The following is a 46,953-nucleotide window of genomic DNA, read 5'->3' on the forward strand; positions in this document are numbered from 1 at the left end:
ATATACACCAAAACGCGCCCAGGTTGAGGTCCAACCACCCAAGAGCACAATCTACCGTCTGCTGACACCCCCAATGGAAGGGGCAGTGGTGAAGAGCATACAAAGCGCCCTCAAAGCCGCGGGTTTCCATCCCGGCAAACTAGACGGAGTGTTCGGACTGAAAACCCACGCCGCCGTTGTCGCGTTTCAGCTCAGCAAAGGACTTATTGCAGATGGTGAAGTGGGCCCCCTCACAGCGAAGGAGTTGCGGGTAGTGCTGGTGTGACGTACCGGGCGGCTACTCCGGTTTAGGCATTGCCGCCATTAGCGGGTGATTAAGCGTCTCGTGTTTCACGTATTGACACGTGATGCAGGCGCATTGCGCCTAATCAGCCGCCGGCGATACGAAGCCGTTCTCCCCTCGCGAATCTACCGTGCAGCCGCTACGCTATGCGGTAGAACGCAAACCGGATGACCCCAAAACCACGCCCAGAAATATTTTCCGGGGAGCAGGGAGGTTGTAGGGAAAGAATGCGGGGAGCAGTATTTTTGTGGTGAGATACTCTCGTTCCATCCATTGAAGAGGACAAGGTGGACCAGGTAACAGAGATGTGAGTACGAATTCGACTTACCCCGCAAGAGAGATGTGGGTCTAAGGCTAGTGCGCAAAGGGAGACCTAGCTTTGAATTGAGCAACAAACCAAATACATGCGTGACTCTGATTTGGATCGGTGCACACAATTAATGCAAGAGGTGGTTTGATGAAATGGACATTTACGTGCCCAGTGTGCGGTTCCGCTGAAACCGTGGATTGGGAATCTGTAGGAAAGGCGGTTAGATGTACCAGAATGATGGACAAACTCGCGTTTGTGCCATCGCCCTTCAGCAATCCAAGCGCGTACGTTGACACGCACAACTGGCCAGCAGACATGGAGGCTGCCGTTATCAAAACGAAGGGCAATACGTGTGTTGTTTCAGGGTGCGGAGTACGCTACGAGACTTTGGATCATATTGTACCTTGGTCAAAAGGTGGCCGGACGTCAGTGGAAAATCTCCAACCGATGTGCAATGCGCATAATAGTTCAAAGGGGGATACGGATTATCCGGTCTGGCTAGCAGCGGAGCAGATAAGAAGGCTTCTGGGCTGAGAGGCCTTTTCATTGTACGACTCCCAACCGTATCCAATGGAGAACAGAATTATGTCGAAGTTCCTACTAGCAATAATAGCAACGTTTTCGGTTTGTGGATTCCCCGCCACCTCACAGCCATTCTGGGAACCGACAACGGGGCCTTACGGCGGTAGTGTTCGCAGCCTGACAAAAAGTACCGGTGGCGTTCTTTTTTGCGGCACCCTCCAAGGTGTTTACAGTAGCACAAATAGTGGTGCCTCCTGGGAACGGCGTGGTACGATGAATGCATCGATACTCAAACTCTGCCCTGGTCGCGCAGGGCAAATTCTCGCGCTCTCTCAGATTCCTATCGCATATCGGTATGACCCAACCCTCGACGACTGGATCTCACTGGAGAATCCCTACTTTAGGCCCGCATCAATCTGCGTGAAGGATGACGGCACACTTATCGCTGGTGCTCTAACCACAAGTTCGAACGCACCATGCCTATACAGGTCAACCGATAATGGTGCAACTTGGGCTGGCATTGACGCGACAAAAAACCTGGGTAAGGAAACAGTCGCGGACATCGAAACACACGGCGACAGCCTTATCATATTCATCCAGTCGCAGCGTGTTTACGTTTCGCGTGACGATGGCAGAACTTGGGCATCATCACACCACTCCGGTCTACAGTTCCGTGCCATCCACAAAATCGATAGTTCCAATTTTTTGTTTACAACTCCTACAGGTGTATTTCGGACCAACGACAGTTTGGCAGTCCTCTACGAGACGGATTTGTCCAATGTTGCCGCGAGTGATCTCGATTCAGAGGGTAACACGGTCGTTCTCACAAGCTACAACGGATTTTACTATTCCCTCGATAAGGGCAGATCATGGGCGTTCAGGCCGCAGTCACTGAGGGATTTTCAATCTGTCGCGATTTCCCATTCAATCATATTCGCAGGGTTCAATGATTCTGGATTGGTGCGCAGTACTGATATTGGTGCAACCTGGCAGGCCTCGAACTCTGGGATCGCCAACACATCCGTGAGTGTGTTAGCTTGTGCACCAGATCGTACATTGTATTCCGTGCATGGGCCCAGCCTTGTCGCGATGTCACAAGATATGGGTGCGAGTTGGCAGCTTATCACAGTACCTATCGAAGTGCGATATCCAAAACTCCGTCAGGTACATGTTTCTACCACGGGGAACATATTTGCCGTGGGTCCATCAAATATTTTTAAATCTGTTAACAATGCCTCCAGTTGGTCTGAGTTGCTCATTCCTTATAAAAATGTTCAGTGGATTAGCACTACTGCTGCGGGGCGTGTCGCTTATGTTACTGGTTCGAAAGGTGCGGTACTATCGACTGATGATGGTTCCACTTGGATCTATCGCTCTACAATCCCCGATCGGGAGGCGACAATTAGAATCGTCTTGGATTCACTTCTATTCGTGACCTTGTCAAATGAATCGTCATATCGGTCCACCGATTGGGGTATCACATGGCAGTATGCTGGTATTAACATTGATCCCAACTGCCTCGCAGCAGTCAGTAGCGGTGCGATAATGGCGGCACATAACCAGCTCGTGTCACTCTCCACGGATCGGGGCGCAACATGGGTGAATGTGACAGCGGGCTTGCCACCGAATGCAACTATTCAGGCACTTGAATCTGATGGTACAAAGACGTTTGTAGTTGCAACGGAAAAGGGCGTATGCGTTTTTGATCTGGGTAGATTTCTCTGGACGAAACTCCAAAATACAGGTTTGCCTGTAGCTAATATTCGGCAGGTTACAATTCATCCGAACGGTAGGTTGTTTATTGCGATGACCGGGAACGGTGTGTGGCGCTCTAGCGGCCCGGTACTTTCAGTCGCCGATCAGGCAACCAACCACGTCGATCCTCGGGATGTGGCCATATACCCGAATCCTGTCACCCCGGTGAGTAGAATCAAATTCGAACTAGAGCATTCTGGTACGGTGACGATCAGAATTGTTGATGTCCTTGGTAGAGTCGTGATTCAACGAGTCCTTGTCGAAATGTCGGCGGGTAGCCACACACTCCCCATAGAGGCTCCCCCGTCCGGCCAGTACTTCCTCCAACTCATTACATCCAAGGGAACAAGGACGTTCAATTTTGTGAGCCGTTGAAGCAAGTGATTATTCGGGTATTCAGGCACGAAGTCATTTTATAAGAAATCCGTATTCCCCGAAAATTGGCATTCGTGGTTCAATAACAATTTCAAAGGAGGTAGCAATGCCAGCCAACGAACTATGGGTTGTACAAACTCTCACAGGATGGGCAGTCAAAAGACCTAACTCTGAACGAGCGTCCTCTGTACATCGGACCCAGCAGGAAGCTATCGACACTGCCCGTGCACAGATTCGCCGAGAAGGTGGCGGTGAACTCATCATTAAAGGTGTGGATGGTAAGATCCGCAGCCGTGATACAGTACCACCTGCGCGGGACTCATTCCCACCGCGTGGATGAAGAATACTGAATTGTATTTGCGCTCCAAGCCCCTCTATAACTTACCACATGGTTTACAGGCAATAATAATCATGATTGCAAATACTTAATATCACTGCTAAGCTGGTCTCCTGCAAATCAACGCATAATGAGAGGTGTCTCAAATGAGTAGTACAACGCGAATCCTAGGTTTTTTTTCGCTTCAGTTGGTGAAAAAATCTGATCCAGAGCTGTGCGAAGCACCAAAGTCACTTATTCCATCGCTGCAGTACATTCTTACTGTTAGCCTCGTTGATCGTCATCAAGATATTAGTACGGATAGGTGGTACCGCCTCGATAGAGCCAAGGAGAGTTCTGCAGGTGTGTGGAAAGGCGTATTTGTAAGCGGGAAACACTCTCATCGGCCGCCTCTTGTTAATCGTAAGACTGGTTCTGAGAGGCCAAATCCGAAAACGCTAGACGAAAGCGAGAAGGAGTTAACACATTTCGCACTTGCCTTCTTCAATGATGAAATAGGGCTTTTGCTTGAGGAACGACGCTCGGGCGTTAGCGTTGATGATATTACTTATTATCTAAATTGGGCAGTAGGCGTATACTACGGGGTGAATCAGATCAATTGCGACTGGAAGATCGTGAGCATGAGCGTGCCAAGTCAAGGCTTCATTAACGAGATTAATAAGATGAAGCGCGTATCCTCGGCCACTCTTTTCGTATCGAAGGATTTGCTTTCGTCGCAGTTCCTGAGATTCTCTAAACGGACCGAATCAGTTGCAGAGGAACTGGAGCTAAAAGTTCCATCAAAATTGCGTAAGGATATTAAACAGCTCGCAGTTGACATGGCTCGCGCACATAAAAAGAAGTTAGTAGCAAGATTGCGAGTGTCAGGAACATCGCGCGCAGGGAGCACTATCATTTTGGATACTGGTAAACTACGACAGAAAGACTATATTAAGACAGAAGTGGACGAGACTACAGGTATCGTTAAGTCTGAACCCTTACTAAATACAATGGAAAAAATAGTGCTGGAGAGATGGTGAAAACATGGCAAAGCAACTGATTTACTCAGAATTCAAATTCCTGATCCTTGATTATTGGAGAAACCTGAGGCCAAATGAGGCGATATACGAAATTCTCATCCCTCTTGGGCTGGGCTTCGCAGGATATCTTACTGTAACCAGGTATATGGAACTGACCTCTATTCTTAGCTTAATAGGTCATATTCTAACCTTGCTCTCTATTCTAGTAGGTTTCACAGTGGCCTGCGTTACCATTCTCGCATCGACAGATGGTGCAAATATTGAGCTCTTAAAGAAAGAGCCAACCGATCGGAAAATCGGCAATCGAAAAATGACGTTGTATCAGCATCTCGTAATGCTGTTTTCATTTTGTTTACTTGAAGAAATAGCGTTACTCATTTTAAGTGTAAGCTATTACGCGCTTTACTCATCGTGTTCTCTCAATCGCGGTGCTGGGATTGGTAGTGCTGTAATTATTGCGATTCTACTGCATATTCTTTTTCTGAATGGTCGTAACATCACGAATTTCTACTTCGTGCTTGTTCGAGACTAAGTCGTGTGCTAATCCAGCATTAATTTCAATAGCGCAGAATATTGGCCCGCCGGGTATCCTAAAGTGTGTCTCGCTTAAGTGTCTACTCTCGCGCATAATGTTCCGGTTATTAATAGGACCCAGCACACCCTAAAATAAGGTGCCGTCCTAGCCCTTCAGTTTGTCGAAGGATAGTATGCAAGTGGTGCGAGCGAGAGGGCCACCGAGATGGCGCTCTGCGTCAGGCTCTAGCGCTATTCGTGATTGTGTCTAAGATCCACGATCAACCATCGTTTCCTCGTTTACGAGTGTAGCTGTCCCGCTCGTTGTTAGCAGTAACATCGAGCCTGCTTGTACGTCAATGTCGTGGCCGTTCGATATGGCCGTATTGGCGCCCAATTCGAGCGATTACACTTGTGCTTCGCGAGCGCAGTCATCTGTCTTCCCTCCAATGGTTTCTCGGTGCCAGTCGCGCTCTCGACGCATGCATCAGCGTTTTCGCTTCCGGAATCTTTGCGCATAGCCAGACCCAATACTGACTGCGATGTTAAAATGCAGGCATATTTATGTATGCACCGCCCGAGGGTATCCGATGAGATGACCAAGAAGAGGCTGATATTAGTTATGTCAGCGCAAGAATTGACCTTCTTACATTTGTTTTCCTCACAAAGGAGGTTGCCAATATCATACTATCCCGGATAATATAAAAAACCGCTATACCACATCCTTGAATCTGCTTACGAGCATGGATGACTCACGGTCATCCCTGGGTCCAAATTATGGTTCAAACAAAGGTACTAAACGGTCATAAGCCATAAATCCACAGGTCTCCTCAACGTGCAACTTTATTTGTATTTGATATTTGCATCATTTATTGCCATCCAATATTGTGGGTATTTAGGTACAAGTAATTCGAACGATGATGTACTGACTTCAACGCCGTTTATCTTCACGCTCAGCTGGTAGAAGCCAGAACTGCAGCCTGATATTTTAATAACCGTGTGTACATAGCCATTTGGATTTAATATTGCGCTCGGCTTGGTAATTACAATAGCAGGCTCATTTAAATGGGTATTTAACACATCAACAGTTACAGTGCAGCGATATATATCTACCCCCTTAGGTTGGTCTGTGCGCTCCATTTGTGGTAGAAATGGTTCAATTGCACTGCAGTATGGCGGTGCTGAATTCATTTGCCACTCTCGAGAATAATTGCATCGCAACAAAGAATTCATTTTCCTGTAATATATCAGTCCTTTAACGGCGGGCAGTGTGGTAATTGAATTGTGAATATCTCCCCGAAGCGACCTGTATTTAGTATTAATCTGCAATCGGTCACTCGCTGCTATTTGAGTAATTTGCGATAATCTCTCAATTGAGCGTATTAATTCATATCCCCTAGTACCTGCACTATTGAGGTAGTCCCGTTCAGAGTTGATGTACCTTAGGCAGCCCAACAGTTGTTGACCGTCGGTCATTAGCGTGTCAAAAGTGTCGTCTGGTTCAAAGAGGTCTATTCTATGTGCATTCCCCAGTATTTCTGGGATTGTATCTGTGATTATCACTCGACCGCTTGCGGAAATGGTAGACACAACATCTAACGACGGCCCTACGCCGGAGTCGGCAACCAGCACGAGATTCGGCTCTCTGAATGAAACGACTAATCTGGCTTTTGTGTCAAGTTTATTGTATTCAAAGGGTTTATCTTTAATCTTTGTTACTGTAATAGTAATACTAGTAAGAAGAATGCTACGACCGTCCGCAGCGTTTTGACCGGAGTATATCAGTTCGGCTAAATCAAGTTTATCGGGATCTAACCGCGTACTTATTGTGCTGTTCTTCCCAAAGTAGTATCTGGAAAATTCACGATAATACCAAGCAGTAAAGTTAGTGTCCAGTAATCTTACGTCATTTGTATTGTATTGGTAATGAGCACTGGCTGGTGATATAATATCTATTTTGCTATTTGCGATATCGCTGTCGTAGATCAATATGTGCGCTAATATGTAGGTGCAATAAGCCATCGCTGCTAGTAATAGAGGAATAACCACGCGCAGAGCGCCGATCTTATATTTTATTCGGTTGTTTAGCGCTTCGGCTGTGTATGCGATGCATCGCAATTCATCGTCTGTATTACTGTACCACTGTGCATTGCTTGTTGATCCGTCAGAAATAAGGGTGACGGCAATTTGCGAAAATATGTGTGATATATTGTGATGAAGAGCTCTTATCTTGCCGTGTCGCAGTAATTTGTATATTTGAAAATAACACGCGTCTATTTCTTTCACATAAGAAGTAATCTGTTCGGCCAAAACATGGCCTGATTCAGTTGTGCTAATGATGTTGACCTTATGCGGAGCGAACGCCGCGAACTCTTCGAGCACTTTCCGTGTTTTGGAGGCGACTAATTGTAAATAGTTGTCAATAGCCTTGTTCTCCGAAACAAGTTCTCCGAGTCGTGAAATAGGATTTAGATCTGTCACAACTTCCTCCATTGTTTTGTTTCACGGTGCATGGTGCTCGGTGCGTTGTTTAGCACAAAAACTAACTTAAGCGATATTACCCCTGCGTTTCGAGGAGTTGGTGCGAATGGGTCTCGGAAATCTGAGCGGGCGGCCTAAATATGTATCGAAAAAAGATGCGAAACCGTGGTCACGGAAATAATATGCGGATATATAAACCGCGAGTATCTACAATGACGGCTGATACACTTGTAGTTAAGAAAGTAGTGCAGTCCGTGCTGGCTTCTGGTGTTGACCTGCTTCAATCCTGTGAGCGATGCAATGTCCGTAGAATCACCGGTTCTGTGAATTGAGGTATGATGTACAAGCGGTATGCGAATCCTTCAACACGGGAATATCCTCGCACCATCTCGGCAACACAATACGTGGCAACACGTATTTTCGACCCCGTGTAATGCCTCTGTAGAAAAGGCAGGATTTAAGCTCTGTAGAAATGTCAGTGGAATCCTCCACGTTGGGCCTTCTCACGACGAAGGCCCGCAGCATGACAGACGCCCTGCCTATGACCAGCAAGGAACGACACAAAGCGCATATTCTGAGTTTGGGTACAACCGGGCAGATGTCGATCGCGGACGCGAGTGTCGAACTCGCGATCAGCAGACGGGACTGCTTTCGCCAGAAGGCCGCATTTCTGGAATGAGGTGCCGCTATGCTCGTCCACGGCCTCCGTGGCAATCCCTCTCGACCGTCACAGTGCCTACTGGACGAAGAATGGTGTGACACAATTTGCCCGTGCCGCCCACGTCCTCGGTATCCGCATCATTTACGCCCGTTCACCGCAGGCAAAAGGACGCGTCGAGCGCGCCAACCGCACGCAGCAGGATCGCCTTGTCCGGATGCTGCGCCTGGCGGGAATCTCCTCGATTGACGAGGCCAGCGCGTTTCTCGACGCGGGATACATCGACGAGCACAACCGGCGTTTCGCCAGCACGGAGGAACTCACCGATGTTCATCGCGATGCCACGCCCTACGATCTCGACAACATCATCGGCCATGAAGAGGAACGCCATGTCTATAACGGCATGACCATTCGTGTCCGGTCTTGTTTCTATCAGCTCTTGCCCGCAAACGATCTTCTCCCGGTGCCCCGACAGCGCGTTGTCGTACGCCACTGGCTCGATGGTTCCATGCACGTGTTCTGGCGCGAGAAGGAACTCGCCGTCGCGCCCTGTGCCGAACGACTTGCCAGCGCGGCCAGTTTCACACGCCAGTGTTATTATCTAACAAGCATACTTATCCGTCGTTGCACCGGCTTGCCATTAGCCCACGCATGCCCTTGTAACGTACAGCGTAATAGATACATTTGAACAAATCTGTGAAAGTCGGGCAGCGTTCCGGGCTATACGCTCACTATTCCGTTACTAAATGAAAGGTGATCGTTTACAGTCGGAATCACTGCCCGAGATTCAGCAGAATCAAAGAGGTCAGGAACAATCTATTTGAACAGAATACTTTCCTCAACAGGTGTATGGATGTGTACTACCTGCGGCTGCTCGCGGGACTATTGAGCATAAAGCGGGTAGGTCATAAACTTATTTAGAGAGGACGATTTTTAATGTCTCTAGGTACGCTACGCTGCCATCAAGAGGTTCAAGAACTACCCGAGCAAAGTATAGCCCGCTTCCCAGCTTTGAACCGTCGAACCGCACAGTATAACTGCCGTTGTTCTGGATTCCGCTTGTCAAATCAGATACTACCTTTCCGAGGACGTCATACACTCGCACGCTGACGGTTGCTTCGCCAGCCAGCGAATATCGGATAACCGATATTGTATTAAATGAAGACTGGTAATTGTTGGAAATGCTGCATTCGTACCGTTTTACAGGTGTACCCGCTTCGGGCCTCGGTGTTAGCTTCGGTGGGATATAGCATGTACCGTATTCGGTCACTGTAAGGTCGCCTGACGCCGCGGGCATGGGATCAAGCCAGCTATCTGTAATGCGCACTTGCAGTGAAAAATCGCTCGAACCTCCACCTGGATTCTGCGCGTAACAAGTGATTGAGTATGTAGGACCTGAGCCCACATAATTACCGTCCCGGTACCATAAATATGTGTAGGCCGGGGTTCCGTAGCTAGCGTTTGCCGTCCACGTGTACTCATTGGGCGGGGAGCCCTTTTCTGGGTGGCATACACTGTTGGGCCCGGTAATGCTGACTTCTGGGTGAAACATGCCGGCGTGTGTTTTCAGATGAGCAGATAGCGCGCCAAGGGTGCCTGGGACGTAATAGAAGATAAATCGCCAATCCTGACCCATAAGGCTGGTGTACTTTCTAGCGGTGTCTATAAAGGCGCCTGTCTGAGAGACGACGGCGCCTGAAGACAGCGTGGTCTCATAGCATAAAAATGGAACAATATTTTTCATGGAATAGTGCGTTTTAACCCAATCAAGAAATTCCCCTAACTCGGCTTCCGTTGCAGCATAGTCGTACGGCATGATGATATCAACATTATCATGCCAATCTGGCTCGGCTTCCATCCATGGCCTTGAATATTCTGCGGTTGCAAGGGCTCGCCATGGGTCAGCATGCACCTTTGCTGCTAAGATGTCCATCTGATCTTTCGTGATTCCCATCCCAGACAATCCATCGTCCACATATATCCAGTCAGCATGCTGATACTGCTTCGCATATGCAATCTCAGCGTCTACAAGGTCCCAGCGATTATTGACGATGTGGTCTCGTGTGAGACTGCCGATACTGGGATACCAGTGATCATTTTGCATTGCTGTATACTCATCTTCTCTGGTTGCGTCACATCCTGCGAAGTAGCCTTTCCAACCCAATCCGGCAGGGCCATACGTTGAAAATTGACTTGTATCGCCTTGGAAGGAGTGCATTATCCCGAAACTGATATCCTGTGCCAATGACTTTGTCGGCATCCCAATGAACACTAACGCTGCCATTAGGAATATGTACCTGATTGCAGTGTATCCCAATAGTCCCGACCGGTTTGCATTATAATGTGCCATATGGCCCTCGAATGATTATTGTGCTTTGTTGTTTCCATACCTGTTCTTGCGCAGCTATGGAAGCGGCATATTTAATGTCTGCACACTGCGTTTCGCTCCAGAGCCGGAGCAGGCGGCATTGTGCCGGTTATTGACTTGGTGTTTCGCCGGCAGTACATAACGGAATCACTGCGGCGTCGGTGGGAGAATGAAAGGACATGCCTTTGCAACGCATTTTCTCGTCGGTATAGCGGACATGGCGGCACCTTGGTAAGTGAGTGAGCGATGGGTTAAACCCGCAAGACGGGTGGTTAATCTGCAAATACGTTTGAGGGCAATATCAAAAGGACTGCGGCCAGGCATACTTGTTTGAACGTTGACTATTCCTTATAGCCATCTTTGCAGACAGGCCGCGGAAGAGCTTTTCCCTATTCCCCACGTGGCCAGAGAAATCCATGGCCATTTCATACCCGGAAATTCGTGGTGAATATGTTCGCTACGTGAAAATCACAATCAATTTACAAGTGTTTCTCGCGGAATTCATAGGAATATTTTCGGATAAACAAGTCACGTAATGCAATAATTGCAAACCGCAAGCATTCTTGACCGCGCTGTCAGATAGTAGTCCGCGCTATTGTTCTACGATAACGGGGCAAGGGCAGCACGTCTGGTAGACTTTGCGTTTTGGCATTCACCGCTGTTCGAAAGCGTTCCTCTGAGCCCATTCTTTCATTCCGGAAATCCTGTTTCGCGCGCCGCGGCGCAGTCGTTTTTGCGCGGCGGTACGAGAAAAAAACTGCACGCGCCGAAAACTTTTTTTCGGCGTTTATGCTAAGTGCCTGTTTTTTATGGGTAAAAAATTTCAAAAAACCGGGAACATTTTTTCGTTTGCGGAGTGTAAGTCTTATGCCTTGGCAAAAACCGCAAACCGACCTTCGACACACGTACCGAAACCTGGAAATGTCTGCACACCACATACCACTTTTTCCAACGGAGGGCCTTATGACATCGCGCCAAACTGCCGAAACTGCGCTGTATCGCATGCTTTTGGACTTTTTTGCAATTAACTACGCCGAGTTCAACGCCTCGCCCCGTTTTGCTTCGTGGTTCGCCTCGTTCGAACAGAATGTCGCAGAGCTGGAACGTTATGTCTCCGTACAGATGTGGACTCCGCAGGAGAGTTCTTCCACGCGTCTGGAAGCGGAGGAGCAGATGTACGAGGTGGCATTCGGGATTCGGCGCGTCCTCACAATGTTTGCCGAGCGGTTGGGTCTGGACGCCCAGAGCGCAGGACAGTACCACTCGACGCCAAAGGCAAAGGGGTCGCTTGGAGTCGAGTTATTCCTTGTCACCGCATACATCCTGCAGGAGCTGCAACCGATTCTTCATTTTCTTTCCTATTGCTCCGACCGCGAAGCAGCAGAACAGGGGATCCAGGCGGCAATTCAGGATCTGACGAGCGGCGCCAACGAAGGTGATCCAGCACTGTCCGAGCGGGAGCGACTCCGTGCACATATCCGCGCTGTGCTTGCTGAAAGCAAGGAGCTGCTTCACGACACAGTGTTACACGACCCGCACGTTTTTGCGCGGCTCGACGCCACGCTTCGTGTAAGTGAGGTCGCCTAAGAGCTTTGTTTCTCTTTCCTCCCGCGGCACAGTCGCTACGTGCCGCAGGTCCGCCCCGGGAGAACCGGGCCAATGTGATAGAACCCCTCGAGGGGCCACATACATCCCAATCACATTTTTTTAATCGGAGGTCTTTATGAATAAGCGCCAGAACAACCAGTTGCGAATGTTCCACACTGTGCGGGACTTCGTCAACACACACGCCGAGATGCTGAAGGGTACGCCCATGTTTCAGCCGTTGGTTGATCGTTTCGACGAACTTCTCGCAGCAATCAAGGAAGCCGTCGACTATCAGGAACACGGTGTCGTAGGAAAAATGGATGCCCAACGGGCGGCGCAGGAAAGTCTTATCAACACGTTACTGATCGTCAGCGGTGTCCTTCATGCGTACGCGCGTTCTGTGAAGGACAGCGAGTTGATGGCCAAGTCGCGGCAGCAGCGTGGACCACTCTCACGTATGCGGCTTGCCAACCTCCTGCGCACGGCGGAACATATCCTTGAAGCAGCTCTTGCTGTGAGGGAAAAGCTCGGGCCGTATTGGCTGGATGGCGTCGACATATTGTCGGACTTACAATCAAAGCTCGGAACCACAAACGCTGCGGTGGTGTCCCGATATCAGAGCCTCACGAATCGCGTGGCCATGCGCCAAAATCTGAAGAAATTGTTCTATGAAACGGATACGTTTCTTACGGAAGAGTTCGACAACTTCCTGGAGCAGTATCTCCAGAGGAACAGCGACGCCTACGAAAGCTACGTGAGCGCGAGACAGACTCGGTGGTACGGCATGAAACGCTGGCGGAAACCCAATCCGGTTGAAGAAGCACCTGTTGTGCCCGAACCTGCCGGAACTGCAGCCAGCTTTTCAACGCACGCCACTTCGATACCATTGCCAGGGCCATCCTTGGCGATGCGCGACGGCAACGGTGCGCATCCGAGCGCGACCAATCTTGTTCACCAGCAAGCGGAGGTACCAGCGGTTTGATTTGCCTCTCTACATCAGCAAGAGCAGATCCAACACCCCCCAGGGCACGGGGGGTGTTTTTTTTCATGCAATTCGAGGAAGATTCTTTTGCGGTATCCGGGAATCCGCTTTAACCCAACGCACGGAAGCGTACTCGCAATCGTGGAAATGGTATAACTAGGTTGCCGTCACAGATATGCGGTCTGACAAACGAGAGATCAATCCCACTAAAACGCCGATTGCAGCGAGCAAACCTACTTCTCACCAAAACAAAGGGCAGTTACACCGCTGCAACACAAAGGCCGGCATTTGGAAAATGACGCCGTTGGCCGACCACCGATTTAACTCTCAGAACGAACAGACGACCCACTCAGTCAAACCAAACACCCCAAACGGCTGCTGGGGTGTTTCACGCCACAACACGGTGATCAAAGCAAACAAACGTCTCACCCATCCTCAGCGTACACTTCTCACAGTGTTCAAAAAGCACTCTGCAGCCATAAAAAAGTACATTGCAGCCGACAAAACGGACTCTGTTGGCTTGGTACATATATTTCCAACTCTGGAGTTACATGTTTAAAACGTATAACCGACAATCTCAACGGCTGCCACATTACTCCGGGATCCGGTTACAGCTGTCTCAACTTTTGCGTGTGGCCTCCTACATTTTGTAACAGCAATCACCACGGTTGTACGACCACTCTGCCGGTCTGTCACGGCTTTATCACGCTACGTGCATGAAGTCTTCGGTTTCGTCACTACGAATCTCCATCCAGGTGAGAGCTGTCTGCACGTTCGTCACCGTACTTGCATCCGTTGAAAGCAACGTTAGCATTCAGTGCATGATGTTCTCAATACCGTGAAAGGTAGTTCTAATACCAGCAACAATCTTCAAAACCTTGGTCACCGCACACTAAATCCGTGTCACCATACTCTGTTTTTGGACGATTCGTTGAAAACAGCCCAAATACGGCATTTCACAGGGTTCAGGCAGTACGGCAACCCGGCGTGAATCCCGAACTCAAACGAATGGCATTTTCCTCCATTGAATCTTTCAATTCGAAAGGTTGAAGACTTTAGGGCGCATTTTTCGCGCTCCCGGCAATCCTTTAGTGTCGGACCATTATTCGCATAGTAAGTTCCCGCATTACCCATGCCCACAATCGCCTCCGCCACTGTCCCAGCCAGCTATGGTAGAGTTGCCACATGTCACTGAACTGATGATAAGAGAAACCGAGGCGCAAATCGCGCTGCTGAAGCAGTCGGTGAGGTGTATGAAGGACATTCTGGCCCTCAGGAAAAAGTATGGCAGGTGAGCCGTGCCGCGCGGGCCATGGAAAAACAGTCGCCTGGTTGTATCGTCCTTGAATTCTGCTATCTTGGTTTGTGATGTTTCAGAGGCGCACCATATGGCATGACACAACGGCATCAGCAACGCTAGGCGCGTTGATGTTGGTGTTGATTATCGGCAACGGGCTTCATTTCCATACACACAGTGGCGAGTGGGATCATGCAGGCGGGACTTCGGGTATGCTTGTGCATATGCATACGTCGGCCGCACAATTCTCCGCACACCACGTCCTGCATCTAACGCGGGGCAGCCGCATCATTGGCATCCGGTTGCGACTATCACGCTGCTCGCCGCGTCCCGCTCTGATCGCGGCGAAAGGTGTGATTTCGTCTCGGGTACTGCCGCCCTGCCTCCGGCGCTGTCGTCTGAACCACCGGGCCGTCGACCGGAGTTGTTTCACCATCCCGCGGCCCCGGATCAACATCCTGCCGATTATTGTGCGTCCACTCCCGGCCGCGCTCCTCCTATCGCCTGAGCGACTCACGCATCATGCCTTGTGACGTAACTGCGCCTGCGGTTGCGTTTCCCATCATGATCATGCCGGTGTGAGACCGGTTCGAATGGAGGTTGTCTCGTGGCCAGATATGCTCGGGCGATTCCCGTAATCGCAGTATTCCTTTTTATTTCCTGCTCCACACAGAATGGTAAGGAAACACCGGATGATCACGGCGGCCGCGCGGTGACAGTATGGACGCAGCGTACGGAGCTTTTTGCCGAATTCCCCGCACTGCTGGCGGGCGTTGAAGCGGACGTTGCCTTGCATCTGACGCTCCTCGCAACAGCGGAGCCGGTTGTCAGCGGGCGCGTGCTCGTGCGCGCGGTCTCCGCAACCGGGTCAATCGTTGAACGCTCTATCGCATCAGCTTCTTCGCCGGGGATTTATCGGCCAGCACTGTTGTTCAAAGAAGCAGGTGTCTACCGCCTGACAGTGATTGTCGAAGCGGCGGGCAGTGACACGCTGCGTGTGGACAGTCTCCGTGTCTTTCGTGATATGGCGGAACGTGCCGCACATACACCCGGCCACGAGGCGCCACGCGGCATCGCGTATCTCAAGGAGCAGCAGTGGAAAACCGACTTCCGGACGGAGGTCGTCCGGCCGGGTGTGTTGGTCGGGACGCTTCAATCGATAGGTGAAATAGTACCGCGCAGCGGTGGCGAAGTGTTTGTATCGGCGCCATTCAGCGGGTACACCCCTGCGCAGGCCGGCGCTGCACTGCCCGCTCCGGGGAGTCGTGTGCGCAAGGGACAAACCTTGCTCCGCCTGTTCCCGTCGGCTGAAACACAGGGCGGCAGCGACGACTTTGGTTCGCGGCTTGCCGCCGCTCAATCGGCACGCGACCTGGCGGCGCGTGAGGTTGAACGCGCGAAACGCCTGTTTGGCACCGGCGTTATTTCGGAGAGCGAATTTCAGACGAAGGAGACCGAATTCCAGCGCGCGGCAGCCGCGTACGAGTCGTTGCGGCGCGTGCTGCATTCCGATGAGCCGGGAGGATATGACGCCGGTGCGCGCGGTTTTTCCATCAAGGCCCCGATCGACGGCTACATCGCACGCGTTTCCATCCTGCCCGGTCAACCCGTCCAGACGGGCGATCCGTTATTCCACATCATCGACCAGCAAACGGTGTGGCTGCGTACGTATGTGCCCATGTCGGACTACGCGGCATTCTCGGAGCCGGTCCTCGTCGCGTTGCATGTGGCCGGGGCGCCGAATCCCGTGTTTTTTGAAGGCCGCTCACCGCGGCGTGTTTCGGTGGGAAAAATCCTCGATCAGCGCACGAGGAGCATACCGGTCGTTTTCGAGTTGCCGAATCATAACAATGTGTTCACCATTGGTGCGACGGCGAGTCTGCAGCTTGCCAATTCCGCGCGCCGCGTCGGACTTTCACTCCCCGCAGCGGCCGTGCTCGAAGATCAGGGTCAGTATTTTGTGTACGTACAGACAGGCGGGGAGTCCTTCGAGCGACGCTCCGTCACAACGGGCATTCCACAGGGAGACAGAGTGGAAATCGTCGCGGGCGTGGCGGAAGGTGATCGTGTGGTGACCAGGGGCGCATCCCTTGTGAGGTTGGCGTCATCAGCATCGTCCGTGCCCGCGCACGGGCATGCGCATTGACGTGGTGCCGCCATGCTCGACAATATCATACACGCGGCGCTTCGTAATCGCCTAATCGTCCTTCTGGCCGGGTTCGCCCTCCTTCTCGCCGGCGCGTACACCGTCGTGCAGATTCCCGTTGATGTCTTTCCGGATCTGACGGCGCCGACGGTAGTAATCCTCACCGAAGCGCATGGCATGGCTTCGGAAGAAGTGGAGATGCTTGTGACATACCCGGTGGAGACCGCGGTGAACGGCGCTACCGGCGTGCGCAGAGTGCGGTCGTCATCAGCAACGGGTATCTCCATCGTGTGGGTGGAATTTGATTGGGGGACCGACATTTTTCTCGCACGGCAAATTGTGAGTGAAAAAGTGCAACTCGTCGCGGGCCAGCTCCCGAAAGGTCTTGCCGCACCAGTTCTTGCGCCGGTGTCGTCCATCATGGGTGAAATCATGCTTGTGAGCGTCTCCAGCGACAGGCACTCCGAGCTGGACGTGCGCGGCGTTGCAGATTGGACGATACGCACGCGGCTGCTTGCCGTGCCGGGTGTGTCTCAGGTCGTCCCCATCGGCGGCGGCAGAAAACAGTATCAGGTTGAAGTGAATCCCGACGCGCTGCTCCTCTATGGCGTGACGCTCGAACAGGTGACAGCCGCTGTGTCCGCCTCGAATGCCACGTCTTCAGGTGGCGTGTTTATGGAGAAGGGGCAGGAATACCTCATTCGTGGACTCGGGCGTGTGTATAATGTTGCCGACATTGAAGCGGCGGTTGTCGCGACGCATGACGGTGTGCCCGTGCGTGTCGGCGACGTCGCCCGGGTCGTGATCGCGGCGGCGCCAAAAATCGGCGACGCCTCCGTCAACGGGAAGGACGCCGTCGTCATTTCGATTCAGAAACAGCCCGGGGCCAACACTCTGGAACTGACGGAACGTATTGAACACGTCTTGGAGGAGACGCAGCGATCACTGCCGCCCGGCATGGAGATCAACACACATATTTTCCGTCAGGCCGATTTTATCAGCACCTCGATAGGGAATGTTGTTGGAGCATTGCGAGACGGGGCCGTGCTGGTTATCGTGATCCTTCTCATCTTTCTCGGCAATTTCCGGACGTCGTTCATATCTCTGGCGGCGATGCCCCTCTCGCTGATCTTCGCGTTGTTCGTCCTTACCTGGTTCGATTTTTCCATCAACACGATGACGCTGGGCGGTATGGCGATCGCGATAGGCGCCATAGTCGACGACGCAATCATCGATGTGGAAAATGTGTTCCGCCGTTTGAAAGAGAACGCGGGCTTGAATGACGGCGATAGGCGGCCCGCTGTGGTGGTAATCTTTGAGGCGTCAAGGGAAATTCGCTCCTCGATCGTCAATGCCACACTCATCATTATTGTGGTGTTTCTTCCCGTCTTTTTTCTTGGGGGCGTCGAGGGCCGCATGCTGCGACCGCTCGGAATCGCGTATATCGCCTCTATTGCCTCGTCGCTGCTGGTCGCACTGACCATAACACCGGTGTTATGCTCCTATCTGCTGCCCAAACTGCCATTTTTACAGAAACATGCCGAAACCCGGTTTATCCGTATCCTGAAACGAGTCTACGGCGCGACTCTCGATGCTGTGATAGCGGCCCCGGGCAGGGTCCTCCTCGGGGCGGGTCTGGTGTTCGTGTTGTCGCTCGCGCTTCTGCCTTTTCTCGGCCGCTCATTCCTTCCGGAGTTCAACGAGGGATCGCTCACACTCAGTGTGATCACGGTGCCGGGTACCTCGCTCGAGGAGTCGAATACTCTTGGCCGTATGGTGGAGTCGATATTGCTCGCGCATCCCTGTATCACGTCAACAGCGCGCAGAACCGGTCGCGCGGAACTTGATGAACATGCGCAAGGCGTCAATTCCGCCGAGATCGACGCCCGCTTCACACTCGATGGCCGCAGCAGGGAACAGATGCTGGGCGAACTGCGGCATGCTTTGAGCATTGTGCCGGGGGCGAACATCACCATTGGCCAGCCACTCGGCCACCGTATCGACCACATGTTGAGCGGGACACGCGCGAACATTGCCGTCAAGATTTTTGGAGATGATCTCGAGCGTCTGAAGGCGCTTGGGCATGAGGTGCGCGGTCTGATGGGCGGTGTCCCGGGTGTGGTGGACCTGGCATTGGAAGAACAACTGTCCGTGCCGCAGATTCGTGTGAAACCCGACCGGGCGCGTCTCGCCAGACACGGCATGTCCGTGGCTGCATTTCTCGAGACAATCGACATCGCGTTCAGCGGTGAGGTGGTTTCGCAGATCGTGGAGGGGCAGCAATCCTTTGATCTGCTTGTGTGGTACAACGAAAATCACAGAGGGAGTCTGGCGAACATCCGCCGCGCCATGATCGATGTTCCCTCAGGTGGTATGGTACCCATCACCGAACTCGCCGAGGTCGTCTCCGAAAAGGGCATCAATGCCGTGAGCCGCGAGAATGTGCGGAGAAAAATGGTTGTGCAGGCGAATGTCGCCGATCGGGATCTCTCGAGTGTCATCACGGATATCCAGGCCAGAGTTGCCGCGTCTTTGTCCCTGCCCGAGGGATACACGATCGAGTACGGCGGTCAATTCGAAAGTGAGCAGCAGGCGTCCAAAGTCATCATGTTGCTGAGCATAGTGGCCGTCCTTCTGATCGTGGTGATTCTGTATCTCGAATTCCGTTCGTTACAAAAGACCGTGTTGATAATGGTGAACCTGCCTCTCGCTCTCATCGGAGGTATCGCCGCGGTTGCCCTCACGGGCGGGATCATAAGCATCGCATCCCTCATCGGCTTCATAACGTTATTCGGTATTGCGACGCGAAATGGTATTCTTATGGTGTCTCATTACGGCCACCTCGCCGATGAGGGCCTTTCTCTTGCGGCGGCTGTGCGCCAGGGCTCGCTGGAACGGTTGAATCCGGTGATGATGACAGCGCTTTCCGCGGGTCTGGCACTCGTCCCGCTGGCTTTGTCGGCCGGCGAGCCTGGCAGTGAAATTCAAGCGCCGCTGGCGGTTGTCATCCTCGGCGGCCTGTTGACATCCACCGCCCTGAACATGATTGTGATACCCGCCTTGTATGTGCGTTTCATGCCGGACACTTCCTCGAAATGACGGCGCAGGGTTGAGTGGACTGTCTGTCATGTGCTGTTGCTCGCCGCCGTGCGTGACGCTGGTATGTGGTGGTGCGGGAGCCGCGCAGTTTGCGGCTTCACGCACCGTGGCGGGGCCGGATAATTGCACTTGATCGTGCGGTCTCCGTGGCGTAATGTTACACTCATGATTCGCGCGCGAAAAATCGGTATTACGCTTGTGGCATCAGTGCTGATTGCCTCGACGGCGGGGGTGCCGATGAGTGTGCACACGTGTTCGGTGATGGGGAGAATGGCGCCGTTCCACACATGTGAACAAAAACACGCGCCGAAACACGCGAACGCCATCCGGCATCAGACCGGCCATGGTTGCGCCGTGCCGGAGGACCACCATACACCCGCTGTGGAAAGCGGGGATGTGCATGGCGCTGTCGCGCGCTGTTCGGAGTCCGCGGGAGACGGCGCAGCCACTGCGCACTGTTGCGCTCCCACACACTCATCGGAACATCGTGGTGACAGGCCGGTACAGAGAAGTCTCGATGCGGTCCCGTGTTGCTCGCAGGCCGACGCGGCTGTCGGCGTCTCGGATGCGTTCGTGATCGCGGGACATGAATACTCCATTGCCCTGGCGGCGATATGCTGCGTCCAGTCCGCGCGTGAGCTTGTTCCCCAGTGGGGTCCGGTGCGTGTGGAGAAGGATGCGTCTCCCCCCGGGATTCCGCCGCCATATATTCTTCATTCGGCACTGTTGATCTGATCGGCTGACGGCGGATGTCCGACCGTATCCCGCGTGTGTCATGCACTGATGCGCGCGGGCGGTGATGGGACCTCCGTAGCGTGTACCGACGCGGTGTCATGTCGCCGGTGTAGCCGCCGTGTGTGACAGCGTGTTGTATAGACTGCCGAACATCCAACACATCACGCACGCGTGACCGGAAACAGCCGGCACGGTGCGGCCAGACAGGAGAGTATCATGCGCATGTACATTCTGGCGCTCGCCTGCGTTCTCACGTGTATTGCTGCAACGGAGATGCCGGCGCAATGTTCCATGAAGGGCGGGCACAAACACGGTTCGGGCCCGTCGGGTCGCTCGCACAGTGCGGTTGCAGACCCATCCGATCAGGTTGTCGCGACCATGCAGCCCGATAATATTCAGTCCGCCTCGATCGTCGTCAAGGGCGGATATTCACCGTCGACAATCATCGTTCGCAAGGGCGTTCCGGTGCAACTCCATTTCGATCTGCGCGAAAAAAGCTGCACCGGCACAGTCGTCTTTCCGGAACTCGACATTACACGGGAATTAACCCCGTTCGCAATCACCACGATCGAATTTACACCCGCAGCCACCGGCAGTTTTACTTTCGCGTGTCCGATGAACATGATTCAAGGGACGCTGATTGTGAAGTCGGCTGATACTGCTGCGCCTCTGAATTGATGGATCCGCGTCCGGCGGAAGTGTCTCCATCACGTCAATCATTCACTCTTCATCCATCCGCTTGCGGATGATACACTCGCACACATAGGAGGTCCCCATGCAGTATCATCAGAAGGCCGTTATCGTGCCGATGTTTTTGTTCGTTCTTGTTTTTGCCGTCGGCTGCAAGGATGCGTCCAATCCGTCTGCTTCCAAAATGGCCGATCCCATCACCGCGGGATTCATGACCGTGTTTCCCTCAGACAACGCCGTCGACGTTCCCGCCGACGTTCCGATCACCATGATATTCACCACGGCGGTCGACCGCGACGCCGTGGAACGGAATTTTCATCTTGTCAGCGAACGTATGATGCCCGACAGCATGTGCGGGATGAGGGGCGACATGCCGCACGGCTCCATGAACGGCGGGATGATGGACACGTTGATGCAAGGGCACACAATGGCGAAGGGTGCCATGACCGGCACATTCCGCTGGTCGGCGAATGGCACCCGCTGCGATTTTATTCCCGATTCGCTGATGACCTCCGAGACGGCGTATTACATACACATGGATGCCGATATGGTCGCGATGATGCGGGAGAAGATGGGCGACGTGGGCATGCATCAGGGTGGAGGCATGATGAACCACGGTTCAATGAACGGAGGGATGATGCTCCGTTTCCGCACCGGCCGGGGCACGAGCCAGGGGTCCGGCGGCCACGAAGCACATCATCCATAACACCGTGCGGCGCCGCGGATACACCACGGGAAAGAGGAGGTATTTCTCCTCTTTCCCGTGTGTGCGGGTGTGGGTGCACGCGGGTACCGCGCTTGTAGGCGTCATGGGCATCCCTGCACGGAGCACCGTCCGCGGCGGGATCATCATCACGATGCTGAGACCGATGTGTGGAAAATATCGACCCCGTTTGCAATTCGGACGTGAATGAGGTATAATTGTGGCATGACCCACCGCATCGTCGCAAAACCTGAATATCGTCGTACGCGACGTCTCTCCCGACGTACCGCCGTGACCGGTGCGCCCGTGTGATATTTTTCGCTGCGACGAAATGTGACACGACGAGGCCTGCCGGATACGACTCCGGCAGGCCTCGCCGCTTTGTACACTGCGCCCCGCGCGCGATGCCCGTTTCCCTCCACACCCCTTAGCGACGGACCATACTATTGATACAGACCCTGCTTCGTATGATGAACCCGGCCGCCGCGCCCGCGCGGCGAACCCGTTTCCATGTGACGGTGGCCGACGAGCGCCACGAGTCGTACGCGGCCGAAATCTGCGCCGAGATGGCCTCGTCGGCGCAGGTGCGCGGCACCGGCATCGCGAAACGGTCGCCCGAGTATATCGTCACGAAGATGCGCGAGGGCAAGGCCGTCATCGCCTTTTCGGCGCAGAACGAGTGGGCGGGTTTTTGTTATATCGAGAGCTGGGGCCACGGCGCCTTTGTGGCGAACTCGGGTTTGATCGTGGCGCCGCGTTTCAGGCACAGCGGACTGGCCCGCGCCATCAAGCGGCGTGTGTTCCACCTGTCCCGCGCCCGTTTCCCCAAGGCCAAATTGTTCGGGCTTACCACCAGTCTCGCCGTCATGAAAATCAATTCCGAACTGGGCTATGTGCCGGTCACCTATTCCGAACTCACCGACGACAGCGAGTTCTGGGCGGGCTGCACGAGTTGTGTGAATCACCCGATACTCGAGAGCAAGGGGCACAGGAACTGCCTGTGTACGGCCATGTTGTTTGATCCGTCCACCGCCTCACGCCGTTCGGCCGGGCTGCTGCGCGACGTGGCGCGGGCAACACATCTGTACGCGCGCTACCGCGCGTGGCGCGACGCGGGGTCGCGTCATACACGCCGCGGCGGCGGGGAGGGGCGCTGACATGCACACACGACCGAAGGTGGTACTGGCCTTCAGCGGCGGCCTCGACACCAGTTACTGCGCCCTGCATCTGGCGCGTGAACGCGGCTGCGACGTGGTGGCCGTTATGGTGAACACGGGCGGTTTTACGACGCGGGAGATCGCCGACATAGAGGCGCGCGCGTCCGCCCTGGGTGTGGCCGCGTTTGTGTGCCTCGACGAGGAGCAGACCTATTACACGCGGGTGCTGCGCCATCTCGTGTACGGCAACGTGCTCAAAAACGGCGCCTATCCGCTGTCGGTGAGCGCCGAACGTATCGTGCAGGCCATGGCCATAGCGCGCTACGCCACGTCCATCGGCGCCGACGCCATCGCACACGGCTCCACCGGCGCGGGCAACGACCAGGTGCGCTTCGACATGGTGTTCCGCACGCTGGCGCCCGGCCTCGAGATCCTGACACCCATTCGCGACCGCCGCCTGAGCCGCGCCGAGTCGAACGCGTGGCTCGCCGCGCAGGGTGTGGTGGTGCCCGAGTCCACGGTGCGCTACAGCATCAACAAGGGACTGTGGGGCACATCGGTGGGCGGACGCGAGACGCTGACGTCCGACACGCCGCTCCCCGAGGAGGCCTGGCCCACACCCGTGACACGGACGGGCAGCGAGGCGCTGACCCTGGGTTTTGTGCGCGGCGAGATCGACGCGGTGAACGGCGAACGTTTCGCGCGGAAACCCGACGCCATACGCCGCGTGCAGGAACTGGCCGCGCCCTACGGCATAGGCCGCGACATACACGTGGGCGACACCATTATCGGCATCAAGGGCCGCGTGGGTTTCGAGGCCGCCGCGCCGCTGCTTCTCATCAAGGCGCATCACGCGCTCGAGAAACACGTGTCCACGAAGTGGCAGTTGTTCTGGAAGGACCAGCTTGCGGTGTGGTACGGCAACTGGCTGCACGAGGGGCAGTTCCTCGATCCGGCCATGCGCGACATCGAGGCCCTGTTCGAAAGCAGCCAGCGGACGGTGACGGGCGAGGTGCTGCTGACACTGGCGCCGTACCGCTTCAGCATCGACGGCGTGCGCTCGCCGCACGATCTTATGTCGGCCGAGTTCGGGTCCTACGGCGAGGAGAATCGCGCGTGGACGGGCGACGACGTGAAGGGTTTTGCGGCGGTGTTCGGCAATCAGGCGGCGATATGGCGCCGCGTGAACGAGGGGCTGCTCGATGAAGAGTAAACTGACGGCCGCCGTGGCCGGCGCGCGCGGTCTTGCGGGCGGCGAGCTGCTGCGCCTGCTGCTGCGGCATCCGGATGTGGACCTCGTCTGGGCCGGCAGCCGCAGCCACGCGGGCCGGCCCGTGAGCAGTGTATTTCACGATCTGCTCGGCGATACATCGCTGCGTTTCTCCGACGCGGCGCCGCCCGCGGCCGACGTGTTGTTCCTGGCGATGCCGCATGGCGCGGCACGCTCCTGGCTCGACACCATCGACACGGCGCGTTTCCCCCTGCTCGTCGATCTCAGCGCCGACTTCCGCGCCGATGGCGCAGATACATACGCCGGACGCGCCTTTGTGTACGGGTTGCCCGAGGCGGGGCGCGACACGATACGGAGCGCCACGGCCATCGCCAATCCGGGCTGTTTTGCCACCGCGCTGCAGCTTGCGCTGCTGCCGCTGGCGCAGGCGGGTCTGCTGCGCGGGGACGTACACGTGTCGGCCACCACGGGCTCGACCGGCGCAGGTGCGGGGAACAGCGACACCACACACTTTACGTGGCGGCATGCGAACCTCTCGGCCTACAGCGCCTTCACACACAGGCATGTGGCCGAGGTGCGCGCCACGCTGGCGCGTTTCCAGTCCGGCCGGCTCGGCGACATCCTTTTTGTGCCGCACCGCGGCGGCTTTACCCGCGGCATACACGCCGCGTGCACCCTGCGTGTGGACGCCGGGCAGGAGCTGCTGGAAACGGCCTATCACGATTTTTACGCCTCGTCGCCCTTTGTATTTTTGTCCGGCGACACGGTGGATGTCAAGCAGGTGGCGAACACGAACAAGTGCCTCCTGCATCTCACCCGCGAGAACGATGTGCTGCTGGTGACCAGCGTGCTCGACAACCTGGTAAAAGGCGCCGCCGGCCAGGCGGTGCAGAACATGAACCTGAACCGCGGGCTCGACGAAACCGCGGGTCTGTTGTTAAAACCCTCCGCATACTGAGGTCCGCCCCATGCACATGTTCGACGTCTATCCCCTCATGCCGCTCGCGCCCGTGTCGGCCGAGGGCTGCTGGGTGCGGGGCGCCGACGGGGCGCGGTATCTGGATCTCTACGGAGGACACGCCGTGATCTCGATCGGGCACACACATCCCCGCTTTGTGGAGCGGCTGCGCGCGCAGGCCGGCACACTCCCGTACTATTCCAACGCCGTCCACATCGCGGAACAGCACCAATACGCCGCACGGCTCGGCGCCGTGTCGGGCCTCGACGACTACGCGCTGTTCCTCTGCAACTCGGGCGCCGAGGCCAACGAAAACGCGTTGAAACTCGCCGCGATACACACCGGCCGCCGCCGCGTGCTTGCGTGTGTGCGCGCCTTTCACGGCCGCACCGCCCTGGCCGCGGCCGTCACCGACAGCTCTCCGCGCAGCGCCTCGCTGTGCGCGGCCGATGTGACCTTTATTCCGTTGAACGACGCAGCGGCCTTCGAGCGCGCTTTGGGCGACGACGTGGCCTGCGTCATTCTCGAAGGTGTGCAGGGTGTCGGCGGCGTGTATGAACCCGAGGACGACTTCCTGCGCCTGCTGCGGCGGCGCTGCAGCGAGGTCGGCGCGCTGCTGCTGCTGGACGAGGTGCAGAGCGGCTGCGGACGCACGGGCGACTACTTTGCCTTTGCGCGCTCGGGTGTCAGACCCGATCTCATCAGCATCGCCAAGGGCATCGGCAACGGCTTCCCGCTCGCCGGTGTGTGTATCGCGCCGCACATCGAACCGCGGCACGGCGCGCTGGGCAGCACCTTCGGCGGCGGACCCCTGGCCTGCGCCGCGGGTCTGGCCGTGCTCGACGTGTTGCAGGCCGAGGATCTGCAGGCCCGCGCCGCGCGCACGGGCGCGTGGCTGCTGGACGCGCTGCGTCGCATCGAGGGTGTGCGCGAGGTGCGGGGCCGCGGCCTCATGATAGGATTCGATGTACACGGCGCGGCGGCGCCTCTGCGCGCGCGGCTGCTCGCCGGGCATCACATCATCACCGGATCCGCGTCGGGCGCGCACACCGTGCGCCTGCTGCCGCCGCTGTGCCTCGACGACGAGCAGGCGCAGATGTTTGTCCATGTGTTGACACAGGAATTACAGAAGGAAACGGACGAATGACACATTTTCTCGGCGTCCGTGATGCGGGCGATGTGGGTGCGTTGGTGGATGAGGCGCTGGCGCTCAAGAAGGATCCGTACGCGCACGCGGAACTCGGGCGGCACAAGACGCTCGGTCTGGTGTTTATGAATCCGAGTCTGCGCACACGCGCGAGCAGTTGGAAGGCGGGGCGTCTGCTGGGAATGGATGTGGCCGTGATCAACGCGGCCGCCGACGGCTGGGCGTTGGAATTCGACGACGCGGCGGTGATGGACGGTAAAACCGTGGAGCACATCCGCGACGCCGCGCCCGTGCTTGGCCAGTATTTCGACCTGCTCGGTGTGCGCAGTTTCCCGGCCCTGCAATCGCGCGACGACGACGAGAGGGAAGCCGTGCTCACACAGTTTGTGGCCCACGCGGGTGTGCCCGTGGTGAGTCTCGAAAGCGCCCTGCGGCATCCCCTGCAGTCGCTTGCCGACATGATCACCATACGCGAACACCGTGCGCGGCCGCGTCCGAAAGTGGTGCTGACCTGGGCGCCGCACATCAAACCGATTCCGCACGCGGTGGCGAACTCCTTTGCCGAGTGGACCCTGGCCGCGGGCTACGATCTCACCGTCGCCAATCCCGAGGGATTCGACCTCGATCCGCGTTTCACACAGGGCGCCACCGTGACACACGATCAGCGTGAGGCGCTGTGCGGGGCCGATTTTGTGTACGTGAAGAACTGGTCGTCGTACGAACGCTACGGCGCGGTGCACGAGGGCGGCGCGCAGTGGATGCTCACACCCGCGTCGCTGGCCGACGCGCCCGGCGCGGCGGTGATGCACTGCCTGCCCGTGCGGCGCAATGTGGAACTTTCATCGGACGTGCTCGACGGCGCCGCCGCGCGTGTGCAGGCGCAGGCGGGCAACCGCGTGTGGGCCGCCATGGCTGTATTCAAACGTTTACTCGAGAGGAGCTGATTCATGCCACGCAGACTGACCATCGTGAAAATAGGCGGTTCGGTGCTCGACGAACCCTCGCTGCGCTCTCCTGCCCTCGACGCGTTTGCCGCCGCGAGCGGCAGGCGTATCCTGGTGCACGGCGGCGGCAAGGCGGCCGACGCGCTCGCCGCGCGGCTCGGTGTGCCGCAAACCAAACACGACGGACGGCGTGTGACCGACGAACACACGCTCGAAATCGCGCAGATGGTGTATGCCGGACTCGAGAACACACGCATCACCGCCGAACTGCGGGCGCGCGGCTGTAACGCGCTGGGCATCAACGGCGCCGACGCGGGCATTCTGACCGCGCGCCGCCGTCCGTCCGCACCCGTCGACTTCGGCCATGTGGGGGATGTGGACGCGTCGTCGGTGAATGTCGAGGCGCTCGAGGCGCTGATGCGCGGGGGTCTGCTGCCCGTGTTCAGCGCGGTGACACACGACGGCGCGGGGCACGTGCTCAACACCAACGCCGACGACATCGCGGGCGCGCTTGCCGCGGCGATGGCGCCCTTCTGCAGCGTGCGTCTCGTCTGTGCCTTCGAACGCGCGGGTGTGCTCGGCGAGCCACGCCACACCGCCAGCGTGTTGCCCTTCCTGCTCGAGGCCGAGGCCGAGGCGCTCACACGACAGGGACGTATCTCCGAAGGCATGGTACCGAAAGTGCGCGCCGCGTTCAACGCCCTGCACGCGGGCGCCGTGGGCGCCGGCATCGTCCACGCCGCGCGCCTGGCCGACGCCATGAAGGGCGACGCGCACGGGGGCACCGTTCTTGCTCTCTGAGTCCCTGCTCGACACCTGGCAGGGCGAGGCCGAAGTTCTGCTCCGCACACTGATCGGCATCCCGTCCTTCAGCGGCGACGAGGATCGCGCCGCGACGGCGGTGTGCGACTTTCTGGCGGCGCACGGCGCGCCGCCATCGCGTGTGGGCAACAACGTGTGGGCCGCGTCCGAGATGTGGGACGATGCCGCTCCCACACTGCTGCTCAACGGCCATCTCGACACGGTGCGCCCCAACGGCGCGTACACGCGTGATCCCTTCGACGCCGCCGTCGAACACGGGCGTATCTACGGACTCGGCAGCAACGACGCGGGCGGCGCGCTGGTGGCGCTGGCCGCCGCGTTCCTCTGCCTGCGTGGTTCCGAAACCATACAATGGAATCTGCTCTTCAGCGCCACGGGCGAGGAAGAGAATTCCGGACCCGGCGGCATCGAGGCGCTGCTGCCGCATCTGCCGCGTATCGACGCAGCCATTGTCGGTGAACCGACGTGCATGCAAATGGCGGTGGCCGAGCGTGGCCTGCTGGTGCTGGACTGCACAGCGCGCGGCCGCGCGGGTCATGCCGCGCGCAACGAAGGGGAGAACGCGCTGTACATCGCCCTCGACGACGTCGCGCGCCTGCGCGCGCTTGTCTTCGACCGTCACTCGCCGCTGCTGGGCGACGTGTCGCTCAACGTCACCATGATCGCGGCGGGCACACAGCACAACATCATTCCCGCGTCCTGCAGCTTTGTGGTGGACCTGCGCAGCACGGAGTGTTACACACACGAGGAACTGCTCACGCTTCTGCGCGGTGTGCTGCGCAGCGAGGTGCTGCCGCGCTCGCTGCGCCTGCGCGCGACGGCGCTGCCCGCGGGGCATGTCCTGCTGCGGGCCGGATCCGCCCTCGGCCTCGAATCCTACGGTTCTCCCACCACGTCGAACAAAGCGCTGGTCCCGTTTCCGGCGCTCAAACTCGGGCCGGGCGAATCGGCCCGTTCACACACGGCCGACGAGTACATCGAGCGCGCGGAAATACGCGAGGGGATCCGTCTTTACATACAACTGCTGCAACAACTCCGACGGGACACACCATGACGATACAACTCTGGAACAAGACGCAGGGCGATCCCGACCGCGAGTTTGTGCACCAATTCACCGCGGGCCGCGACAGCCGCCTCGATCTGCGCCTCGCGCCCTTCGACGTGCTGGGCAGCATCGCGCATGTGATGATGCTCGAGTCGGTGGGTCTGCTCGACACGCAGGACGCCCGCGCGCTGCGCGCGGCGCTGCGTGTGTTGTATCACCGCATCGCGGCCGGCGAATTTGTCATCGAGCAGGGCGTCGAGGACGTACATTCCCAGATCGAACTGGAACTGACGCGGCAGTTGGGCGACGCCGGGCGGCGTGTGCACACCGGCCGCTCGCGCAACGACCAGGTGCTGCTCGATCTGAAATTGTATCTGCGCGAAGCGCTGCGGCTGCTCGTGCTCGAGCTTCACGGCTTTGCGGGCGAATTGCTCGCGCTCAGCGACACCTATCGCGACGTGGCCCTGCCGGGCTACACACATCTGCAGGCGGCCATGCCCTCGTCGTTCGGGCTCTGGTTCGCCGCCTACGCCGAGTGTCTTGCCGAGGACGTCACACGTATGCACGGCGCCTACGCGCTGGCGGATCGCAATCCGCTGGGCTCGGCCGCGGGTTATGGCTCGTCGTTCCCGCTCGACCGCGAGATGACCACGCGCCTGCTCTGTTTCGGCGGCATGCACGTCAACGCCGTGGCCGCGCAGATGGGCCGCGGCCGCACCGAGCGCGCCGTGGCCGAGGCGCTGGCGGCGCCGGCCTCGACGCTTGCGCGCCTCGCGATGGACGCGGTGCTGTTCATGAGCCAGAACTTCGGCTTCATCTCCTTCCCCGGCGAGTGGACGACGGGATCGAGCATCATGCCGCACAAAAAAAATCCCGACGTGCTCGAACTCGTACGCGCGCGCTGCAACCGCCTGCAGGCGCTGCCGAACACCGTCGCGCTCACGGTCGCGAATCTGCCCTCGGGCTACCATCGCGACATGCAGGAACTCAAGGAGATTCTGCTCCCGGCGGTGGACGAGCTTGCGGCGTGCCTTCAGGCGCTGCGCCGTATGTTCCGCGTGGTGCATGTGCGGCGCGACATACTCGACGACCGGCGCTACGCGGGCCTGTTCAGCGTCGAAGCGGTCGATACGCTGGTGCGGAAGGGTGTGCCGTTCCGCGAGGCGTATCACGAGGTGGCGCAGCAGTTGGCCGAAGGCACACTCGACGAATCCGCGCGCCGCGTGCACACACACACGGGCAGCGCCGGCAATCTGCGCAACGATCTCATCACCCGCGCGCTCGACGAAGCCGTCGCCGCCTATCGCTTCGAACGGCTCGAGGGTCTCGCCGCCCTCATCGCGCCGAGACGCGAGGGGACGAAGGACTGAGCCGTACGCCACCGATCAGAACACCCACTCGGCCGCTCCCCAGAAGATGAGCAGCCACACGATACCCTTGGCGGTGAAAAATATCAGACCCGCCCATCCGAATCTCCGCAGCCAGCGCGGCATTTTTGCGAGCACGCCGTCCGGCACGTCGCTTCCCGCGGAGTCGTGCTGTTCCGTGCTCTGTACGTCCGGTGTTTTCACGTGTGTGCCAGTCGGTGGGGCGGGCGGTTTTTAGCGCTCGTATTCCTTGAGGTAGCCGAGGAACTCGCGGCGGTGTTCCTCCTCGTCGCCGAGCACGGTGATGGCCATGTCCTGCGTCACGTAGTCGATGCCGTCGCAGAGTTTGATGATTTTGTTGTACTGGGCGATGGCGCCTTCCTCGGCCTCGATCACACCCTTGATGACGGCCACGACGTCGGTCGAATCGTCCGCGGGCTGCAGCGACCGCTGTCCGCGCGGCAGCGCCAGCGAGCCGGGCACGCTGCCGCCTATCGTTTTGATACGCGCGGCGAGCGTCTGTGCATGCAGCAGTTCGGTGGGGATGTCGGCGCCCAGCGCCTTTTTAATCACGTCGGATCGTACGCCGTCGAGGTTCACCGAGGCGGCGATGTAGTTCTGAATTGTTTCGAGTTCCATTGCATATGCGGTGATCAGTTCTGCAATGATGGTGTCGCGGCTCATGAAAATCCTCGTGTGTCTGTGTGATTCGGTGTTATACTGCTGCGAGCGTGTTGGCGGTTTCGACGGCCGACACGGGGCAGTCGGCAAAGGCGTCCACATGCGGTTTCAGCACGGTGCGCAGCGCGGGTTCGTGAATGCCGCCCACCATGACACGCATGGCGGGCGCCGCGGCGCGCAGTTCGGCGATGAGGCGTATGGCGGCGTCCATGCGCGGCACGGTCTTGACCACAAGGCACGCGAGCCCCGGCTGCAGGCGCGCGGCGAGATCGACGATGTCGGCACGCGGCACGGATGCGCCGAAGAAACGGGTCTGCCAGCCGTCCTCTTCCAGCAGATTCGCCAGCGCGAGCGCGGGTATGTCGTGCTGCTCGTCGGGCACGCAGCCCACGATGGCCGTGCCCTTCGCGGTGACGGACGTCTCGATCTGCGAGGCCTTGTAGGCGATGATCTGCCGCACGATTTCGCTGGCGATGTGTTCGTCGGCGATGCCGATCTGATTTCGTTCCCAAAGCCGACCGAGTTCCGACAGGGCGGGGAAGAGCACGTTGTTGTACAGGGTGCCGCTGCTCATGTTCTCGCGCTCCCAGTCGCGGACCAGGGAAAAACATCCGGCGCGGTTGCCCGCGCGCAGGGCTTCGAGCAGCAGCACCGAACGGGTGTCCATTGATGTCATGCGGCGACCTCCTGCGACGCGCTGCGTACGTGCGCGCGAAGCTCGTGGAAAAAAGTGGACATCTGATCGGCGGCCGCGGCGGGCAGGAAGGCCACCGAGGCCATCTGCAGGGCCTGCAGCAGGCGCGGAAGAAATTCGACGGGGAAGCTGCGGCTGCCGAGATAGACGCGCAGCCAGTCGAGATACTCGGTGAGCGCGGCGGGCAGCCCGTATTTGACACACACGTACACGTTCTCGGCGAGGATACGCGCCGATTCGTGCGCGATGCGCGCCTCGGTTTCGCCCCCGAGGTGTTCACGCAGCGTTGTGTCGTTGCGCAGCCGCTCGTGGACGGCCGAAAGGATCGACAGGCGTTCACTGTGGAAGGCCTCGATGGTGTCGGGGGCGATGTCGCCGATGCTGCGTGTGGTGTCGGGAAGTGTCATGGGTCGATCCGTATGCGGTGAAACGGGCGCGGCTCCGTCTTCCCACAGAACATTCCCCGGCGCCGATAAGTTTCTGCCATTCGACTGTGAGACGCCCCATTGCGGCGGAATATTCGGGCATTGCCGGTATATTTGATGATCGACATGCCGCCGTTGCGGTCTGCCGCCCGTTTCCCGGAACCTCCCACCACTGTTGAACGACGTACCTATGATTTCTTCCGCCAATGCCGGCCGCCGGGGCAAGGATGTCCGCTCCGACTGCTGGGTCGAAATAACACTCCGCGACAGCGGCGGACTGCACCTGTCGCTGAAAAGCAAGGTCGACGTGCTCTACGGGCGCAGCATCCGCGCGCTTGTGCACGACGTGCTCCAATTTTACGGCATCACCGACGCCGAGGTGCAGGTGGACGACAGCGGCGCGCTGCCGTACACACTTGCGGCGCGTGTCGAGGCCGCCGTGCGGCGCCTGCGGCCCGACGAGCAGCGGTCGTATCTATTGCCTTTCGAGGAGGGCATCACCGCGCCGAGCGCGCGCGACCGCTTCCGCCGCTCGCGTCTCTACCTCCCCGGCAACGATCCCAAACTTGCGGTGAACGCCGCCATACATCAGCCCGACGGCATCATCCTCGATCTCGAGGACTCCGTCGCGCCCGATCAGAAGGACGCCGCGCGGCTCCTCGTGCGCAACACGCTGCGCGCGGTGGATTTTGGCGGCGCCGAACGTATGGTGCGTATCAATCAACTGCCCGCGGGCTACGCGGATCTCGAGGCCGTCATTCCCCAACTGCCGGATCTTATCCTCATCCCAAAATGTGAATCGGTCGAGGACGTGTGTGACGTGGACGCCGCGATCGACCGTATACAGCGCGAACACGGCCTCACCGCGACGGTGTATCTCATGCCCATCATCGAAAGCGCGCGCGGCGCGTTACACGCCCTCGACATCGCGGGCGCGTCGCCGTCGGTGGTGGCGCTCGCCATCGGACTCGAGGACTACACCGCCGACATCGGCGCGGAACGCACACTCGAAGGAAACGAATCGTTGTGGATGCGCGGCATGGTGGTGAACGCGGCGCGCGCCGCGGGAGTGCAGCCCATCGACACCGTGTTTTCGGATGTTGGCGACATGGACGGCCTGCGCGCCAGCGCGCGCGAGGCGCGCTCGCTGGGCTTCGATGGCAAGGGGTGTATCCATCCGCGGCAGATCGCCGTGGTGCACGAGGCCTTTCTGCCCGAGACGAAGGAACTCGAGAAGGCAAAAAAAATCGTATCGGCCTTTGAAGATGCGGAGCGGCGCGGCCTCGGCGTTGTGGCGCTCGGTTCAAAAATGATAGATCCGCCCGTCGTGAAACGCGCGCTGCGCACCATCGACATCGCCGTGAAGGCGGGTGTGTTGTCCGCCGCCTGGCGGGAGGAGGGTGGCAATGTCTGAACTCGTGCGTAACGCAGCCGGTCGCGACGTCGTGACCACCATCAACGGCGCCCCCGCCGCGCCCTACGCCGGTGTCGGGAAATTCGTGCCGACAGGACGCAAGGCCGCGCCGCCCGTGGCGCGCTGCGCCGACTATCCCGCCGACGGCAACAAACTCGTGGCCGATCTCGCGACCGCGCTCCGTGCAGCCGGACTCCGCGACGGCATGACCATCTCCACACACCACCATTTCCGCGACGGCGACCTTGTCGCGAACCGCATCTTCGACGCCGCGGCGCAGCTCGGCGTGAAGGACCTGCGCTGGTTCCCCTCGGCCGCCTTCCCCTGCCACGCGCCGCTGATCGCGCACCTCGAGTCGGGTGTGATACACCACATCGAGGGATCGATGAACGGTCCGCTCGGCGACTACGCCTCCGAGGGACGCATGCGCGGCATGGGTGTACTGCGGTCACACGGCGGCCGCTATCAGGCCGTGCAGGACGGCGAGGTGCACATCGACATCGCCGTCATCGCGGCGCCCACCTCCGACCCCTTCGGCAACTGCAACGGCGTGAACGGACCCTCGGCCTGCGGCGGACTGGGCTTCGCCCTGGCCGATTCGCAGTACGCCGACAAAGTGATCGTGGTAACGGACAACCTTGTCCCTTTTCCCTGCGTGCCGTGGCAGATACAGGGCAATCACGTGGACTTTGTGGTGGTGACCGACAAAATCGGCGAACCCTCGAAAATCGTGTCGGGCACGACCAACATCACACGCAGTCCCGACCGCCTCTACATCGCCGAGCTGACCGCCCGTTTTGTGCGCGCGGCGGGCATCCTGCGCGACGGCTTCTCGTTCCAGGCGGGCGCGGGCGGCACCGCCCTCGCCTTTGCGATCTTCCTCAAGGAGATGATGATCGCGCAGGGCATTCGCGCCCGTTTTGTGCGCGGCGGCAGCACGAAGTATCTCGTGGAAATGCTCGAGGAAGGACTCACCGACTACATCCTCGACGGCCAGACCTTCGACCTCGACGGTGTGCGGTCCATGCGCGACAATCCCCGGCACGTACACACGAATCCCTTCGTCAGTTACAATTATCACGGCAAGGGCAATGTGGCGTCGATGATCGACGTCGTGGTGCTCGGCGCCACCGAGGTGGATCTCAACTTCAACGCCAACGTCGTCTCGCACAGCGACGGACGTCTGTTGCACGGCATCGGCGGTTGGCAGAACTGCCTCTTCTCGAAATGCACCATACTGCCCATCCCCAGTTTCCGCGACCGCATCCCGGTGATTGTGGATGAAGTGACCACGCTGTGTGGTCCGGGCGAATTGATCGACGTCATCGTCACCGAGCGCGGCATCGCCATCAATCCGCTGCGCCAGGATCTGATCGACGCAACCAAAAACAGCGGGCTGCCCATCAAGAGCATCGGGCAGTTGCAGCACGAAATCGAGCGCCTGTGCGGCGGCAAACCCGACAGGCCCGTCTTCACCGATCTGCCCATCGCGGCGGTGAAGTGGGTCGACGGCACCGTCATCGACATCGTCCGACAGCTTGCGCCGCGCGGCTGAGACCGAGAGAATCAGAAAAGACCAGTGAAGGAGCTGTTATGAGAAACATAGCCGTGTTGCTGCTGCTCGTGTGTGCGACCGTTCCCGCGGCCGCGCAGAATGCCGATCCGACCATCGACGACCTGCTGCTGCCCGGTCGCCTGCCCGTGCCTGTTGTGGGTCCGGTGGCCGCGTCTCCACTACCCGCGTCGCCGCTCGCAGCGCCCGCGCCGCGTACACTGCGTATGTGGTATCACGATTCCACATCGAACCTGCTGCTCTGGCGCATCCCGTCGAGTTACGGCACCTTTGTGACATACAGTCTCGGTGAACGTTTCGATCTGCCCGTGGAGAAGGGACAGCTCGATTCGATACACGTGTACATCCGCGAGCTGCCGCTGGGCAAGATGCGTTTCGACGTGTGGAAGGATTCGTTGCGCAAGCGTGTGTCGAAGGACACCGTGTTGTTCCACTATCCGCATTACACCGCGGGGGCGATCGACACCGCCGCGTTGAAGGCGGGTCAGAACGACACGTTGAACATGGTCACCGTGAACTTCCGATCGCGCGAGGTGGGGAAGTATTTCCACATCGCCGGCGCGCCCGACAAGGATTCGGGCATCACGAGTCTGTTCAGCATGTACACCGACGCGGCCGAGGGCACACTCGAGACCATCACGCCCGAGAACGCGCGCGCGCACATGTTATGGAGCATACAGAACGGCCCGCCGCTGTGCGTCCACATGCGCGGGCGTTTCCAGGACAATCAGAACCGCTACCTGTCGCCCGGTCTCTACATGATCGCCTACGTGACCATCGACGGCACTGCGGGGCGTGAGACCCTGGCGCTGCCCTCGTCGGCCATTCTCGCCTCCGCCTACCCGCATCCCGCCGATGCCTCCATGACCATACCCTTCACGCTGGAGGTGGCCGGACCCGTGCGGCTCGACATCTACACCGCCCTCGGCGCGCACGTTGCAACCGTCACCGACGCCCACTATCCCGCCGGTCCCCACGAACTCGTGTATCACACAGCCCGGCTTGCCCCCGGCGCCTACTACCTGCGCCTCGCCGCCGGCGGCGTACAAGCCGTGCGCTCGTTTCGCGTTGCGAGATGACGGGTAGGATCTAGGAGATAGGATCTAGGATCTAGAATACACGGGTTGGCCGAGTGCCTTTCTCCTGACTCCTTCATCCTGTATCCTCACGCTCGTGTGAGGAGTCAGGATACAGGAGACAGGAGACACGCGTTTGCCGCCTGCCTTTCTCCTGACTCCTTCATCCTGTATCCTTACTCGACCTCAGCAGACAGATCCACCCGCGAGGAACTATCATCGGGGATCTAGGAGATAGGATCAACTGCAGTCGTCGCCATTGATACATCCGCGCGGGGCGTCGCCAGCAGAAAAGAATAAAACGGACAACCCCCTCTTTTTAAGAGGGGGCAGGGGGAGTTGACAACGCGCACCTTGATCCCAGTTCCTAGTTCCTAGCTCCTAACTCCTTCTCCTCACCGCCCGATCACGTCGCGCATACCCGCGTAGTGTTTTTTATAGTAGTCCTCGTCGAGCCGCGAGATAATGACGCCGCGTGTGGTGGAACTGTGGATGAAGGAATTGCCGCCGAGCAGAATGCCGACATGTGTGATACCCTTGCCGGCCGTGTTTTTGAAGAAGACCAGGTCGCCGGGTTTACTCCGCGCGGCGCTCACCGCGCGACCCGTACCGAACATGTCGCGCGCCATACGCGGGAGCACAAGACCGACACGGCGGAACGCCGTCGACACCAGGCCCGAGCAGTCCATACCGTCCGCGTCCATCCCGTTGTATCGATACGGTGTGCCGAGCCAGCGCCGCGCCTCCCGAATCACATCCTGCCTTATCGCCGGAAGGTCGCGATACATCTGTTCGCCGCCCCGGTCGCCCTCCGCCTCCTTCGCCGCGCCGCATCCCGCGACACCCCACGCCGCCCCCAGCAGCAGCGGCAGCAACAGCGACCTGTACAACATTCCTTTCATACCCGCAAACTACGCAGCATCCCGCCCCCCGCGCAACGGGACGCGGGACAGCGGGACAGCGGGAGAGCGGGAGAGCGGGAGAGCGGGACAGCGGGACATCTGTAGGGGCGAACGGCAGTTCGCCCTACGCACACAGCGCCGCGATCAGACGATCAGACGATTAGACGATCAGACGATCAGACGATTAGACGATCAGACGATTAGCCGTGTAAAAGACCCACCCCTCCGATTCTCCCCGCGTTCTATTCGACGTGTGCGCAGCCCGCAAATCAAATCGGATAAGGGCGACCGGCAGGTCGCCCGTGGCGCCCCCGCGACCAAACACCGGCAAGTCGCCCGTGATAACCCTGCGACCCAACACCGGCAGGTCGCCCGTGACGACCGCGCGACCTAACGCCGGCAGGTCGTTCGTGACAACCCCGCGACCCAACGCCGCCGGTCGCCCGTGGCGCCCCCGCGACCCAACACCGCCGGTCGCCCGTGGCGACCGCGCGACCCAACACCGGCAGGTCGCCCGTGACGCCCCCGCGACCCAACGCCGCCGGTCGCCCGTGGCGCCCCCGCACCCCAACGCCGCCGGTCGCAACTGTGCTAGAGGTGTGTCGTGGCGTGCCGCGTGTCTACGGGCGACCGCCGGTCGCCCCTGCGGATGTGATCCGTGCGTAGCGCACACACCGAATACAACGCGGAAGGAATCGGATCGGCGTGTCGTTTATTCATCTACCCAACTACCATCTACCAACTACCCATCTACCGTCTACCACCCACCCATCTACGCGATTCCCGCACGTGTGTCGGGCGACCGCCGGTCGCCCCTGCGGATGTGATCCGTGAGTAGCGCACACACCGAATACAACACGGAGGGAATCGGATTGATGTGTCGTTTATTCATCTACCCAACTACCAACTACCACCTACCTATCTACCATCTACCACCTCCCGCGATCCACGCCAACGACACCGCCCAAGACAGACCAGTCACCCTAATATCGGATTTCTCAGTCCCTTGATTTTCCAATCTGTAAAACGTACTATGGTATCGCCTGCGCATATCGTTGCGGGCAATTTCTGAACGGTATCGGTGGGTGAGCCAGGATGAATATGATGCGTGATGGTATGAACGATGTTCCAGGTCGTGTGTTTCGCGCGACTCTTCGCGGTATTCCACACAGTGGTATCCGCATCGTGTTTCGTGTGGCCGTCTTGTGCGCGGGAGTAAGGTACGCGGCCCTTGTGCTCGTTTGTACCCTTGTTCTTTTCCGGACGGTCATGGCTGGACACGAGGCGAGGGAACACCGGCCAAATCTGCACGATGTCCGTGGTCCGGCGTCGTCCGGAATACCTGGAAGCGGATCGGCCACGAGTCCCACCCCCCTCCACATCCCGCGGCATTTTGCGGAGAATCGCGGGCAGTGGAGCAACGCAGTACTATACGCACATCAGGGCATACGATCGTCGATGTGGTTGCGGCAGGATGGTTTTGTATTTCGAACGTCAGCGGCGGTCCGCACGGTGGCAACCGGTGCGGGTGAACTGCGTCGGCTGGATCAGGATGTCGCCACACTGACGTACAGGTTTCACAATCCCTCGCGGCATTTGCGTGTTGTGGCCGAGCGGCGGGTGCAGGCGGTCTATCATTGGTACACCGATCCCGACAGCACCCGCTGGCGCGAGAATGTGCCCGCGTACGAACGTATCACGTACAGGAATGTGTGGCGCAACATCGACGTGGTGTTCGAGGGAGCGGATGGTGCGCTGGAACAACGCGTCGTCCTTCATCCCGGTGCGCGTCTGCGCGATGTGGCCTTCGATGTCGACGAAGAAGGGGATGCACGCGCCGCTTTGCGTGGCGCCCTGGCAGCGCAGCCGAATTCACGAGGGACCGCGGGACGTCAGACAAACCCCACAGTGCGTGGTATCAATAGTGGTACGCCAAATCGACGAGTGCAACTGGCCGAGATGAATCGCACACCCTTGCGCACTGAGTACTCGACATACTTCGGGGGCGCGGCTGATGAAACAGCGAGCATGATACGAGTGGATAATGATGGGAATATCATTCTCCGCGCGTGGGGCACGAACGGGAGTGGTGAACCTTTGATTGGGAACTGGTTTGCCGCTCCATTTGACGACTACCTTGTGAAAATGGCCTGCGATGGGAAAACGGTTGTATTTGGAACGTATCTCGGCTGGTATACCGGACCGAATATGTCCTACAATAGTAGTAACTGTTTCTGCTTAGGTCCGGATGGTTCAATCTATCTTGTCGGGTCAATGGCGAAAAATGAACACGATTATCCAACTACCGCGAATTCGCTACTCCCGCACCCCTCCACCACCGTGGGGAGTGATGGGAGAAATTATTCCGCAGGTGTGCTTCTTCGGATCTCAGAGTCGGGAAAACTACTATTTGGAACACATGTATACGGCCAATCCATCAAAAACGATGGAGCTTCGCCAAGTGTCGAAGACATGCTGTTCGCCGTGAACACAGATGCAGCAGGCGCTGTGTATGTGTCTGGCTTCGCGGGATATTCTCATCTGCCATTCATGGCCCGAAGGCCCGACTCGCTCGGTCTGCTCTCGCCGTATTCGTTTATTCTGCATCTGAACGCCGCATGTGACACTGTGCTCCATGCGCGGTACTTTCATTCCGGTGCCAGCATTCTGAATATGGCTGTAAACAGCCGTGGGCTGCTGGTCGTATCCGGAAATATTCACAGGACCGACCTTCCAGTGCGAGCGGCGCAACAACCCACAAATGGTGGCGGGTACGATCTCTTTGTCGCGGGGCTTGACGCGCAACTCGATTCGATCGTTTTTTGTACCTACCATGGCGGATCCGGCTGGGATCAGACAAGTCCCAATGCAATGTGCCTTGACGGCGACGACAACATTTACATCCAGGCAGCCACAGCATCGCAGGATTTTCCCGGCATCGATGGCTATCAACAAACATTCCGCGGAGACAGCGCTGCGCATTCCCCCATGTATGCGTATGATGTTGTTGTTAGTAAACTCACCCCACTGGCGCGCCTCATGCACGGCACATTTCTCGGTGGAACCCGTGAAGAGAACCAACAGGGTCTTGCGCTTGACCGAGTGGGCAAGGTCTATTCGTACTGTTACACCTGGTCACGGAATTACCCGTTGCACAACGCACTGCGCGACACGTTCGGTGTGGCCTCCTATGCACTTAGCATTCTTGACTCTGGTCTCTCTCGCATGCATATTTCTACATGTTGGGGTTCAGCGGACCACGGTTATAATTATGGCTGGAGACCATGGTCGTCACGATTTTCTAACTCTACCACATCCCTTGCCCTGACAGACAACGGCTATGTCTATCTGACAGGGCACGCGGGAGTGAACCTGCCGGTGTTCAACGCGTACAAGCCGACGCTGGGGGGCCGCTCCGACGTGTTTCTGACGCGGCTGTACCTGCCGTTCGACGGTCAGGACTATGTGTCGGGCGTGCTGCATATGCCGGATACGATACGGGTGAACCGGTCCCTGGGCCTCGTGTGGCCCGAGATCTTCCGCATCACCGCGGTGGTGACAAACACACATGCGGTGAAGACTGCGCATGCCCTGCGCGTGTCGCTGCAGCTCCCTCCCGGTCTCGTGTTCGATCCACCAGGGCAGGTGTCCTCACGTGTGGTGCCCGATCTTGCGGCGGGCCGCGCGGACTCGGTGTCGTGGACGGTGCGTGTGGACACATCGGTGTCGCCGGGCAATCGCGCGATACACGCGGAGTGGACGTTCGAGGATGCGTCTGTGCGGCAGAGCTGTCCGCCGAATGCGGGAGGCACAGCCGCCACGCTGACCATGCTGCATGTACCCGGCACACCGGGCGGCGAGGTGTCGTGCGCGCTGATCCTGCCCGATACAGTGACGGCGTCCGCACTGGATGCGGCGACAGTGGACGTGCCGGTGCACTTCACGATGCGGAACACGACAGCCCGGCCGCTCACCGTCGGTGAGTGCGGTGTGCAGTTGCCGCGCGGCATGGCGCTGCGCGTACAACCTGCCTCCGACACGGTGCGCGGCGGCTTTGTTCTGCCGGCGCACGGGAGCCGCGAAGAGCTGTGGATTGTGTCTGCGTCCGTGCGCGCCGCGACACGATCCCTCGGGATATCCTGTGTTGCGCGCGACACACTGGGCGCGCTTCTGACGTACTGCGCGGGGAGTGTGACCGTGGCGGGCCAGCCGCTGCAACCATGCGCGGCGACGGGCACGGAGGTGATACGTTTCACGCCGTCGGGCGCCGCTCTGACGGACACGGTCTGGGCGCGCTTCACGGTGGAAAATCCACTGGACACGGCGCGTATTGTGGAGAGCGCCACGCTCGATCTTGCGCAGGCGCCGCATCTTGTGCCGCACGCGGGTGTACCGCCGGTGCAGGGCCCGGTGTCGATCGCGCCGCGTTTCCGCCGCGTGTTTGTGTGGCCGCTGCGTGCGGCGTCGGCGCCCGTCACAACACAGACGGATACGGTACGTCTTGTTCTGCGTACACCGGAACGGACGGGCACGGGGCCTTGTGTGCACAACGTCGCACTGGTGCCGCTCTCGGACGTGCTCGAATGTGCGCTCACCGCACCGGAGCGCTGTACGCTCTCATCCGACGGCCGCATGTACGAACCCGCGACGTATATACTGCGTTGTGTGGTGCGGAATGCCGGATCGACCCGCTCGCGTGCAGGCCGAGTGGATCTGCATATCGTACCGTCCTCCGTGGCGGAGATCGCCGAGGCATTGACACGTGTGCTGCCACCGCTCGGAATGGGCGACAGCGTGGTGTTCGGCTGGTCGCTGCGTCCGCGCCTGCTGCGCGATCCCGTGATACTCTCGTACGAAGTGTCCGTGTACGATACGGTCGGTGTTGAGACACATCACTGCGCGACGCAGACCGCGCTCCCCGGCATCACGGACGATCTACGCTGCGCCCTTCACACACCCGATACACTCGTCTACACGGTGGCACGCGACACATACACGCCTGATCCGTTCACTGCGTCACTCGCGCTCGAGAACGTGCTCGACACAAGCCAGTCCGCAATCGAGGTGATGCTCGACCTTGCGCAGTCGCCGCATATCGCGCTCGTGTCGGGCGAGAGCGTGATGAAACAGGTGACGGGTATGGGCGCGCATGCAACCGACAGTGTGACGTGGCACCTGACGGTGGCGCAGCCGCGTCCGTCCACGATGGTGACGGAACAGATCGTGGCGCGGTACCGCGTCGTGGGTGACACGGCGTGGCGGAGCTGCGGTGCGGCGCTGCACATCGGGGGCGGGGAGCGGATACGCGCGGCGCGCTGTACGGCGCGTGGTCACGACACGGTGTGGGCCGACATGGCGGCCGAACGTGTTGTGCCTCGTCCGCTGCAGGTGTTGTACACGATCGAGAACACGGGCACGGTGCCGCTTGCGGCCTGCACGGCGGCGATCGTGGCGCCTGCGCCGTTTGTGCTGATGTCGGACAGTGTGCAGACCTACGGGACGATAGACGTGGGGGCATCCGTGACACGTCCGTGGCTTCTGGATGTGGAGGACGATCGTTTTGTGCCTGGGCGGTATACCCTCCAATGGGCAGCCGGGTGTGCCGGTGTGGACACGGCATTCACGTGCGCACATACGGTGACGCTGCAGGTGGGCTCGCCCCCGGGCATTGTGCTGACGCCGTTGCGCCTGTTCTTTGCGGCCGAGCGCGGGGCGGCTCTTCCCGCGGCGCAGCAGGTGCAGCTCTCGACCGGCGGCGGCCTGACGATGCCGTGGACGCTGCAAAGCGGCGCCTCCTGGCTCGACGTTACACCCACATCGGGCGACCGCGGGTCGGTGCTGCGCGTGCAGCCGAACACGACGCAGCGTGCGGAGGGCGTGCACGAAACGCGGATCGACCTGGTGTCGACATGGCCGCTACAGCCGCCGCAGGTGGAGGTGGAGTACGTTCTCAGCCGCAGCACGGGAACGAGTGCGGCACCGGCGCCCGCGGACCTGGCAGTCAACGCGGTGTTCCCGCATCCGGCGCGAGGTGCGGTCAGCATCACGTACACAGTGTCTCGAGCGGCCGACGCCACACTGCTGCTGCACGACGCGCTGGGCCGCGTCGTCCGCACAGTGGCCACAGGGGCGCACGCGGCGGGGCGTCACCGCGCCACGGCGGATCTTTCGGGCCTCGCCCCCGGACTCTACCTTGCGGTGCTCCACACCCGCGGCGAGACCGCTGTCCGGAGAGTTGTGCTGAGGTAGGTTGGTGGAGGTGAGACGGTTAGACGGTTAGACGGTCAGACGATTAGACGGTTAGACGGTTAGACGATTAGACGATCAGACGATCAGACGATCAGACGATCAGACGTGTAAAAGACCCACCCCTCCGATTCTCCCGGCGTTCTATTCGACGCATCCGCAGTCCGCGAATAAAATCGGATAAGGGCGACCGGCAGGTCGCCCGTGACGACCCCGCGACCCAGCGCCGCAGGTCGCCCGTGACGACCCTGCGACCCAGCGCCGCAGGTCGCAACTGTGCTAGAGGTGTGTCGTGGTGTGCCGTGTGTCGGGCGACCGCCGGTCGCCCCTGCGGATGTGATCCATGCGTAGCGCACACACCGAATACAACGCGGAAGGAATCGGATCGGCGTGTCGTGTATTCATCTACCCAACTACCATCTACCAACTACCCATCTACCGTCTACCACCCACCCATGTACGAGATTCCCGCACGTGTGTCGGGTGACCGCCGGTCGCCCCTGTCGGATGTAATTCGCCCTTCACGCACACGCCGCCTAGATCGCCAAGTGAATCGGATCGGCGTGTCGTTTGTTCGTCTACCCATCTACCATCTACCACCTACCGATCTACCACCCACCCATCTACGCGATTCCCGCACGTGTGTCGGGCGACCGCCGGTCGCCCCTGTCGGATGTAATTCGCCCTTCCCGCACACGCCGCCTAGATCGCGAAGTGAATCGGATCGACGTGTCGTTTATTCGTCTACCAATCTACCAACTACCACCTACCGATCTACCATCTACCTCCTACCCATCTACCAACTACCACCCACCGATCTACTATCTACCACCTCCCGATCCACACCAACGACACCGCCCAAGACAGACCAGTCACCCTCGCCCGGAACGGGAGAGGGCCGGGGTGAGGGTAATCCAAGAAATACTCCGGCGCGTTCCACGCTCTCCCCCTCCATCTCGCAACGCATTACGTTTCGACGCACAATTCTCTTGATTCAACGGAATCGGATGATTACGTTAACATTATCGTTTTTTACACGACGTACCTATCCCTCACAGTGCCGTATCATATACTCAGGGGGAAACATGATTCGCTTTAGAGCTGCTTGTCTTATTAACGTTCTGTTCACCACTCTCGCGGGGGGGGGGGGGCAGTAGCCCAGCCCACCGAGTGTATCATTGGGAGTGATAATCAAAGCGGGGTCCTCATGTCCAACGAAGTACGGGGGTAATCATGCGGATTGACGAGATCCTCAGCGGCACGTACACCAACCTTCAAGGCAGTCAAGCCCTACTTGTCCGCAACGGCTACCGACGCGTGTTGCCCCGGGAGCTGGTGCAGAAACGGAGCGCACGTACGATGGGTGACATCCCCGCACCGGTGGATCCACTCGACTTGCGTGTGTACCCGAATCCCTTCAACCCGGTGACAACGATACGTTTCCGGCTGCCCGAGGCCGAGAATGTGCGCGTACAGGTGTTTACACTGCAGGGACGTGAAATTGCACGGCTGTTGGACGAGTGGCGCACGGCGGGCACACATTCGCTGATTTTCGAGGCGGGACCTTCGCTGCCGAACGGAGTGTATCTCGTCACGGTGAAAGCGGGCTCACACCGCTCGATGAAACGTGTGACGGTGTTGCGATGATGATAATTAGACGATAATACAACGGTAATTCGGAGATATCACAAATGATACACAATATTCGGTGTATAATACAGTGTATAATGTTGATCTTCGTCTTCACCTGGACGCAGCAGGCGGATGCACAATCAGAACTGAAGTTGCTGCTTGAGTGTGTTGGAGACGATTGGGACTCGACTCTTGGATGGAATGTTGTAGCACTTGACGATGTCAATGGAGACGGTTGGCCTGATTTCGGTGTGAGTGCGCTAAATAGAGGCAAATTGTATATATACTATGGCGGGCCGGGAATTCTCGACTGCATTCCGGATGCAGTTATTCCGGGTGGGTGGAATGTGGTTTATACCGATATTAATGGTGATCACCAACGCGACCTTGTGACCCTGGGGAGCAATGGGACCTCCAAACTGATACATGTATTATATGGTTCTAAGCCATGTCTGTTATGCAGTGATACACTCATTATTATGGAGTATCCTCAACCCGCAGCATACGCCACATTTGGGTCGTCTCTCGTTTCTGGAGATATCAACAATGATGGCTTCATGGATGTTATTGTAGCCGACTTCCACGGCGGTGATAACGGCAAGGTGGGTGGCGGAAATGTATTTATCTATCTAGGTGGAAATGTCTTTCCTATTGCGCCAAGTATCGTGCTTAATCAAGGATATCCGAGATACGAGCACGAGTATGGGCAGCTCACGAGCACAGGCGATCTTAATGGCGACGGGGTGACGGATATTGCCGTGGGGAAAAGGCACTTCCGATCAGAGGCAAGAACAAACTACGATTATAGGCAGCTCTATATATACTACGGTTCAGCAAGCTCCATAATGAACGCCTATACTCCCGATATTGTTCTTGATTCAAGACACGTCGGTGCAAGAGATAGTTCTAGGACATTTATCAACACTGCAAGCATTCTCGATGTGAATCGTGACTCCATTATGGATGTCTACTACGCAGAGGAAGACGGGTACATCCATTATGGATCAAGATCGGGGGTATTATCTTACCCTCAGCGTACGCTATTCAAGCGGTATTGGTCACGCTTATATTCCGATGCATACGCCATCGGAGACTTGAACAACGACGATATTAGAGACTATGCGATTGGTTCGGGGACAATCGACGTATTCATGTCATATTGGCCAGGACGGAGCACTGGAATTAATTCATCGGACTTTGGGAAAAGCGCTGCTCCGGGTATTGGTGCCGAAAGATATGGTAGTACGATTATGGGTAGCAAGCTTGCATCACTCGGTGATATCAACGGAGACGGTTATGATGACGTGTTGGTAGCGTCTCCTGAAGAGGGAGGCGGTCTTGCACGCGGCTTCTTCCATGTTCTCGGCGGCAATCAGGATTTGAAGGTGGAGGAACAAGGCCCGCCAGTATCACCCACGGGAATATCCATCAGTCCCGTCTGGCCGAACCCCACCCACGGCTCCAGCACGGCCTTGGTCACACTTCCTGCGCCGAGTACCGTCCGCGTGAGCGTGCACGACCTGCTCGGCCGCGAGCTGCGGACGCTGCGGACGGGACAACTTGCCGCGGACACACATGCACTGGGCTGGGACGCGTGTGATGCATCGGGGCACCCGGTAGCGGCAGGAACCTACCTGCTTACAGTGCAGAGCAACACCGGCACCGTCACCACCACCATACTCGTCACACGCTGACAGGAGGTCCTTCATGAAAGCACTCATGTGTGGCCTCGTCCTACTTCTAGCGTATTCTGTCGTTCGTGCACAACCGGCCGCTACG

At 58.2% G+C, this 46,953-nt stretch carries 34 protein-coding genes; 27 read left to right on the top strand and 7 right to left on the bottom strand.

Features of this window, described 5'->3' with window-relative positions:
- Positions 1-73: 73 nt before the first annotated feature.
- From HY962_01615 to HY962_01640, 6 genes are all read left to right on the top strand, one after another.
- Entirely contained in the window at positions 74-265 is a 192-nt protein-coding gene (locus HY962_01615) for a peptidoglycan-binding protein (protein MBI5645602.1), read from the top strand.
- Between the two features lie 562 nt (positions 266-827).
- Positions 828-1,127: an HNH endonuclease gene (locus tag HY962_01620; protein ID MBI5645603.1), complete on the top strand. Its 300-nt coding sequence runs from the start codon at positions 828-830 to the stop codon at positions 1,125-1,127.
- A gap of 51 nt (positions 1,128-1,178) precedes the next feature.
- The gene (locus HY962_01625) at positions 1,179-3,245 is read left to right on the top strand and encodes a T9SS type A sorting domain-containing protein (GenBank protein MBI5645604.1); all 2,067 of its coding nucleotides are present in this window, start codon (positions 1,179-1,181) and stop codon (positions 3,243-3,245) included.
- Positions 3,246-3,351: 106 nt separating this feature from the next.
- Positions 3,352-3,585, top strand: a complete 234-nt coding sequence (locus HY962_01630) for a DUF2188 domain-containing protein (GenBank protein ID MBI5645605.1) — start codon at positions 3,352-3,354, stop codon at positions 3,583-3,585.
- A 188-nt stretch (positions 3,586-3,773) separates the two neighbouring features.
- Positions 3,774-4,601: a hypothetical protein gene (locus HY962_01635; GenBank protein ID MBI5645606.1), complete on the top strand. Its 828-nt coding sequence runs from the start codon at positions 3,774-3,776 to the stop codon at positions 4,599-4,601.
- 4 nt (positions 4,602-4,605) lie between these two features.
- Positions 4,606-5,133, top strand: a complete 528-nt coding sequence (locus tag HY962_01640) for a hypothetical protein (GenBank protein MBI5645607.1) — start codon at positions 4,606-4,608, stop codon at positions 5,131-5,133.
- Positions 5,134-5,957: 824 nt separating this feature from the next.
- On the opposite strand, the gene HY962_01645 is transcribed toward HY962_01640, so the two are convergent.
- Complete coding sequence (locus tag HY962_01645; protein MBI5645608.1) at positions 5,958-7,595, bottom strand: hypothetical protein; 1,638 nt, start codon at positions 7,593-7,595, stop codon at positions 5,958-5,960.
- Positions 7,596-8,350: 755 nt separating this feature from the next.
- On the opposite strand from HY962_01645, the gene HY962_01650 reads away from it, so the two are divergent.
- A complete protein-coding gene (locus HY962_01650) occupies positions 8,351-8,941 on the top strand; it encodes a hypothetical protein (GenBank protein MBI5645609.1) in 591 nt (196 codons plus the stop codon).
- A gap of 225 nt (positions 8,942-9,166) precedes the next feature.
- Here HY962_01650 and HY962_01655 read toward each other — a convergent pair whose 3' ends face one another.
- Positions 9,167-10,603 carry a T9SS type A sorting domain-containing protein gene (locus tag HY962_01655; protein MBI5645610.1) on the bottom strand — a complete coding sequence of 479 codons (1,437 nt, stop codon included), beginning with the start codon at positions 10,601-10,603 and terminating at the stop codon, positions 9,167-9,169.
- A gap of 981 nt (positions 10,604-11,584) precedes the next feature.
- On the opposite strand from HY962_01655, the gene HY962_01660 reads away from it, so the two are divergent.
- The 14 genes from HY962_01660 to argH all read left to right on the top strand — a co-directional run bounded on the left by HY962_01660 (position 11,585) and on the right by argH (position 30,534).
- On the top strand, positions 11,585-12,208 hold the full coding sequence (locus HY962_01660; GenBank protein MBI5645611.1) for a hypothetical protein: 624 nt from the start codon (positions 11,585-11,587) through the stop codon (positions 12,206-12,208).
- Positions 12,209-12,344: 136 nt separating this feature from the next.
- Positions 12,345-13,190 carry a hypothetical protein gene (locus tag HY962_01665; protein ID MBI5645612.1) on the top strand — a complete coding sequence of 282 codons (846 nt, stop codon included), beginning with the start codon at positions 12,345-12,347 and terminating at the stop codon, positions 13,188-13,190.
- A gap of 1,904 nt (positions 13,191-15,094) precedes the next feature.
- Positions 15,095-16,633: an efflux RND transporter periplasmic adaptor subunit gene (locus HY962_01670; GenBank protein ID MBI5645613.1), complete on the top strand. Its 1,539-nt coding sequence runs from the start codon at positions 15,095-15,097 to the stop codon at positions 16,631-16,633.
- A 12-nt stretch (positions 16,634-16,645) separates the two neighbouring features.
- Entirely contained in the window at positions 16,646-19,732 is a 3,087-nt protein-coding gene (locus HY962_01675; protein MBI5645614.1) for an efflux RND transporter permease subunit, read from the top strand.
- A 951-nt stretch (positions 19,733-20,683) separates the two neighbouring features.
- Positions 20,684-21,145: a cupredoxin domain-containing protein gene (locus HY962_01680; protein ID MBI5645615.1), complete on the top strand. Its 462-nt coding sequence runs from the start codon at positions 20,684-20,686 to the stop codon at positions 21,143-21,145.
- A gap of 97 nt (positions 21,146-21,242) precedes the next feature.
- Positions 21,243-21,863, top strand: a complete 621-nt coding sequence (locus HY962_01685) for a hypothetical protein (protein MBI5645616.1) — start codon at positions 21,243-21,245, stop codon at positions 21,861-21,863.
- Between the two features lie 443 nt (positions 21,864-22,306).
- Positions 22,307-23,017, top strand: a complete 711-nt coding sequence (locus HY962_01690; GenBank protein MBI5645617.1) for a GNAT family N-acetyltransferase — start codon at positions 22,307-22,309, stop codon at positions 23,015-23,017.
- 1 nt (position 23,018) lies between these two features.
- The gene (locus tag HY962_01695; GenBank protein ID MBI5645618.1) at positions 23,019-24,230 is read left to right on the top strand and encodes an argininosuccinate synthase; all 1,212 of its coding nucleotides are present in this window, start codon (positions 23,019-23,021) and stop codon (positions 24,228-24,230) included.
- Positions 24,220-25,206, top strand: coding sequence for an N-acetyl-gamma-glutamyl-phosphate reductase (locus HY962_01700; protein MBI5645619.1), 987 nt, complete (start codon positions 24,220-24,222; stop codon positions 25,204-25,206). The genes HY962_01695 and HY962_01700 overlap by 11 nt, the downstream gene beginning before the upstream one ends.
- 10 nt (positions 25,207-25,216) lie before the next feature.
- On the top strand, positions 25,217-26,353 hold the full coding sequence (locus HY962_01705) for an aspartate aminotransferase family protein (protein MBI5645620.1): 1,137 nt from the start codon (positions 25,217-25,219) through the stop codon (positions 26,351-26,353).
- Positions 26,350-27,297 (top strand): acetylornithine carbamoyltransferase, encoded by a 948-nt coding sequence (locus tag HY962_01710; protein MBI5645621.1) that lies wholly within the window; start codon positions 26,350-26,352, stop codon positions 27,295-27,297. The genes HY962_01705 and HY962_01710 overlap by 4 nt, the downstream gene beginning before the upstream one ends.
- A 3-nt stretch (positions 27,298-27,300) precedes the next feature.
- The gene (gene argB / locus HY962_01715) at positions 27,301-28,098 is read left to right on the top strand and encodes an acetylglutamate kinase (protein ID MBI5645622.1); all 798 of its coding nucleotides are present in this window, start codon (positions 27,301-27,303) and stop codon (positions 28,096-28,098) included.
- A gap of 4 nt (positions 28,099-28,102) precedes the next feature.
- Positions 28,103-29,173 (top strand): M20/M25/M40 family metallo-hydrolase, encoded by a 1,071-nt coding sequence (locus HY962_01720; protein ID MBI5645623.1) that lies wholly within the window; start codon positions 28,103-28,105, stop codon positions 29,171-29,173.
- A complete protein-coding gene (gene argH, locus HY962_01725) occupies positions 29,170-30,534 on the top strand; it encodes an argininosuccinate lyase (GenBank protein MBI5645624.1) in 1,365 nt (454 codons plus the stop codon). Before HY962_01720 ends, argH begins: the two co-directional genes overlap by 4 nt.
- A 15-nt stretch (positions 30,535-30,549) precedes the next feature.
- On the opposite strand, the gene HY962_01730 is transcribed toward argH, so the two are convergent.
- From HY962_01730 to HY962_01745, 4 genes are read right to left on the bottom strand one after another with little or no spacing between them, the layout of a single operon-like run.
- The gene (locus tag HY962_01730) at positions 30,550-30,735 is read right to left on the bottom strand and encodes a hypothetical protein (GenBank protein ID MBI5645625.1); all 186 of its coding nucleotides are present in this window, start codon (positions 30,733-30,735) and stop codon (positions 30,550-30,552) included.
- A 30-nt stretch (positions 30,736-30,765) separates the two neighbouring features.
- On the bottom strand, positions 30,766-31,215 hold the full coding sequence (locus tag HY962_01735) for a rubrerythrin (GenBank protein ID MBI5645626.1): 450 nt from the start codon (positions 31,213-31,215) through the stop codon (positions 30,766-30,768).
- A 31-nt stretch (positions 31,216-31,246) separates the two neighbouring features.
- A complete protein-coding gene (locus HY962_01740; protein ID MBI5645627.1) occupies positions 31,247-31,888 on the bottom strand; it encodes a cobalamin B12-binding domain-containing protein in 642 nt (213 codons plus the stop codon).
- Positions 31,885-32,313 carry a hypothetical protein gene (locus tag HY962_01745; protein ID MBI5645628.1) on the bottom strand — a complete coding sequence of 143 codons (429 nt, stop codon included), beginning with the start codon at positions 32,311-32,313 and terminating at the stop codon, positions 31,885-31,887. Before HY962_01745 ends, HY962_01740 begins: the two co-directional genes overlap by 4 nt.
- Positions 32,314-32,521: 208 nt before the next feature.
- On the opposite strand from HY962_01745, the gene HY962_01750 reads away from it, so the two are divergent.
- Genes HY962_01750 through HY962_01760 form a run of 3 tightly spaced genes read left to right on the top strand, consistent with a single transcriptional unit; the run spans position 32,522 to position 36,397 of the window.
- A complete protein-coding gene (locus HY962_01750; GenBank protein MBI5645629.1) occupies positions 32,522-33,745 on the top strand; it encodes an HpcH/HpaI aldolase/citrate lyase family protein in 1,224 nt (407 codons plus the stop codon).
- Entirely contained in the window at positions 33,738-35,300 is a 1,563-nt protein-coding gene (gene citF / locus HY962_01755; protein ID MBI5645630.1) for a citrate lyase subunit alpha, read from the top strand. Before HY962_01750 ends, citF begins: the two co-directional genes overlap by 8 nt.
- Before the next feature lie 38 nt (positions 35,301-35,338).
- Positions 35,339-36,397 carry a hypothetical protein gene (locus HY962_01760; protein ID MBI5645631.1) on the top strand — a complete coding sequence of 353 codons (1,059 nt, stop codon included), beginning with the start codon at positions 35,339-35,341 and terminating at the stop codon, positions 36,395-36,397.
- Between the two features lie 392 nt (positions 36,398-36,789).
- Here the strand turns inward: HY962_01760 and HY962_01765 are convergent, their stop codons facing one another.
- Positions 36,790-37,296 carry a C40 family peptidase gene (locus HY962_01765; GenBank protein MBI5645632.1) on the bottom strand — a complete coding sequence of 169 codons (507 nt, stop codon included), beginning with the start codon at positions 37,294-37,296 and terminating at the stop codon, positions 36,790-36,792.
- Positions 37,297-38,565: 1,269 nt separating this feature from the next.
- On the opposite strand from HY962_01765, the gene HY962_01770 reads away from it, so the two are divergent.
- The 3 genes from HY962_01770 (at position 38,566) to HY962_01780 (ending at position 46,868) form a co-directional block, all read left to right on the top strand.
- On the top strand, positions 38,566-43,545 hold the full coding sequence (locus HY962_01770; protein MBI5645633.1) for a T9SS type A sorting domain-containing protein: 4,980 nt from the start codon (positions 38,566-38,568) through the stop codon (positions 43,543-43,545).
- Between the two features lie 1,230 nt (positions 43,546-44,775).
- On the top strand, positions 44,776-45,189 hold the full coding sequence (locus tag HY962_01775; protein MBI5645634.1) for a T9SS type A sorting domain-containing protein: 414 nt from the start codon (positions 44,776-44,778) through the stop codon (positions 45,187-45,189).
- 44 nt (positions 45,190-45,233) lie between these two features.
- Positions 45,234-46,868, top strand: a complete 1,635-nt coding sequence (locus tag HY962_01780; protein ID MBI5645635.1) for an FG-GAP repeat protein — start codon at positions 45,234-45,236, stop codon at positions 46,866-46,868.
- Positions 46,869-46,953: the final 85 nt, after the last annotated feature.

It is taken from the genome of Ignavibacteriota bacterium (assembly GCA_016218045.1).
Classification (GTDB): domain Bacteria; phylum Bacteroidota; class Ignavibacteria; order SZUA-365; family SZUA-365; genus JACRFB01.

What these genes read in the sequence shown, in the direction of transcription:
- HY962_01695 (MBI5645618.1), top strand. Translation starts at nt 23,019, where the DNA reads ATGCACACACGACCGAAGGTGGTACTGGCCTTCAGCGGCGGCCTCGAC.
- HY962_01615 (MBI5645602.1), top strand. Translation starts at nt 74, where the DNA reads ATGGAAGGGGCAGTGGTGAAGAGCATACAAAGCGCCCTCAAAGCCGCG.
- HY962_01760 (MBI5645631.1), top strand. Translation starts at nt 35,339, where the DNA reads ATGAGAAACATAGCCGTGTTGCTGCTGCTCGTGTGTGCGACCGTTCCC.
- HY962_01710 (MBI5645621.1), top strand. Translation starts at nt 26,350, where the DNA reads ATGACACATTTTCTCGGCGTCCGTGATGCGGGCGATGTGGGTGCGTTG.
- HY962_01765 (MBI5645632.1), bottom strand. Translation starts at nt 37,296, where the DNA reads ATGAAAGGAATGTTGTACAGGTCGCTGTTGCTGCCGCTGCTGCTGGGG.
- HY962_01735 (MBI5645626.1), bottom strand. Translation starts at nt 31,215, where the DNA reads ATGAGCCGCGACACCATCATTGCAGAACTGATCACCGCATATGCAATG.
- HY962_01680 (MBI5645615.1), top strand. Translation starts at nt 20,684, where the DNA reads ATGCGCATGTACATTCTGGCGCTCGCCTGCGTTCTCACGTGTATTGCT.
- HY962_01655 (MBI5645610.1), bottom strand. Translation starts at nt 10,603, where the DNA reads ATGGCACATTATAATGCAAACCGGTCGGGACTATTGGGATACACTGCA.
- HY962_01705 (MBI5645620.1), top strand. Translation starts at nt 25,217, where the DNA reads ATGCACATGTTCGACGTCTATCCCCTCATGCCGCTCGCGCCCGTGTCG.
- HY962_01775 (MBI5645634.1), top strand. Translation starts at nt 44,776, where the DNA reads ATGCGGATTGACGAGATCCTCAGCGGCACGTACACCAACCTTCAAGGC.
- HY962_01630 (MBI5645605.1), top strand. Translation starts at nt 3,352, where the DNA reads ATGCCAGCCAACGAACTATGGGTTGTACAAACTCTCACAGGATGGGCA.
- argH (MBI5645624.1), top strand. Translation starts at nt 29,170, where the DNA reads ATGACGATACAACTCTGGAACAAGACGCAGGGCGATCCCGACCGCGAG.
- HY962_01640 (MBI5645607.1), top strand. Translation starts at nt 4,606, where the DNA reads ATGGCAAAGCAACTGATTTACTCAGAATTCAAATTCCTGATCCTTGAT.
- HY962_01700 (MBI5645619.1), top strand. Translation starts at nt 24,220, where the DNA reads ATGAAGAGTAAACTGACGGCCGCCGTGGCCGGCGCGCGCGGTCTTGCG.
- HY962_01625 (MBI5645604.1), top strand. Translation starts at nt 1,179, where the DNA reads ATGTCGAAGTTCCTACTAGCAATAATAGCAACGTTTTCGGTTTGTGGA.
- HY962_01740 (MBI5645627.1), bottom strand. Translation starts at nt 31,888, where the DNA reads ATGACATCAATGGACACCCGTTCGGTGCTGCTGCTCGAAGCCCTGCGC.
- HY962_01620 (MBI5645603.1), top strand. Translation starts at nt 828, where the DNA reads ATGATGGACAAACTCGCGTTTGTGCCATCGCCCTTCAGCAATCCAAGC.
- HY962_01745 (MBI5645628.1), bottom strand. Translation starts at nt 32,313, where the DNA reads ATGACACTTCCCGACACCACACGCAGCATCGGCGACATCGCCCCCGAC.
- HY962_01780 (MBI5645635.1), top strand. Translation starts at nt 45,234, where the DNA reads ATGATACACAATATTCGGTGTATAATACAGTGTATAATGTTGATCTTC.
- HY962_01660 (MBI5645611.1), top strand. Translation starts at nt 11,585, where the DNA reads ATGACATCGCGCCAAACTGCCGAAACTGCGCTGTATCGCATGCTTTTG.
- HY962_01665 (MBI5645612.1), top strand. Translation starts at nt 12,345, where the DNA reads ATGAATAAGCGCCAGAACAACCAGTTGCGAATGTTCCACACTGTGCGG.
- HY962_01770 (MBI5645633.1), top strand. Translation starts at nt 38,566, where the DNA reads ATGGCTGGACACGAGGCGAGGGAACACCGGCCAAATCTGCACGATGTC.
- HY962_01750 (MBI5645629.1), top strand. Translation starts at nt 32,522, where the DNA reads ATGATTTCTTCCGCCAATGCCGGCCGCCGGGGCAAGGATGTCCGCTCC.
- argB (MBI5645622.1), top strand. Translation starts at nt 27,301, where the DNA reads ATGCCACGCAGACTGACCATCGTGAAAATAGGCGGTTCGGTGCTCGAC.
- HY962_01685 (MBI5645616.1), top strand. Translation starts at nt 21,243, where the DNA reads ATGCAGTATCATCAGAAGGCCGTTATCGTGCCGATGTTTTTGTTCGTT.
- HY962_01675 (MBI5645614.1), top strand. Translation starts at nt 16,646, where the DNA reads ATGCTCGACAATATCATACACGCGGCGCTTCGTAATCGCCTAATCGTC.
- citF (MBI5645630.1), top strand. Translation starts at nt 33,738, where the DNA reads ATGTCTGAACTCGTGCGTAACGCAGCCGGTCGCGACGTCGTGACCACC.